This is a genomic window from Spirosoma knui (assembly GCF_054780635.1).
In genome coordinates this window covers 1-57,671 of sequence record NZ_BAAGVY010000005.1, presented here as the reverse complement: position 1 = coordinate 57,671, position 57,671 = coordinate 1, and the positions used below count along the sequence as shown (strand labels likewise).

Sequence of the window (57,671 nt, the reverse complement as noted above, 5' to 3'; positions counted from 1 at the left end):
TGATTTTTACGACCTCTCCACCTATCCGCACACCGACGGCTACACGATCTTACCGACCTTACTCAAACCTAAAAGTGTCGGTTCTATCGGACTGCGGTCTAACAACCCGCTCGATGCGCCAGTGATTCAACCGAACTACTTATCCGACGAAGCCGATCGAGCCGTACTGATCAGCGGCATTCGAAAAGCGATTGACGTAATGCAGGCGGATGCGTTCGGTCCATACACGCAGGGAATAAATATGCCGACTAAGTATGATTCGGACGATGCCATTTGGGAGCACATTACGGCTGTTCTGGAAACCGTGTACCATCCGGTGGGTACGTGTAAAATGGGGGCTGATGAAGCGGCTGTCGTCGATGCTGAGCTTCGCGTCCGCGGTATCGAATCACTACGTGTCATCGATGCCTCCGTCATGCCCACCATTGTATCGGGCAATACGAATGCGCCGGTGATTATGATTGCTGAAAAAGGAGCAGATCTTATTCTTGGTCGAACAATCCAAAAGGCGCTTACTCGGGCAGAGGCTGATTAGGCTAACGTTTAGAAAGTCGCCAGGTAGCTAATGTTTCGTTCAACGACTTCGATAACAACCAGATCCGGCTTCTCGGTCTGCACCAGGGTTGTTGCCAGCTTATTGTCCCGCACGAAGAACGACTCCCGAAAATAGCCCGGCAGAAGCTGCATCATGCTGTGGCTGAACGAATCGCCAATAAACAACAGTTTTTTCGTGCCCGAACCGACGTAACGAGTGGATGGAAAGCCGAACGCTGGATTCGGCACCGTTTCAGTTTGGCGGGCCGTACGAGCCGCAACCGGTTTTATAAAATAATAAACCGGGTCTTTCATATCGTCCTGAACAGTCAGCATACGTACCAGATCGCCCCCGATGCCGCGCTGCTTCTGAATCTGAAAATCACTTAAACGCATCGCCGGAACAGACGGCTCATCGCGCAGGATGTAATTGATCAGGCTGGCACAACCGATTAAGGTTCCGTAATCATTCCAGTGCGTATCAGTCTGGTTGTACACAACATGATTACGCTTGGCCGCCCACAACGTATCGCGCACATCGATCAGCGGAAGCCCCTGCTGTACAATGGCCTTCTTTAATACGTCCAGCCGCGTCGGTTCGGCACTGACCTGCAACTGATCGGGCAGATGCTCAGGATAGATGGTATGCGAATCGGGCGCGATAAACACGTAAAGACGAATACCCTGCCGAGCCAGTTCCTGTTGGCGCAATTGCAGATGGTTCGCAATTACGCGGGCGGAATCAGCTGAAAGCGGTTGCAGGCCCCGGTGCTGATCCATGACGTTGTTGTAGCTGTTGCCCAGGTAAAACCAGCCATTCTTACCAACAACAACTTTTTCGGGCAGGGGCGACTCGCCCAGTACGTAGAGTTTCCAGCGGCTGTAGGCATAGAACAAGGCGTTACGCCAGCCAAAATTCTCTTTGTAGTACTGATCAAACTGCTTGACGAAGCTGCGTACGTGCGGAAAATTTAACGGAGGAACACCGTTCAGTTGCCGATTTTCGGTACTGCCGAACCGGGTCGATAGCCCCAACACCTGATCGAGCATTGGAAGCAGCAGTAGGAGCGCGAAAACGTAAGCAATGAGCTTTGACCGGAGCATAACAGATCGCCGAACGAAGCGGCTTTGATAGCAGATTAAAATCTAAAATAGATAAATGGATTGTAGGTGTCGGCGGCTAGATACGCCACCGCCATGACGAACAGGCCGACCAGCCCCAGCACATAAGCTGCGTCCAGCGTAAACCGAGTCGGCGACGTAACGACCCGTGCCAGCAGCCGGTGCCAGAACGTTTGAAACTGGTGATAAACCGGAGTCGCGATGATACACCCAACCACCAGCGAGACAATAATCTCGGCGGACATGAAATATGACAGCGGATACGCTACCTGATCGGCTGCTGGTACCAGACCCGCCATTTTTTGCAGATACGCCAGTGCTGACGTCAGATCTTCGGCCCGGAAGAACACCCAGCCAATCAGGACAACAAGCAAGGTGTAGATATGCGCAATGGGCGACCAGACGCGGTCGAGCCGCTTCCCTAACCCGGCCCGCTCGATGAGCAAAAACAGGCCGTGGTACAGCCCCCAGATGATAAAATTCCAGCTGGCACCGTGCCACAACCCAGTCACGAAGAACACAATCAACAAGTTACGGTACGTTCGGGCTTTGTTACCGCGGTTGCCACCGAGCGGAATGTACAGATAGTCGCGGAACCAGCTCGACAGCGAGATGTGCCAGCGTCGCCAGAAGTCCTGGATCGAACGGGAAATGTAGGGGTAGTTAAAGTTCTCTTTAAAGTCGAAGCCGACCATCTTACCTAAGCCGATGGCCATATCGGAATAGCCCGAGAAGTCGAAATAGATCTGAAGGCTATACGCAATAATACCCAGCCAGGCGGTTGCAGTAGAATACGTGTCCGGTGAAGCGTTGAAGATGGTATCGGCCAGGCTGGCGAACGTGTTGGCCAGCAAGACTTTTTTGGCCAGTCCGAGAATAAACCGCTCCGCTCCTACCCCAAATTTTTCAACCGTAACGGTGCGGTCGGCCAACTCAGGCGCGATGTCTGCATAGCGAACGATCGGGCCAGCGATCTGGTGCGGAAACATCGCTACGTAGGTTCCGTAGTCTAGAAAGCTACGATTGGCTTTGATACGTCCCCAGTAAATATCCAGCGTATACGAAATGCCCTGAAACGTATAAAAGCTAATCCCGATGGGCAGGGCAATTTGAGCCAGCGCCAGGTTGTCGGCTACCGGCAGAGTCAGCGCTTCGGCAAAACCACGTACCGAGTCGACCAGAAAATTGGTGTATTTGTAGTAAAACAGCAGCGATAAACTACCAACCAGCGACAGCAACAGACCAGCCCGGCGTTGACCATTTTCGACCAGTCGACCAGCTATAAAATTGATTAGGGCAGATAGCAGCAAAACCAACACGACCGGACCTTCACCCCAGGCATAGAAGACCAAGCTAGCGCCGAACAGAAACGCATTACGCCAGCGATGCGGGAGCAGGTAGTAAGCAATCAGGAAAAACGGCAGGTACAAAAACAAAAAAATGGCCGAACTGAACAGCATACGGACGGGTAATAAGTCAGGCCAAAGTTAGGGAAAAGCCCCGAAAGGAAGAGCGGCTGAGGCAGCAGATGGTCATCTGCTGCCTCAGCCGCTCATAAATAGAAGAACTGGTACTAGAAAAAGGACAACCGGATGATGAACGGACTGCCGTAAATAGAACGCGCAATGTTGTTGTCATTCAGGTTGTACAGGGCGGTCAGGTTAACGCCGAACCGCCGGGAAATGGGCTGCGAGTACGTCAGACCGAGCAAAGGAGCGGTTAGACCAACACTTGCTTTCTGCCCCGACTGATCTTCTTTAACCTGAATCGTCGTATTTTCGATTTCGCCGTGCAGGTACAGATTCGGAACAATGGCTGGTAACGCTTCGTACATCACAAATCCGCGTCCGCCGTACTGATTATAGGTTGTTGGAACGTAATAGGGCAATTTGTAACGGGTGTACGTATAGCTTCCGCCGACGCCGATCAGCATCCGCTCGGTAGCCTGATACGCTATAACCGGCGATACGCCCAGGCTGAATGGGTTTCCAAACCGGAATCCGTTGATACCACCCCCAAACCGAAGCCGCTGGCCAAATGGTAATGGGCGACCTTCGGGCGTTTGCGTCCGCAGTGGGTCTTTACCCTGCTCCTGGCGATCTTCGGGGTCGGCGGTAAGCTGACCAAATGCAACACTGCTACTTAATAAGGCTGTGATAAACAGCAACTTCTGAATATAATTCATGTTTGTTTAGACAGAATAGAAAATCAACACTAATAACGAAATCAGAACGTAAATTCTTTTACTTCGGGGTCGTTGAGTAAACGTTTAATGCACTTTTCGTGGTTCCTCTCCGAGCCTTCTACCCGCCATTGGCCAATGATCTGGTCGCCGATGCGTTGCTGTTGATTACGCGTGGGCGACAAGCCGCATTCTTCAAAAAACTTCTCGTACTGATCAAGCGTCTTATTCCGGAATGCCGTTACAATTCTGTAATCGCGGGTTTGATTCAGTTTCTGAATTCCTCGGGTAAATTTGGCCAAGATTAATAACGGACCGAGAATAAACGCAAAACCAATACTTGCAATATCGTAGTGACCACTTCCTAAACACATGCCCAATGCTGATACCGCCCAAACGGTAGCCGCCGTAGTTAAGCCCCGTACCCGATTGTCTTCGCGCAGAATAATTCCCGCCCCCAGAAACCCGATTCCATTGACAATATTGGCAGCAATGCGATCGTCGGAGCTGCCAAGCCGACCCGACACCAGCGTAAACAAAGCCGATCCCACGCAAATTAAGATCATTGTTCGGAATCCGGCCGCTTTGCCGTGATACTCCCGCTCCGCGCCAATGACTCCGCCCGTAATCAGCGCAGCAGTCAAACGAATGATATCATCCTGGGCAAACTCCATCGTTCTAAATACAGTATACGGCAATACGTAACCGGCTGTTGCAGCCGCTGATACCGTATTAATTCTGGCCACTCCAGACCCTGAATGAGAATCGCAGCCTGGAGAAACCATATTTCAAAATAAACCGTTAAAAATAAGATAGAGTTTACCCTACTTCAACGAATGACTCAACCTGCGGAGACCGAACGCCGGAATGCCGAACAACCGCGTTCCGTTGACCACCTCGACCCCAAACAGTTTATAATAATTAAGGGAGCGAAAGTACATAATCTTAAAGGAATAGACGTTGCCATCCCTCGCAATCAGTTGGTTGTGCTGACGGGTCTGTCGGGCTCGGGCAAGTCATCTTTAGCCTTTGATACGTTGTTTGCCGAAGGCCAGCGCATGTACGTTGAAAGCCTGAGCAGTTACGCCCGGCAGTTTTTAGGCCGAATGGAAAAGCCCGAAGTCGAATACATCAAGGGCGTTTCACCGGCCATCGCCATCGAACAAAAAGTATCGACCCGAAATCCACGCTCAACGGTTGGAACGTCCACCGAAATTTACGATTATCTGAAGTTGCTGTTTGCCCGGGCGGGTATCACCTACTCCCCTATTTCGGGTCAGGAAGTACGCCGGGATACGGTTACGGATGTGATTAACTATATCTTCTCCTACGAAGATAGTCAGCGGGTCATGATCATGACACCCCTACTGATTCATTCCGGGCGCACACTCGACTACGAATTAAAAATACTGCTTCAGAAAGGGTATACCCGTATTGTCGTAAATGGGGAGGTTCAGCAGATTGAAGAGTTGCTGGAGCAAGATTTGGATACCATCAATGCGTTACCGAACCAGGGCAACCTGGAGTTGCTGGTAGACCGAGGTACGGTGATTCTGGACGCGGATGGCAACCCCGACGAAGATACTCAGTACCGGTTTTCGGATTCGGTGCAAACGGCTTTCAGCGAAGGCGATGGCATTTGCCGCGTCGACGTAGTAGGCAAGGAGTCGCGCGTGTTCTCCGATAAGTTTGAACTGGACGGAATTGCGTTCGAAGAGCCGAGCGTCAATCTGTTTACGTTCAATAATCCGTACGGAGCCTGCCGCCGGTGCGACGGTTTTGGCAAAGTGCTGGGTATCGATCCAGATCTGGTTATTCCCGATAAAAACTTATCTGTCTTTGAGGGGGCCATTATGCCCTGGCGGAGTGAAAAGATGAGCGAGGAGTTTTTGAAACCCTTGCTTCGGAACGGGATTCGTTTCAACTTTCCCATTCACCGGCCTTACAAAGAGCTAACGCCCGCTGAGCAGGAACTGCTCTGGACCGGCAATAAATATTTCGATGGTCTGAACGCTTTCTTTGCATACGTAGAAAGTCAGACATTCAAGGTGCAGTATCGGGTGATGCTTTCGCGCTACCGCGGCAAAACGACCTGTCCGGAATGTCGGGGCTCGCGCTTACGCAAAGACGCGGGCTATGTAAAAGTAGCGGGTAAGTCGATCACCGATCTGGTGTTGATGCCAATCACGCAGGTGGCCGCTTTCTTCCGCGATTTGCAACTGCCCGAACATCAGCATCAGGTTGCAAACCGTATTCTGATCGAAATCCGGAATCGGCTCGATTATATGGAGCGCGTCGGGCTAGGGTATTTAACGCTCAATCGCCTGACGAACACCTTGTCGGGTGGAGAGTACCAACGGATCAAGCTTGCTACGTCGCTGGGATCGGCCCTGGTTGGGTCGATGTATATCCTCGATGAACCCAGTATTGGCCTGCACCCTCGCGACACCAAACGGCTGGTGAGCGTACTGGAATCCCTGCGTGATATGGGCAATACCGTAATTGTCGTGGAACATGAGGAAGAAGTTATGCGGGCCGCTGATCAGTTGATCGATATTGGTCCGGATGCCGGGTCGTTAGGTGGCCATTTAGTATTTCAGGGAACCTGGAAAGAAATTACGGAGGAAACCCATCCTAATACCCTGGCAATAGGGTCTTTACCCTCGCACACCCTTGATTTTCTAACGGGTCGCGAAACGGTACCCGTACCGACATTCCGACGTAAGGCCACTAATTTTCTTGAGCTGAAAGGGGCCCGCGAAAACAACCTGAAAGACGTCGATGTACGTATCCCGTTGAACACGTTAACGGTGGTAACGGGTGTTTCCGGCTCCGGCAAGAGTACGCTCATTCGGAAAGTGCTGTATCCGGCGCTGGTACGTCAGAAAGGCGATGCCGCCGAAGAAGCCGGTAAATACACCGAACTGACCGGTTCGCTCGACCGCATCCAGGCCGTTGAAATGATCGACCAGAACCCGATCGGCAAGTCGTCGCGCTCAAATCCAGTAACCTATATTAAGGCCTATGATTACCTGAGGCAGGTCATGGCCGATCAGCCCGTTGCCAAAGCGCGGGCGTATAAGCCCAGTCATTTCTCCTTCAACGTTGATGGCGGCCGCTGCGAAGTGTGTCAGGGTGAAGGAGAGGTCAAGATCGAGATGCAGTTCATGGCTGACATCTACCTGAAATGCGAAGGCTGTGGCGGCAAACGCTTCAAGCAGGAAGTGTTGGAGGTGACCTTGCAGGATAAAAACGTTTCGGATATTCTGGACATGACCGTCGACGAAGCTGTTGACTTTTTCCGCAAAGCCGACCCTAAAATGGCCGATAAACTCATCCCCCTGCAGGATGTTGGACTTGGGTACATTGGTTTAGGACAGTCGGCTAATACGTTGTCGGGCGGGGAAGCTCAGCGCGTCAAGCTCGCTTCGTTCCTGAGCAAGGGCAATCCAAACAAAGGCAGTACATTGTTCATCTTCGACGAACCGACTACGGGATTGCACTTTCACGACATTCGTAAGCTGTTGTCGGCGATTAACGCCTTAGTCGACCAGGGCGACTCCGTCCTGATTATTGAGCATAATATGGAAGTGATCAAGAGCGCTGACCACATCATTGACCTGGGTCCCGAAGGGGGCGACACCGGCGGCTACGTAACGTTTACCGGTACTCCAGAAGAGATGGTGAAGTTACCTCAAGGCGAAAACTTCACGGCGGATTATCTCCGGGGAAAGGTTTAGATTGCTCAGTGTAGTTTGAATGAGAAGGTGGGTGGAAACATCCGCCTTTTTTGTTGGCCGTTCAGCCCTGCTTAAGCCAGACGAAGATAGAACAAAGCCACTGGCTCCAAGCCGATTCGCGTCAATAGACTACTTTATTCAGAATTAGGTCTACATTGACGATAAAGTTATCTCTATTTTTGCGGTAGAATTTATTCACCGCTAGATGGTTCCTCGTTTTTTGGGGCTGCTATTGCTTGTCAGCCTGCCGTTTTTTGCGTTTGCTCAACTTGAAGTATCTTACCCCATGCCGCGCCTGGTTGTACAGCGCGGAGCTGATGGAAACGGTCGGATCTATATCTCGGGGCGCCTGACCGGTGCCGTTGATCGGGTCGAGGCTCAGTTAACGCCGGTAGCTGCTGGTCAGGGAACTGACACTGGCTGGCAAACCATACAAACGAACCCGACAAACAACCTGTTTCTTGGCTCTATAACCGCATCCGGTGGCTGGTATACCTTAACGGTGCGCTCGATAGTTGGCAGCACAACGGTAGCTCAGGCCGTGGTAGACCCCGTTGGAATTGGAGAGGTGTTTATAACGGCCGGCCAATCGAATTCACGCGGATTGGGTATCGGCGACAATGATTTAGGAACGGCTACGGGCCGCGTCATGTCCATCGATTCCATTAACCACTCATACCCACCCGGTGCGCAGGCGCTGGTTTCGGTAGGTGATCCGTTTCCGGTACCCGTTTTTAAACCCTTAACAGCTGGTCACCGCATCTTTCCAATGGCGGAAAGTTCGTGGGGCTGGGGCGAATTGGGTGACTATATTGTTAACCGCTATAATGTTCCGGTCGCTTACTACGTAACAGGTTGGGACGGCTCCACTATCGATAACTGGTTAAAATCAGCAAACGGTACGCCAACCTGTAACGCCTATTATTGCGTTGAGAACTGGCCGTATTTACAGCCATACACAAATCTTAAAAACGTTCTTCAGTATTACGCATCGATGGCGGGTGTACGGGCCGTCCTGTGGCACCAGGGCGAAGCCGAAGGGGACGTAGCACGTAACGAAATACCACAGTACGCCGAGCGGCTCCGGGCGCTGATCCAAAAAACGCGTCAGGATTTTGGCAACCGCAGTATGCCGTGGGTAATCGCCAGAGCGTCATTCAACGGTCAGGTTACCACTCCGGCAGTGGTTGCTCAGCAGGAAGCCGTTATTGCTACGGCCAATTTCAACGTATTTCAGGGCCCATTTAACGATACTATCCAAAACCGAAATGCGAATACCGTGGATGTTCACTTTCGGAATAGTGCTCGCCCATCACCCCACCCCCGCTATTACCTTAACCCGGCCTCCATCCCGGTCGACATGGGGTTGTCGCGCTTCGCCCGCAACTGGAACAACAGCCTGAACGACGCTTTTTTCCAAAATGCCCAACCCATTACGCCTACTCATTTTGCTGTAACGGGCAACGTAGCCGAATCGATTGCACCCGGTTCAACCATAGACGTTCCGTTCTCAACATTAGGTGCGTTTGCAGGAGATAACCAGTGGCAGGTACAACTGCTGGACGTATCAGGGCAGTTTAAAGCCGTTTTGGGAAGTGGACCAACGAGCCCGGTTCGGGTAACCCTACCCGCTGCCTACCAGAGTGGTCAATTCCGGATACGGGTGGTCGCTACGTCGCCTGCCTTACCGGCCGTGCCATCGAACCCGTTTCGCATAACTAACCAACCGCCAGCCTCTGCGGATCTTAGTTTGGCCATGACGGTAAGTGAGCGCTCACCTTCTGTAAATGAACCGATAACGATCACACTTCTGGTACGTAATGAGGGCAGCAGCACGGTAAATAACGTTGTTGTCCGCAATCGGTTACCGAATAATCTGGCGGTGCTTTCCACCTCCGGCCTGGTCCAGAACAATGGCGTTTTGACCGGAACTGTCGATAACGTAGCGCCTGGCGGTATAGCCGCACTGAGTTTTGTGGCCCGCCCGACCGTAGCTGGAGTATACCGGAACGCGGCCGAAATTAGTCAGGCTTCGGCCACTGATGTGGATAGTCAGCCCGGCTCTGGTACCGGCGATGGTCAGGATGATGCCGCCGAAGTTGATTTCCGCACCCTCGAATTAAGCGGAGCCTTGTTTGTTTCGCCCAATCCTGATCAGGTGCCTTTACCTCCTGTGAGCAGCAACCAGCCCGCGCCTGACCCGAATAAAGCCGATGTGAGCGTCCAGCTGGCGGTTAGTAACCGAACTCCCGCCGTAAACGAGGTAATCACGTATTCCATAACGATCACGAACATGGGTGGTTTACCGGCTACTGGTCTCAGCGTAACGGCTTATTTACCGGCTGGACAAACCTTTGTTCCGGGTGATGATCTGGCCTTGTCGGGTGGAAACATAGTGGGCGGGGTAAGCAGTCTGGACGCAGGGGGTTCCGTTACGTTACGGTTAAAAGCCGTTGCTGTAGTGAGTGGGCGGGGTATAAGTGCCGTTCAGATTTCAGGAGCCGGTCGGCCTGACCCCGATTCTACCCCGAACAATGGCCTCGACAACGGGGAAGACGATACAGCCCAGGTCGATGTCCGCGTAAAGTAAGTGTCCGCGCCTGAGCGAGTGCGCTAGCCGCAGCTCGTATTCTGTTAAACTAGTAAGCTTCTCAGATTCATACAGTACAAAATCAACCTGACTGACTTTTACGTTCGGTATAGGATGTCTTTGTACTGGCTTATGAAAACACAATGGCTTGTTTGGGGTGCTGCTGGAGCCGCGATTGCGTTAACGCTTTCGTCGTTCCTGGGCATTTTTGAGCAGCGGGTTTCCTATAATACGCAGGTTAAACCCCTGCTAAACAAACACTGCATTGCCTGCCACGGAGGGGTTAAAAAGGCGTCCGGCTTTTCGCTGCTGTTCAAACACGAAGCGCTGGCTCCGGCGAAATCAGGCAAACCAGCCATCATTCCAGGCGATGCCGAGGGCAGCGAAATGATTCGGCGGCTGACCCTGGACGATCCCGACGAGCGCATGCCGCTTGACCATCCCGCGCTCAATCCAGAAGACATAGACTTGCTTCGTAAATGGATTGACCAGGGTGCTGAATGGGGCGATCACTGGGCGTATCAGCCCGTTGAGAAGCCGGAACTGCCCAAGATTGGTACGTTCTGGAGCCGGTTAGGCATCACCATTCCGGGGCTGGCTGGCAACGACGAAGCGAATTGGGTTAAAAACGAAATCGATTACTTCATTGTCGATAAACTGAATCAGGAAGCGTTAACGCCTTCGCCGGAAGCAGACCGGGCTACGCTCATCCGACGGGTTTCGCTTGATCTGACCGGCTTACCGCCAACGGAGAAAGAGGTAGCTGACTTTCTGAACGATAAAAGCGTAAACGCCTACGAGAACGTAGTTGATCGGCTGCTAAGTGCCCCGGCTTACGGCGAGCGCTGGACGAGCATGTGGCTCGACTTGGCCCGTTACGCCGACACAAAGGGCTATGAACGCGACCCCGGCCGCAAGATCTGGCGCTACCGGGACTGGTTGATCAAAGCCTTTAACGACGATAAACCGTTTGATCAGTTCACCGTTGAGCAGTTAGCTGGCGATCTGCTGACCGGACCCGATGGTAGCTTGCCAACTGACGACCAACTAGTGGCTACGGGCTTCCATCGCAACACAATGAACAACGATGAAGGTGGTACGCAGGACGAGGAGTTTCGCGTTGCGGCTCTGCTCGATCGGGTTAACACTACCTGGGATGTCTGGCAGGGCACGACGTTCTCCTGCGTCCAGTGCCATAGTCACCCCTACGACCCCTTCGTTCACGAAGAGTATTACAAATTCGCAGCCTTTTTCAACAATGCCCGCGACGAAGACGTAACCAGTGACACGCCGACGCTACGGTTCTATAAACCCGCCGACTCACTGAAACTCGTTGAACTCAGGCAGTACATCACCTCAACGACTCAGCCTAAGCAGGCGCAAACCGAAGTAAGCCGCTGGGTGCAACTGGCCCGAACAGTCGAACCAAAAATCAATTCGCACGATTTCGACCAGTTGGTGAACGCATCCCTTTTGGATGCTAAATACTTTGGTTTTCAGGACAAGGGTTCGGTACGTATCAAACAGGTGACGTTGACCAACAAACGACGGCTCCTGATTGCCTGGGGTACGAAAGCCCCAAATGCAACCGTTACACTACGGCAAGATAAACCCGATGGCCCCGTACTGGCCGTCATGCCGGTACCGAAAACCGGTAACCAATGGAACGACACTATTCAAATGATTCCGCTGCCATCGGTGCAGGGTCGGCATGATCTATATCTGTCCTTGAACAGCCCGAAGTCTCCCAAAGATTGGGTGATGATCAAATGGGTGTCGTTTCAGCCGAGTATGCCGGGTCAGCCTGCCGACAAACCAGGTCCCAACGAACAATTGCTGGTCGACCTGTTAAATGCCGATGCCGAGCAAACACCCATTATGCTCGACGGCACGGGTGATCTGGCGCGGCCTACGCACGTGTTTGAGCGCGGCAACTGGATGGTAAAAGGAAAACGCGTTACCCCCGACGTGCCGAAGTCGTTCCCGGCGATGAATTCCGACCTTCCGAAAAACCGGCTTGGTCTGGCCCGATGGATGGTCAGCCGGGAAAACCCACTGACGGCCCGGGTCGCCGTTAATCGATTCTGGGAGCAGTTATTCGGCACTGGCATCGTCGAAACGGTTGAAGATATGGGCACACAGGGTATTCCGCCCACGCACCGCGAGCTGCTAGATTATCTGGCCGTTGAATTCATGGAAACGGATCATTGGCAGGTGAAAAAACTCCTGAAACGGATGGTGATGTCGGCAACGTACCGGCAGCGCTCCGAAGCATCTCCCGAGTTGCTGGCGAAAGATCCATTTAATAAGCTGCTGGCGCGTGGTCCGCGCGTTCGCCTGTCGGCCGAAGCGGTACATGATCAGGCCCTGGCCGTTGGTGGACTGCTCAGCCCAAAACAATTCGGCCCAAGCGTCATGCCTGTGCAGCCAGAAGGCATCTGGCAGTCGCCCTACGACGGCGAAACCTGGAAGCAAAGCACCGGCGAGGATCTGCACCGGCGCGCGCTATATACGTATTGGAAACGTACCGCTCCCTACCCGTCGATGGTTACCTTCGATAGCCCTAGTCGGGAGTTTTGTCAGTTACGTCGCCTGCGAACGAACACACCTTTGCAGGCCCTGGTTACGTTGAATGATCCCGTTTACGTCGAGGCTGCCCAAAAGCTGGCGGATTACATGTTGCAACACGGACGCTCTCCCGAAGCGCAGATCCAGGCGGGGTTCCAACGATTGATGATGCGGCCGCTGGCGCCTAAAAAGTTAGCCATATTGACCAAACTCTACCGAACAACCGAAGCCCAGTATCGTCAGCGCCCCGACGAAGCCCAGAAGCTGTTAGATTGTATGAACGTATCGCCCGAGCGAGCGGCAATGACTGTAGCGGCCAACACGATGCTGAACTTAGACGAGGTCATTACGAAAGAATAACGTAATGCGGGAGAGACCCGCTATTTCTAAACTTTTCGCGGGTTTTCACCCGCCTTACGTCATGAACAAGCTCCTGAATGAACTTCAACAGGCTGCGGCCGAACGAGCCACCCGGCGACACTTTTTACATACGTGTTCTACGGGCCTGGGCGCAATGGCGTTGGGTTCGACGCTAACCGGCTGCGGTCTTTTCAGTAAAGAAAACCCAGAGACAAACGCCGTTGGCGGAGCTTTGCAATCCGATGAGCCTACTGTTCCGCAGCCTGCGCAGTACGTTCCCAAGGCGAAGCGGGTCATTTATATCCACATGGCGGGATCGCCCAGTCAGCTGGAACTGTTCGATTACAAACCCGAACTAGCTAAGTACAACGGGAAGGACTGCCCACAGGCCTTACTCGAAGGAAAGAAATTCGCCTTTATCCGGGGGGTTCCTAAAATGCTGGGGCCGCAGGGAAAGTTTGCGCAGCATGGGCAGTCGGGAGCCTGGATATCCGATTACTTACCCCACCTCCAGGGCGTTGCCGACGACATTACGTTCCTGAAGGCGATGCACACTGATCAGTTTAATCATGCCCCCGCGCAACTGCTCATGCACACGGGCAGCGCTCGACTAGGCCGCCCAAGTTTAGGTTCCTGGGTGACGTACGGACTTGGTACTGAAAACGACAACTTGCCGGCTTACATCGTTCTGGCGTCGGGTGGTAAGCAGCCCGATGCGGGTAAGTCCGTCTGGGGCAGTGGTTTTCTGCCGACTGTATATCAGGGTGTACAGTGCCGTACTGATGGCGATCCAGTCCTGTATGCGTCCGATCCGGCGGGCATCAGCCGCGATGTTCGCAAGCAAACCATCGACGCGATTAGTCAGATTAACCAGCAGCAGTACGAAGACGTTAAAGACCCGGAAATTCTAACCCGTATCGCCCAGTACGAACTGGCGTTCCGTATGCAGATGTCGGTGCCCGATGCCATGGACATTAAGGCTGAGCCGCAATATATACTGGACAGCTACGGCGTTGACCCAAACAAAGGTTCCTTTGCACGTAACTGCCTGCTGGCTCGCCGGTTGGTGGAGCGGGGTGTGCGATTTATTCAACTTTTCGATTGGGGCTGGGATACCCACGGCACAAGCGCCGACGGGTCCATTGATACGGGGCTGAAAACAAAATGTAAAGAGTCAGACCAGGCAATAGCCGCTTTATTGGCCGACCTCAAGCAACGCGGTCTGCTCGACGATACGCTGGTAGTTTGGGGCGGGGAGTTTGGCCGCACGCCCATGCAGGAGAACCGGGATGGGCAGGTGCTGCCGTTTATGGGACGCGACCATCACCTCGATGCATTCACCGTCTGGATGGCCGGTGGGGGCGTGAAGCGGGGCTTTACGTACGGCGAAACCGATGACATCGGATATTATGGCGTTAAAGACAAAGTACACGTCCACGACTTACACGCTACCATTCTACACCTCCTGGGCTTTGACCATACCAAGCTAACCTACCAGTTTCAGGGCCGGCCGTTCCGGCTCACCGACGTAGCCGGTAAACTTGTTAAACCCATTCTGGCGTAACAAAATCAATTGTTTGCTCTTTATGGGGTGAATGCACGCGAACGAACAGTCTACAATGCCAACCAACCGACTGCGCATTTTCCTCATCCACGGCTATCTCGAAGATCCGACTATTTTCGATACACTAGTCCCATTGCTCCCCCCTGCCGATTATGTTCGCCTGAATCTGGCGGATGAGTTTACCCGATGGCAGCCAACAGTGCCTGTTACGGTGCAATCGCTAGCCCATTACCTCGTCGGCCAGTACGCGATTACGGCTGATGACGTAGTGATTGGGCACTCAATGGGCGGGTGGACGGCTATTCACATAAAACAGCTGACTGGAGCCACCGCCGTGCAGGTGGCCTCCTGGACCGACCAGAGGAAGATTTTATTCCCGGTTCATAACTTGAACGTACTGAAGTTTCTGGCGCGAACGGGCCTTACGCAAAGTGCGTGGATGACGAAGCTGCTCGACAAGCAGTACCCTTTTGAAGAATCGGCTGAGTTGTACACACAGTTGGCCCGTAACGCAACGCACATGAGCAAGCTATATGTCTGGCAGCAGATTCAGACCTTATTTGCCAAAATACCCGCTTTAACGGTTAAGCCCGATCTACGAATTCACGCCCGCCCTGATAACATTATTGCCCCGCCCGACGAGCGATTTATAGAAGTGCCCGGCGACCATTTCAGCCTGGTCTTTCACGCGGAGCTGGTTGCCGAACCGATTCGAACGCTACTGGCTAATCGGCCGACAACGGCGATCTGGTAACACGTTCGCCGTTATTCCAGCACCTTCGGTACTTCGAAGAACCGATCGTCGTGCTGTGGTGCATTGGCCAGCGCCTGTTCGCGGGGTAGGTGATTTGCCACTACGTCCTCGCGAAGCACGTTTGTTTCGTCTGAGATGTGGGTTAAGGGCTCAACGCCGGTTGTATCAACCTCATTCAGTTGTTCCATCCAGGTCAGTACGTCGTTCAGGCTGTTGAGCAGGTCGGCTTCTTCTTCCGGTTTAACCTCTAAACGAGCCAGGTGCGCAATTTTATGCAGGGTGTCGTGATCTACTTTCATTCGTATTGGTTGCTCGGTTTTGTAAAGATACTACGCGGATACGGCAGCGTGCGTACGCAATTCATGGTCAATGATCCGAAACGTTTCTTCTTTCAGTCGTCCGATGTCATCCGGCGTCATACCTGTGGTCTCGATCGGCGAATGGATAACCGCCCGCAGCGGATGCCAGCGTACCCGTACGGGGTGCTCATCGGGTAAAATTTTATGGTTATCCAGCAGGGTTATCGGCACAATCGGAACCTGCTGGTCAATGGCCATAATAAACGCACCATCTTTAAATGGAACCATTTGCGGAGGCTCCGTCGTCTTGATGCCTCCTTCGGGAAAGATCATGATACTCCGTCCCGCAGCCAGTGTCCGGATTGATTTGGCCAATGAGTAAGCCCGGCTGTTAGGGTGCGAGCGATCGACCTGCACGTGCAGCTTGGCGAACATATACCCCAGCAACGGAATATGCTTCACGTCGCTCTTGCCAACAAACGCAAAGTAATTGTTGACGATGACGCCCATGACCGCAATGTCGATGTACGAAAAATGATTCGCACAGAAGACGTACACCTGCCTGGGGTCCGGACGGAATCGATACTCTACACGAACGGGTATGCCGACGACGATAAAAAACAGCTTACCCCAGATGCCATTGATTCGGTGTGCCAAAGGCTTCCACGCGTCGCGTTGCAAACACACGAACTGAATCGGAAACAGCAACAGGTACAATACCACCAGCCAAACGGCGCACCAGATCGTGTAGAGCAGTTTCATCAGTGCTTAAAGTGCCGTACGCCAGTCGTTACCATTGCCAGACCGTGCTGATTGCAGTAGTCAATCGAATCTTTGTCCCGAATCGATCCGCCTGGCTGCACAACCGCGGTGATACCCGCCTGACCCGCAATCTCGACGCAATCCGGAAATGGAAAAAAGGCATCGGAAGCCATTACCGACCCGTTCAGGTCGAAGCCAAACGAATGCGCTTTCTCGATGGCCTGACGTAACGCATCCACCCGCGAGGTTTGGCCGACGCCACTGGCCAGCAACTGACCTTCTTTAGCCAGCACAATGGTGTTCGACTTGGTGTGCTTACACACTTTCAGGGCAAACTCCAGCGCCCGTACTTCACTATCCGTAGGTGTCTTTTCTGTCACCGTCGTGAACTGATCGGCCGTTTCCGTCTGATTGTCTTTGTCCTGTTCCAAGACACCGTTCAGGATCGTCTTGAACATGACCGATGGCAACGTAGTGGGCTTCCGCTTGAGCAAGATTCGGTTCTTCTTGGATTTCAGTAAATCGAGCGCTTCCGGTGCGTAGTCCGGCGCAATCAGGATTTCCATGAACAGCTTGTTCAGTTCTTCTGCCGTCTCAAGATCGACTGGAGAACTGGTGATGACCACGCCCCCAAACGCTGAGACCGGGTCGCAGGCTAGGGCGTTCAGATACGCGGCTTTAGGAGTAGGAGCCGTCGCAATACCGCAGGCATTGGTGTGTTTGATGATGGCGAACGTACTGTCTGTTTGACCCGTAAACTCATCGATCAGGCCCACGCACGCATCCACATCAACCAGGTTATTATACGACAATTCCTTGCCATGCAGCTTGTCGAACATCGCGTCCAGATCGCCGTAGAACGTAGCCTGCTGGTGTGGGTTTTCGCCGTAACGCAGGTGGCTGGCGGGCAATGACCGGAAATCCGTCAGATCCGCAGCCGGGGCAGTGGAATCACCTGTCGAGTGGGTATCCTGGCTAAAGTAAGTCTGGATAGTCGTGTCGTACTGCGAGGTTACACCAAACGCTTCCTGGGCATATTGCCGCCGGTCCTCAATATCGGTTGCGCCGTTTTTCTCCGTCAGCAAGTCAACCACATTACCGTATTGACTCCGCGACGAGACGATCAGGACGTCTTTATGGTTTTTAGCCGCAGCCCGGATGAGCGAGATACCGCCAATGTCAATCTTTTCGATTACGTCCTCGTCTGCTGCTCCCGACGCGACAGTTTCTTCAAACGGGTACAGATCAACCACAACCAGGTCAATTGGCGGAATGCGGTGCCGCTCGGCCTGGGCTAGGTCTTCGGGCATTTCGCGCCGGTACAGAATCCCTCCCATCACGGCTGGATGCAACGTTTTGACCCGACCACCAAAGATCGACGGATAACCCGTCAGGTCTTCAACGGCGGTAACCGGAATGCCGAGTTGTTCAATAAACGTCTGGGTGCCGCCGGTAGAGTAAAGCTTTACCTGCTGATCGTGCAGCAGCCGGACTAAAGGTTCGAGGCCGTCTTTGTAGAAAACGGAAATCAGCGCAGATGAGATTTTCAGGGACATGCTGTTGGCCAAAGCAGGGAGAAACACTGCTTTAGGGATTGATGATCAGGTTAACCGAAATCGCGAAGGGCGTTTTCGACTTGAGCCGCAAAGATAACCAAAGGTCGTAACTTTGTTGGCCCGATCACGCAGCCGGGTATTTCCTTTTCAGATGAGTACCTTTAAGAAATTAGCGGGCGATACAGCGCTTTATGGAATCAGCACCATTCTGGGGCGTTTGCTCAACTACGTGCTGGTGCCGCTTCAGACTTACGTATTCAAACAACCGGCGCAGCTGTCGTCGAATGTAGAGTTATACAGCTACGTAGCGGTGCTAATGACCTTTTATACGTTGGGTCTAGAAACGGCGTTCTTTCGGTTTGCGGCCCGGAATAAAGATAAAAAAGCCGACGTCTTCAACGAAACCTTAAGCATTGTCTTAACCGTTAGCCTGGTATTTTCAGCCTTACTGATCGGGTTTTCGCACGAGATTGCGCTTATGCTGGACTACCCAGGCCAGGAGCGGTTTATCCGCTGGGTAGCGCTGCTGGTCGCCATCGACGCCATTATGGCCATTCCGTTTGCGCGGCTGCGCGTCGAGAACAAGGCGAAGCAGTTTGTTGCGGCCAAACTGATCAACATCACGCTCGTCGTCGCCCTGAACGTGTTCTTCCTGATTTTCTGCCGGGATATTTACAACGGTGAGTATCTGACTGGCTTACGTCCCATCATCAACGTCATTTACGATCCCAGCATCGGGCCCGGCTATATTTTTCTGGCCAATCTGATCGGCAACGCGTGCTATTTTATTCTGTTACGGAAAGCGTTCATCGGCTTCCGGCCAACACTCCAGTGGGCGCAGGTACGAACCTTGCTGGTTTACTCGTTCCCCATTATGCTGACGAGTCTGGCAGGTTTGGTAACCAACGTAACCGACCGACTTTTTTTGCGGCAATTACTACCCGACGGCTTTTACACCGGACTCACCGCCGAAGATGCCCTTGGTATTTATGGAAACTGCTACAAGCTATCGGTGTTCATGGCGCTGGCGATCCAGTCGTTTAAATTTGCGGCCGACCCGTTTTTCTTTTCGCAGGCCGAAGACAAAAATGCGCCCGGTCTGCTGGCCGAGGTCACCAAATGGTTCGTAATTGTCTGCGTACTGATCTGGCTGGGCGTCAGTCTTAACCTCGACGTATTTGGTTTATTCCTGTCTGCCCGGTACCGAAGTGGTTTAGACGTAGTACCCGTTCTTCTGTTAGCCAACCTGTTTTTGGGTGTCTATTACAACATTTCGTTCTGGTTTAAACTCAGCGACAAAACCGTATACGGTACCGTCATCACGATCGTTGGCGCGATCGTGGTAATCGGATTGAATATATGGCTGATCCCGCAGTATGGCTACATGGGCTGTGCGCTCGCGTTTCTGGCATCGAGCTTTACCATGATGGCGCTTTGCTACGTGTTGGGTGAGCGTTATTACCCGGTTCCCTACCATATCGGCTCGGCGGTAGGCTACGTAGTGGGCGCCGGTTTATTAATTTATGGTGCCCAGTTGGTTACTATTCAAAATCTCTGGCTCGCCGGAGCGTTTCATTTAGTACTGGTCGGCCTCTTTGTGCTGGTGATTCTGATTGTGGAGCGTGCTACGTTTCAACCCTTGTTTGGGCGGCTGCGCAGCCGGGTCAGTTCATAAAATTGGAACGCCTTGTGAATAAGGCCTTTTTATAGGTAAATTTGAAGATTATCTGTTAACCATTACCACCGTACAGGCTCGGTTTTAACTCATGAAAGTTAACCAACAGAATGGTTCGTGGCTGCTGGTCACGTGCCTGGTTTTAGCGCTTACGTCCTGCCGGGAAAAGCCCTTGTTTGAGCGGCTCGACTCGTCGGATACGGGCATTACGTTTGCCAATACTATTACCGACAGCGACACGCTGAATATTCTGAATTACCAGTATATCTACAACGGCGGAGGTGTAGGCGTCGGCGACTTCAACGGCGACCAGAAGCCCGACATCTTTTTCGCCGGTAACCAGGTGTCGAGCCGGTTATACCTCAACGAAGGCGATATGCAGTTCAAAGACGTAACGCAATCAGCGGGCGTCAATGGTGGAGGGCGCTGGTGCTCAGGAGTGTCGGTTGTAGACATCAATGCCGACGGCAAGCTGGATCTCTACGTATCCAACACCCTGCACAAGAAAGCGGCTCAGCGGGCTAATCTCTTGTACGTTAATCAGGGCAATGATGAAAATGGAGCGCCCCGGTTCCGCGAAATGGCTGCCGACTATGGCATTGCCGACACGACCTATAGCACGCACTCGGCCTTCTTCGACTACGACAACGATGGCGATTTAGACCTGTTCGTGCTGGTCGACCAGATCTTCGATAGCAAAACGACCGGTAACCTGAACGTTCGCATTGACGACGGTACCTCGCCCAACGTAGACCGACTTTACCGGAATGACTTTGATGCGAAACGGGGTCATGCCTTTTTTACCGACGTAACGAAAGAGGCCGGTGTCATAGCCGAAGGCTTTGGACTGGGGATGAACATCTGCGACATCAACCGCGATGGCTGGAAAGACATCTACGTAACAAACGACTTCGCGACTAACGATGTGCTGTACATCAACAACCGCAACGGAACCTTCACCAACCACGCTAAAGAAGCATTTAAACATACCAGTTACTCGGCGATGGGTAACGACGTGGCCGACATCAACGGCGATGGTCTAGCTGATATTGTGGCTATGGATATGCTGCCCGAAGACAATCTTCGGAAAAAGAGTTTGATGGGTGGAAGCAGCTATTTCTCGTATCAGGAATGGGACCGGATGGGCTACGAACATCAGTACGCCCGCAATACGTTGCAGATCAACCAGGGTCCACGTCCGTACGGAGACAGTACAAAGGCAAAGGTGCCGCTTTTCAGTGAAACCAGTATGCTGGCCGGCATAGCTGAAACCGAATGGAGCTGGTCACCCCTGCTGGCTGACTTCGACCACGACGGGCACCGGGACTTGCTGGTCACCAACGGCTTTCCGCGCGACGTGACGGACCGTGATTTTACCAACTATTACAGCTCCGTAAACAACTTACTGGGCGACGATCTCCGGAAAGAACTAACGGAGAAAATGCCGCAGGTGAAGGTCAGCAACTACGCCTTTAAGAACCGGGGTGACGCTACGTTCCAGAACGTAACTGATGCCTGGGGTATGACCGAGCCGAGCTTCTCCAATGGGGCCGCTTATGCCGACTTCGACGGGGATGGCGATCTGGATTACGTGATCAACAACATCGACGACGAAGCGTTTGTCTACCGCAACACCCTGGCTGATAAAAAGCCAGAGAAAGCGCACTACCTGCGCATTCGCTTTCAGGGAAACGGAGCTAATCCAATGGGATTGGGTGCCATGGTCGAATACGATCTGCCGGGCGGCCGTAAAGAGTTTTATGAACACACGCCTTACCGGGGCTTCCTGTCCAGCGTTGAACCCATCGCTCACTTAGGTCTGGGTCCGGTTGACGTTATCCAGAATCTGAAAGTGACGTGGCCGGATGGACGGGTACAACTGATTTCAGGAGTAAAGGCTGACCAGATTATTACCCTAAAAGCTGCGGATGCTCGGCAGGTTGCGCCTACCGTTGTCCCAGAGCCTCAGCGGTTAATACGCGACGTAACGGATTCGATCGGGCTTACGTATAGGCACGAAGAAAACGACTTTATCGACTTCAACCAGCAAAAAACGCTGCTGCACAAACTGTCTGAATACGGGCCAGCTCTGGCCGTAGGCGATGTTAACGGTGATGGTCTGAGCGATATGGTCGTTGGTGGTAGCTCTAAATATGCCACTGAAGTGCTGCTTCAGCAGCCCAATGGACGGTTCACGCTGAAGCCCTTACCGGCAAAACTGTCGGAAGATGCTGGTCTGCTGCTTTTCGACGCTGATTCGGATGGAGATCTGGATTTGTATGCCGCCAGTGGCAGCACCGAGTTTGCACCCGACCAACTGGCCGAAGCCCTGACGCATCGGCTGTACACAAACGATGGTAAGGGAAATTTCACCCTGGCGTCGAACGCCCTTCCCAATTTCAAGGTCAGCGGATCCTGCGTAAAAGCGGCTGATTTCGATCGGGACGGTGATCTGGATGTGTTTGTCGGCGGGCGTGTCGAGCCCAATAAATACCCGATGGGTGTACCTAGTTATCTGTTACGTAATGACAGTAAGAATGGCCAGCCTAAGTTTACGGACGTAACGGCCCAGGTAGCACCAACACTGGCAAAAAGCGGGTTAACCTGCGACGCGCTATGGACCGATTATGATAAAGATGGCTATGTCGATCTGATGCTCGTCAGCGAGTGGGCACCCGTAACGATATTACGTAACGAAAAAGGTCGCTTGCAGCCGCTCGAAAACACCGGTCTCGCCGATAAAACCGGCTTCTGGAACTCGCTTACGTCCGGCGATTTTGATAATGATGGCGACGTCGATTACCTGGTTGGCAACCTAGGTCAGAACAATCTGTTACGTGCCACCCCGGAACGGCCCGTGCGTATGTACGCCGGTGACTTTGACAATAACGGGTTCTACGATGCGTTTACGTCGGTTTATTTCAAGAACGCTAAAGGCCAGTACGAAGAGTATCCGTATTTCGGGTGGGACGATATGGTTCGGCAAATGATCGGCATCAAAAAACGCTACGTGAAGTATGCCTCCCTTGGTCAGGCCACAATGAACCAGATTTTAACCGAAGAGGAACGGGGTCAAGCCCTGAAGCTTTCGGCGACGTATCTGATGAGCAGCTATATCGAAAACAAGGGGAACGGTAAGTTTGAGATCCGTCCGCTGCCTACGCTGGCGCAGGTGGCTCCGGTGTTTGGTATGCTGGCTCAGGATGTAGACGGCGACGGCAACCTGGATGCGGTGCTGGTCGGTAATGATTACGGCAGCGATCTGGTTGCCGGGCGGATGGACGCGTTCAATGGCCTGGTGTTGAAAGGCGACGGAAAAGGCGGCTTTGCGCCCGTGTCGACGTATCAGAGCGGCTTCATTATTCCCGGAAACGCGAAAGCTCTGGTCAGCTGGCCCGACGCTCAGGGGCGCTTCCGCATGGCGGTAACGCAGAACCGGGGTGCTATGCGTGTGTTTGCGCTTCAGCAGCCGCAGACATTTACGCCTGTGGATAACAAGACGATGGCGGTTGACATCCGGTTGAAAAACGGGCGTGTTCGGCGGGAAGAAGTTCCGTTCGGGACCTCCTTTTATTCACAGTCAGCGCGGGGAGTATGGCTGCTGCCCGGCGAGACAATCGTTAAACGATACGCGTTTTAATCATCCTCAGCTAAGCGTAACTACATAGAGTAGTAAATGAATCGCTCCTAAGTTGGTTATTAGCTTAACCAATTTAGGAGCGATTTGCTGACGTATAGTCCTGTCACGGTATACTGTTTCGAAGAGCAGCTACTTATACGGCGCTGTTAGATAACAACTTAAGTATAATTGGCCTAATTCTTGTTTTAGTTTTCATATTCCGTTATACAATACTGGTTATGAAACTACTTCGACTTACACTAGGCTTATTGGCAGCCGTCTTAAAAATTACATTCACTGTCCTGCTCGCTACCGGTTTCGTACTGCTCGTGGTACCAGGTATACTTGTAAATCAACTGATAGAAGGCGTTTTCTCAAAGCAAACACCGTCCGTATACCCTTAAGCCGACGAATCGTTTTACTGCCGAATGTTCTCGTTCTGAACGATTGCCGTACGCCGACGAACGGCTGAGGCCACAAAAAATCCGGTGGCTTTGCGTCCGCTGGGATTCGCGTTGACGATGTTCGTTGGCACATTAGCGGGTGGGGTAGCAAACAAGCCTCCATTCGTGATCTGCTGCCTAAACTGCTGCCAGAACTCAAACGCTTCGGCCGTTAACGACTGAACTTCTATATCTACGACGTCATTCAGCTTGAATAAACTGTCTGGATTCGCCGACTGCCGAATGGGTCGGATAAATATCAGACCGTCGGTATCAGCGCTGCCCGGAAACGAAGCATCTTCAACCGTCGTAATATCACCGGGCTTATTCTGAAGTTCACCATTCTGGAAATAACGGATGCGGTAGTAGTCGCGTGCGCCCGCGAAGTCCCGCGCAAAAAATTCAGCCCGGTAGCCTTCCGTGGATGAAAACGGATTCAGCTTTTCTTTCCGGAACACAATCGAATCGACAGTGGGCACCCGATTCATTCGCGATGATGCTTGGTAGGTTTCCCCCTGGAACGTAATGCTCAGGTTATACGTCCGCCCGATACGTCCCAACGTGTCTTTACCGGTCGGCTGCCAAACGTAATAACCGTCGTTATCGGGGTCAGTAAAATCAAACACCTTACCCAGATTATCCGTAACCGTTACGGTTGCCCCAGTTGCAACCGGCGGAGTTCCGTTGTTGAAATACGCAGCCGTTTGCGTCAACCGAATCGTCTGCGGACCGGATTGGTCGGTCAGCGTACCATCTACCGACAATTGCGCAGGTCCCTCGTCAAGTTTCGCATCGATAACCGTTTCGCAGCTCGTAAGCGTAAACGCAGCAACGACGGTTATCATCCATAAAAGTTGAGAAGTCAATCTATACATAAGTGACATGATGCCAGAACGTCTTAGAATTTGAAATTGTAGGTTATCGACGGAATTACCGTCGCGAAAATCGAGTACCGTATGGCTTCCGTGACGCGTGGGCTGTCTGTGTTAGGTTGGAAAAACACCGAGAACGGGTTCTTGCGAGCGTACACGTTATAGACCGAAAATACCCAGTTATCGTCTTTCCGCTTGCCGGGCCGACGCCGTCCCTGTAGCGTGGCCGCCAGATCGAGTCGGTGATACGCCGGAATTCGATAGTTGTTACGTCCATTTATCACCTGACCCACGAACCCGCCGTATTCAAATCGATTCGTCGGGAACGTAGCGGGCGTGCCGCTGGCCAGCGTGAACGTAGCCGAGAAATTCCAGCGCTTGGCCTGCGGTGGATCGAACAGCAGGACCGACGTTAACGTATGGCGTTTGTCGAACCGGGTTGGAAACCAGTCTCCGTTGTTGATACCATCTACCTGCCGTTCCGTTTTGGCCAGCGTGTAACTGATCCAGCCGTTCACAACGCCCGTATTTCGTTTTACGTAAAATTCAGCGCCGTAGGCACGCCCTTTTCCACTTAGCAGATCGCCTTCCAGAAACTGGTTCAGGATGAGCCGGGCTCCGTCGATGTAGTCGATCTGATTTTGCAGCCATTTATAATAGACCTCTACGGAAGCCTCAAACTCGCTGCCGGACCCGTTAACCGAGCCGCCGAAGTTTTTGAAGAAGCCGGCCGCCACCTGGTCGCCGATCTGTGGTTTGATGTTATTCGTCGACGGCGTCCATATGTCGAGGGGCGTAGATGCACTTGTGTTTGAAACCAGGTGAATGTACTGCGCCAGTCGGTTGTAGCTCAGTTTTAACGAGCTGTTGCCACTCAGTTCATATTTAGCTGAAAAGCGGGGTTCCCAATTGCCGTAGGTCTCAATAACGTCGCCTTGCTCATAGGACCGGATAGAGGTAAGCGGACGTCTCAATCCGGCGGGGCCAGCCGTTGAAAACGTATAGGCCTGGCCGGGACCGATGTAGCTGAAAAGCGAATACCGCAATCCGTACTGAAGTTGCAGTTTCGGCGATACCTGCTGTTCATTGCCAACGTACAGGGCGTTCTCTAAGCCGTACTTATTCGACAAGCCAAAGGTTCGCACATCGCCCGAGCTGGCGGCCGTTGCCGTACCCGGCTGAAAATCGTGCAGAATACTTTGTCCCCCGAACGTAATGGTGCTTTTACCCAAAAACAGCGAAAAGTCAGGTTTGATGCTGTAGTCGACTATGCGGGAGTTCGTCCGGAAATAATCGTTGGCGTTCTCGGGTTTCCGCTTCAAATCGCTGTCAAGCGAGTAGTCGTAGTTGCTGTAATACGCGGTTGTATTCAAAAAGAGCTTATCGCTGAATACGTGATTCCAACGAGCCGAGAGTGTGGTATTGCCCCAGTTAAATCCAAAATCAGCCCCAAACACATCGCGACCGAGATAACCCGACAGAAACACCGTGTTTTTATCGTTGATGCGGTAATTACCCTTGGCCGTGAGGTCGTAAAAATAGAACTTGGAACCTCTCAGGTCTTTGTTCAGAAAAGGTTGAGCCAGAATATCGGCGTATGACCGACGGGCGGCTACGATAAACGAGCCTCTTCCCTTAAATAACGGCCGCTCATACGACAACCGGCTGAAAATTAAACCTATACCGCCATTGAGTTCCGGTTTCTTAGCGTTGCCTTCTTTCAACCGCACATCCAGGATCGACGCAATCCGGCCGCCGTAATTAGAGGGAATACCGCCTTTGATGAGCTTGACATCTTTTACCGCATCCGGATTGAATACCGAAAAGAAGCCGAACAGGTGAGACGAGTTATAGACCGGCGCTTCGTCGAGCAGCACCAGGTTTTGGTCGATGCTTCCGCCCCGAACGTTAAATCCAGTCGCGCCCTCCCCTACCGTCGATACGCCGGGCAGCAGCTGAATGCTACGTACTACGTCAACTTCGCCCAAGAGAGCCGGGATGCGCTGCAAGGTTTTCACATCGATTTTATTGACGCTCATCTCGATGTTTTTGACGTTATCGTCTTCGCGCTTGGTCGATACGACAACCTCCTGAAGCTGCTTGCCTTCTTCCTTTAATTCCAGATCGAGCCGAAGGTTACGGTCGGTCAGAGTTACGGTTTTTGTTTGCTTTTCGTAACCGACATACGTAATAACCAGGTTATAAGCGCCCGGCGGGACCGTAACGGCATAAAAACCATAGCTGTTGGTGACGGCTCCCGTTGCCGTTTCTTTTACGTATACCGATACGCCAATCAGGCCCTCGCCGTTGGCAGCATCTTTGATGTAGCCGCTAACGGTTAATTTCTCCTGCGCCGTGGCGCGATTGTTTACGTTCTGGTCGTTCTGCGCTCTAACGTCTGGTACTGGTGACAGAATATAAAAGAGACAGATTGTCCAAAGTAGTACGTTGTATTTCATGGAGTTAATAAATGCGCCACCAACCTATTAGTCAGTAGTTTGCTTATTCCTGTAGTGACAACGCAAAGTTAAAGGCAAAAGATAGCGACTTGGCTAAATTTTAGATGAAACCGCTAAAGCAAAGGCTGAACGGTCCTGCCCATTGGACAGAATCAATAAATGGCCATTTGTCTGAATCAGTCGAAGCCTCCCGAAGGGACTAATAATAACGGCGTTCTGGCGTATGCAAAGGCGAAGGCGTTAAGGTGCCGTTATGTCGGTAGGTCCGGCTATTGCCTGTAACCCGCATAGGCTTCAGCAATATGCGCCCTTGCTGATAAAGAGGGGGTAGACTCTGCCCAGAAGCGAGCAACGGTTCTGCACTTTCGTTGTAATTAATGTAGGCAAAATCAATTGGCAACACGTACTGTCCGGCGTACCGGGGCTGAAGCGGAGGCAAGGCCGTAAGTCCTTTCCGTACCGTTTCGGTAAAGCCATACTTCGGATCGCCACTACCCAGCACCTGCACCCCTTCTATGTGCCCTCGCTCATTGACGGTAAAGCAAGCGTAAACGCGTCCGTACACGCCGGTTTGTTCCGCTAAAACCGGATACCGGATCTGACGCCCCAGAACCGTTTTGAACACCGGATCTTCGGTTAACGAGATCGACTGAGCGCCTGCACTACGCATCCCAATGAATATAACCAGGAGTGCCAGCTTTAATGAATTCATGGGCAGCGCTGTTCAGGCTAAAGTTTGATGCTCTAAAGTAATCAAAAGCAATTACTTATTGTCCTGTTTCTCAATCTGTTTGATCAGGGAATTAGCTTTCGCTTTCTCGGTCTTCGGAAACTCGGTTGGCAATGCTTCCAGAATATCCGTCAGGATGTGGGCGATGATCAGCTGTTGGTTAGGCCGGTCGTCGCTTGGGATCACGTACCAGGGATTTTGCCTTGTTGCGGTGGCATTTATGGTGTCTTCATACGCCTGCATGTATTCAGGCCAGAACTGCCGCTCTTCCAGATCGTTTTCGCTGAACTTCCACTGCTTCTCCGGATCGTTCAGGCGCGCAATGAGCCGCTTACCCTGCTCTTCCTTGGACACGTGCAGGTAGAACTTGACAATTGGAAAGCCATTTCGGAACAGGTAATCCTCGAAGTGAATAATGTCGCCGAAGCGTTGCTGCCAGAGCGTTTTGTCGTTGGCAGGCAGCAGATTTTCAGGAATCGACTGGTCGCGCAGCCGATCGGGATGGACACGTAACGCGAGCACCTCTTCGTAATACGAGCGGTTGAACACGCCGATGTTTCCACGTTCGGGCAACTCCTGCCAGAACCGCCACAAAAAGTCATGTTTCAGGTCTTCGTCACCGGGCTTTTTAAACGGCACCATCTTAAACCGAGACGGATTAACACCCCGGAATACGTGCCGAATACTACTGTCCTTACCCGCGGCATCCATCGCCTGAAAAACCACCAGCAACCCATATTTTTCGTGAGCGTGCATTCGGTTTTGGGCCTGATCCATGCGGGCGGCCAGGCTGTCGAGCTGTCGCCGGTGATCGGCTTCGTCGGTGTAAAGCGGATCAAGTAGAGTTGGCGTTTCAGCGGTCAGAAATTTTCGTTTTCCTACGTAACGAAATGACGAGATCGGCGGCTGTTTCATAATGAGTTGGTTTTTCTCGTCAGATTCCGAAGTTTCTTGTTGGCTCAATCGCTACTGAGCCTGAATGACAGGAATGAGTTTTTGTAATTCGTTGAAGCGCTCCTGATCGGGTTCTGGTTCTTTGATAGGCATCTTTTCCAGTTCCTCGATCAGGATTCGACCAACCAGCAGGCGCATATTCTTTTTATCGTCGGCAGGAATCACGTACCAGGGAGCCTTGTCAGTGGCTGTTTCATTGATAGCGTCTTCGTAGGCTTTCTGATAGTCGTCCCAGAACGCCCGTTCTTTTACATCTCCTTCGTCAAATTTCCAGTTTTTGGCTGGGTCCTTAATGCGGGCGATAAGCCGATCGGCCTGCTCTCCTTTAGATACGTGCAGGTAAAATTTAATGGTCGGAAAGCCGTTCTGGTGCAAGAACTTTTCCATCTGCCGAATCGCCTTATACCGACGCTTAAAGAGCTTGTCCAGATCTTCCGTGGCTTTGTCGGGCAATCGCTGACTCTCGGTTAAAATCTCCGGATGAACTTTGGTTACCAGCACTTCTTCGTAATACGAGCGGTTGAAAATTCCAATTGTGCCCCGTTCAGGTAACTCCCGCCAGCTTCGCCACAAGAAATCGTGGTCAAGCTCCTGTTCGGTCGGTCGTTTGAACGAATACACGCGTACCCCCGTCGGGTTCGTACCGGTAAATACGTTCTGGATGGTTCCGTCTTTACCCGCAGCATCCAACGCCTGAAAGATGACCAGCACGCCAAACCGATTGTGGGCGTACAGGCGGTTCTGCCACTTGTCGATCTGAGCCGCCTGCTCACGTAGCAGCTGTTCGTACTGATCGTCGTCTTTGTAGAGGTCATCTACTTTGGTGGGCGCTTTTTTGATTTTAATGGGTTCGGAGCCGTCGTAGCGGAAGCGGTTGGTGTCGAAGTCTTTCACGGAGTCGGAGCGCAAACTTTACGCCGAAGAGTTACGTTGTCTATGTATCGTACAACCACAAACCAACTCAATGGTTGCAACTGCGCTTCGTAAACACGTAACGGTGTTGGCCACCGCTTTTTTGTCGGCCCTGGGGCTGGCGGTTCAGGCGCAACCGGTCAATCAACAGAAATCAACAACTATGACGACGAATCAATCGACTACATTAGAGAAAGCCACGTTCGGAACGGGCTGTTTCTGGTGTACAGAAGCTTTGTATGAATCGCTGGATGGCGTTCTGGACGCGGTGTCTGGCTACGAAGGCGGTCAGAAACCCAATCCGACGTATAAAGAAGTATGCACGGGGACAACCGGCCATGCCGAATGCGTTGAAGTGACCTACGACCCCAGCAAGATCACGTATCAGGAACTGCTGGAAGCGTTCTTCCGCAGCCATGACCCAACGACCTTAAACCGCCAGGGAGCCGATGTCGGTACGCAGTATCGCTCGGTGATTTTCTACCACACCGATGAGCAGAAACAACTGGCCGAAACAGCGAAAGCAGAACTGAACAAAGCCGGTGCCTACGCGAATCCGATTGTTACGGAGATCAGCCCCGCCACTACCTTCTACGAAGCGGAAGCGTATCACCAGAGTTATTTTGCCAACAACCCTGAGCAGGGCTATTGCGCCTTCGTGATTGCGCCCAAGCTCGATAAGTTTAAGAAAGTATTCAAGGAGAAACTGAAGCCTGCGGAAACAGCAACCGCCAAGTTTTAGAAACGCTTACTAAGCCCCGAATTCGGGGCTTTTTTATGGCTTGATAGAGTTAGTACGGCGCAAATCGTTGTGCCTTTTTAGATATAATCAGCTTTGGTTAACGAACAGTAAAAGCTGCTCCTATTCAAAAAGAGCAGCTTTTACTGCGAAATTCTAGTGTAATAAGTATTCCTTTCCTGACCATCCGATTGAATCTGATACCTTTCAGCTTCAACTTCTATCAGTTTGTGATGCGCATTTCGATACCTCGCTCGCGCAGATAGCCTTTCAGGGCAGGAATTTCAATTTCTTTGAAGTGAAAGATACTGGCCGCTAATCCGGCGTCCGCTTTGCCCGTTGTAAACACATCGACAAAGTGGTCCATGGTACCAGCCCCACCCGACGCAATGACCGGGATGTTGGCACTTCCCGAAATTTCAGCCGTTAGGTCAATCGCGAAACCGGCCTTGGTGCCATCGGTATCCATCGACGTCAGCAGAATTTCCCCCGCTCCCCGGTTCTCGACTTCCTTCGCCCAGGCTATTGTACGTAACTCCGTTGGTTTTCGTCCGCCATGGGTGTGAACAATGTGTTCGTTGTCTACGTAACGCGTATCGATGGCGACAACCACGCACTGACTGCCAAACTCAAGCGCCAGCTCATCGACCAGGTCGGGGTTACGTACGGCCGATGAGTTGATCGAAATTTTATCGGCTCCGGCATTCAGCAGCGCTGATACGTCGGCTACAGACGAGATACCGCCCCCAACAGTAAACGGAATATTGATGGTATGCGCTACATTGCGCACCAGGTCAATCAGCGTTTTTCGCTCATCAACGGTTGCTGTAATATCGAGAAAAACCAGTTCGTCGGCACCCTGTTCGGCATAGGCCGCGGCCAGCGCAACCGGATCACCGGCATCGCGCAGGTTAACAAAATTTGTTCCTTTTACCGTACGACCTTCTTTAATGTCGAGGCAGGGAATAATACGTTTCGTGAGCATCAGTAGGATGTAAATGCTTTAATAGACATTGTATTTTCTGGATTATCAACAGCTTCAAAGCCAAACTGCCGGTATAAGCCGTGCGCATCGCGGGTGACCAGCATCATCCGGCGTAACCCCTGCAAGGCAGGATAAGCCATAATAAACGTCATAAGTTTCTTCGACAACCCCTTACCCCGATGCTTGGGCAGAATAAATACGTCGGCCAGGTAGCCGAACGTAGCCAGATCGGTCACCACGCGCGCAAAGCCCACCTGCTGCTCCCCGTCATATACCCCAAAGCAAACCGAGTTGTCGATCGAGCGCTGAACAATGTCCAGCGGAATGTTTAAGCACCAGTAAGCCTCCTGACTCAGGAACTGATGAATGAGGGGTATGTCCAGTTTAGCTTTATCAGCGCTGACTACGTACGCAGACATGGATGAGTGGTGGTTTTTTCAGACTGTAAATATCGCACTTTAGACTTTATCAACTGACGATCAGATCACTGTACTAATCCTATATAATTTGTAGAAAAATTTACCCAATTCGCTCGAAATTAAGAAACGTATTCGCGGCAGAAATGCGTTACTAATGTAACTCTATCCTACTCTTTCTTAATTATCTATCACCAACTAGTTTCGATTGTTGAACTTGTTTTGTATAGCCGACAATGCCAGGTCTTTCTGCAATGTATAGTCGATGTGTGAGTACCAGAAGCGGCTAACGTAACGGCGTTGAGCCTGAACTACTAATTAAATACGGTCTTAAGATGCGGCAGAAAACTAGGGTACTTAGGGTTAACCCTAAATTTTATAAAATGGGGTTTTCACTATTCCTGAACGTGGCCTTTAGTCCTAATTTTGCTAAGTAAAGTTCAAAAAGAGACACTATTTCCTTCCTAAATCTACTAAATACGGTTTCAAATACTTAGTAACTGGCTGAACAGGTGGTCGTTTGAATACGGACATTCTCATCAAAATTCAACTACGATAGCTCCAAAATAATCCGCCTGCTGTTGACAAGAACTATTCTAACTAAATGATACGAGTACTAATTGCGGATGACCATAACGTATTTGTCGAAGGTATAGAGTCGCTGGTATCGGGCTCATCCGAAATTGAAGTGGTTCAACGCTGTTATGACGTCTCTTCGGTGATTAAGTCGTTAAGACAGATTCCGATCGATGTTGTATTACTGGATATTTCCTTTCCGCAGATTGATGATGGACTAGGTCTTTGCGAACTGATTACCCGATCGCATCCAACGATTAAAGTGATTGCGCTAACGATGCACGACGACGCCAGTTTGATTAAACGGGTCGTAAAAAAAGGAGCGAAAGGCTACCTATTGAAGAATACAACCAAGATTGAGTTGCTTCAGGCCATACGTACCGTGCATCAGGAGAGGCAGTACTTCAACGAGACGATTATGCACATTCTCCTCCACGACGAGGGCAAAACCCGAAAGTCGCTGGCGGGCAGCAGTTCAAGACCGAACCTGACACCGCGAGAATCGGAAGTGTTGAATCTGATTGCGCAGGGATTAACGACTCAACAGATGGCGACGCAATTGTTTGTCAGCACCAAAGCCGTCGAGTTTCACCGCAGCAGTTTGCTCATGAAGTTTGGCGTTCCGAACACGGCTCTGCTCATCAAGACCGCCATGCAGATGCAATGCATTGAGTAACAGACGCTGGATTCAGCCAAATCAACTCGTTAACAACACTTAGTAAAGCAGCTACACGCTCTGGAGAGCAGCCGAAATACGCTCACTAGTGCCTGATTTAATGAAAACGTTCCTGGGAACCTTCCTGCTTATTGTATTAACCGGCCTACTCCTCCAGAGTAAGGCAGCAGGCGATGCATTGCCCATGGAGCAAGTAAAAAAACTGATCAAGCAGTTGCTGGCTGACCAAAACTATAAGCAGGCCGCTACGGCGTACGACCGCCTAGGTGGGCTTTACCATCAGCAATACGGCTATAATAAGTATACAGTGGACGCTTATTTCAATGCGCTTAAATACTACAGCTTAGTGGGTGACTCACTGGGCTATTACACCGAGCACATTGCCATTGGCGATTACTACTCGCACGACGACTTCATGCAGTCGTCGGCGGAGAAATATTTTAACAAGGCGCTCCAATTTTTCGAGCGCACGCGTCGGGTACCCCAAATTATTGAGTGCCGGTTAGGTCTGGCAAACATCGCTCAGAAGAAAGAGCCAATGGACACGAATCTGCTTACGCAATTGCGTAAAACCGAACAAATGAGTGCTCGCCACAAGCAGCGCTATTTTCAGGCTTTTGCGCAAAATCTGCTGGCGAATACGTACTCCCGGGCCAAGCAGCCCGACTCGGCTCAGTACTTCGCCAACCAGAGCCTGGTCTTGGCAAAACAGCTGAACGTGAGCTGGCTGATTGCCTTAAATCACTTTTACCTGGGTATTGTCGAGCAGTTTAGGAATCGCCCGAAAGCTGCGCTGGAAGCTTATCAAAAAAGCTATGCCTTGGCTAAAGCCGAGAACAACGTAGCGATGCTGCGTGAACTGGCCAAACATTCGGCCTATAGCTACGCCAGCATGGGTGATTATAAAAATGCCTACACCGTCTCGCTGGAGTCGATGGATTTTGCCGATAAATTTTATACGTCCGAACAGACCAAAAGCATTCGTCTACAGGAATTAGACAGTCAGATTAAAACCCTGGCCGTTGAGAAACAACTCATTGAACAACAAAGCAATCATCAACGCATGCTGAATTCAGCCCTGATCGCTGTCCTGATTATAAGTGTGCTGGGTGTGGCAGCCCTGGTGTTTTTGCGTCGCCAGCAGAAACTGATTACGCACCAGCAGTCCGTGATTGCGCAGCAGCAAATCCGGCAGCTGGAGCTGAAGTCGCTGCAAGCGATGATTGAAGGCCAGGAAAGCGAACGTAGTCGGATTGCCCGTGATCTGCACGATGGACTGGGTATTCAACTGTCCCGGATCAAGTTATTCGTCGAAGCGCATCAGGAACAACTTCCGGTGTCGGTGAAGGACCCGCTGAACCAGTTCCTGGACGAAGCCTGCACCGAAACGCGGCTGATCTCGAACGATCTGCGCCCCTACGCCCTCTCGACGTTTGGCCTCGTGCCCGCCCTCGAAGACCTGGTTCAGAAGCTGAATCTGGTCAACGAGACGAAGCTGTTTCTGGAACATTACGGTGAGACCTTGGCGCTGGGCGACGAAGCGTCGGTTATGATTTACCGGGTGGTGCAGGAGTTGCTGAACAACGCCCTGAAGCACGCCCAGGCAACGACAATTACCGTACAGATTATGGCCAATGATGAAACGCTGCTCGTCAGTGTCGATGACGACGGGCAGGGTGGTGACTTTTCGGAAGAGTCCTCGAAAGGCAACGGCATCGCTAACATCAAGTCCCGGATCGACTACCTGGGCGGCCAGGTCATGTGGCAGAGCGAAGCCCGGCGGGGCACCTCAGTCATGATCTCATTACCCATGCAAAAACTAATTAAACCAACTCCTATACTGGCGTAACACACATTCAGGCGATTTGATGGATCGTCTGGCGGAACGTATCCGATTTTGTCTACCATCCCTATTAACATACTTATATTAATTTGTTCCTCATATGATTAAACATGTGCTTTCAGGCGTCGTCCTGCTGAGCAGCTGGCTAACCGTCAGCGCCCAGGATCGAACGATGATAAGACCAGTCTCCGATCGAAACGGAGCTGCATTAGCGACCACAAAGGGCGCTAAGACGAGTATCATCACCGCCCCGTCGGACACTAAAGCCCTTATCAAAGGGACCGTATCCGACGAGAAAGGCAACACGCTTCCCGGCGCTACTGTATCCGTAAAAGGCACCCAGATCGGTACCACAACGGACATCAACGGCGCATTCTCTCTCAACATGCCCGCGGGTGCCAAGACCATCGTTATTTCCTTTATCGGGATGAAAACCCAGGAGGTTGAGGTCGGCACGCGCACCACGCTGAACATTACGTTGCTAACCGCCGACCAGTCGCTCGACGAAGTGGTGGTAATCGGGTACGGTACGGCAAAACGGGCCGACGTTACGTCGTCGATCACGACCATTAAGGCAACCGAACTTAAAGACATTCCGGCTGCCGGTGTCGATCAGCTCCTGCAAGGGAAAGCCGCCGGTGTGACGGTAACCAGCAACGGTGGCCAGCCGGGCGGTGGCGTTTCGGTAAAAGTACGCGGTGTTACGTCGATCAACAGCAACGATCCCCTTTTCGTAATTGATGGTGTTCCGTTCGTTGGTGGTAATACGTCGTCTAGCTCGGGTTATGCGGGCCTGGGCGGTGGCGATGGGCAAACCGGAAACAGCGTCATGGCCATGCTAAACCCGAACGACATCGAGTCGATCGACGTATTGAAAGATGCGTCGGCGCAGGCGATTTACGGTTCGCAGGCAGCCAATGGCGTTATTCTGGTTACAACCAAGAAAGGCAAATCGGGCGAAGGCAAGATCAACTACGAAATGTATACAGGCGTTTCGGAAGTGGCTCGTCGCCTGGATTTGATGAACCTGCGCGATTTCGCCCGGTACCAAAACGAAGTGTTGCCGATCATCGGTAACCCCGTTGCCGACGAGTTCAAGAATCCGGATCTGCTGGGTACGGGTACCGACTGGCAGGAAGCGATGTTCCAGCGCGGAACCATCAATAACCAACAGTTAAGCTTCTCGGGCGGTAAAGACAAAACGACGTATTACCTGTCGCTGAACTACTTCCAGAACAAGGGTATCCTGCTGGGCTCAGATTTCAAACGGTATTCGTCGCGGTTCAGCCTTGACAACCAATTGAAAAGCTGGGCGAAAGTAGGTCTGAGTGCCAACGTATCGCGCAGCATTCAGAACGTATCGCTGGCCGATGCCGCCGAAGGTACGATCTGGTGGGGTGCTTCAACCAGCCCGCTTATTCCGGTGAAAAATCTGGACGGTTCGTGGGGCGGTGGCCAAACGGTTGGTGGCGTACAGTACAACAACTCGAACCTGGTTGGAAACAGCCAGTACCGCGGCAACACCAAAACGACGAACAACATCTTTGGTAGCTTATACGCCGAACTTCAGTTCACCAAAGACTTGTCGTTACGTAACGAACTATCGTACTCGCTGGGTCAGGACAACAACGTAGCGTTCCAGAAAGCTGGTAACGTAGGTGGTACGTCGTTCCGGAGCAAATTGATCGACTCCCGTTCAGATAGCTATTACTGGTCGTTGACAAACTATCTGACGTACAACAAGTACGTTAAGAAGCATGGCATTCAGGCAACCGTTGGTCATCAGGCGCAGAACTCGTATTACCAGGCGATTTCGGGTACTAAAGTTGACCTGCAGGCGAACATTTTTGACCTGAACACGGGTAGCGCCGATCAGACCACCTGGGGACTCGGTGGTGGTAAAGGACAGTGGGCGATGGAATCGTGGTTTGCGCGTGCCAACTATACCTACGACGACCGTTTCTCGCTTTCGGCCAGCTTCCGGGCGGATGGTTCGTCGAACTTCGGGCCGAACAACCGGTGGGGTTACTTCCCGGGCGTATCGGCAGGCTGGACGATCTCGAACGAGAAGTTCATGAAAGGCGCTATCGCCAATACGTTGAGCTATGCTAAACTGCGCTTAGGATACGGGGTTGTGGGCAACCAGAACTTCCCCGGTGGTGCACCGAACCCGGCTTATGTTGGCGCTGTGCAGTTCTTCTCGGGTCCGGTCGGTTTCGGTTCGTCGAACATGATCAACGGGATTCCGAATCCGAACCTGAAATGGGAATCGGTGAAAACGGCCAACGCGGGTGTTGACTTAGGCTTCTTCAACGGCCGTATCGACGCTACCATCGACGTGTATAAGAAAGTAACGTCGGACATGATCATCTTCCTGACCGGTCCGAACCTGATTGGGGTTGGCGATCAGTGGGACGATCTGAAAGCTCCGCTGGGCAACGCGGGTCAGATGACCAACACCGGGGTTGACATCGGTCTGACAACGACGAACATCAAACGGGGTGATTTCAGCTGGAAAACGAACGTTGTTTTCACGCAGTTCACCAACAAATACGACAAAGCTGCGAGTGCTGCTTCGGCGCTTGATGGTAAGGTGTATTACAACAACTATCTGGTTACGCACACCACACCGGGTCGTCCGGTCGGTTCGTTCTGGGGTCTGGTTACCGATGGTCTGTTCCGCACACAAGCAGATCTCGACAATAGCCTTCCCCAGTTTGGCTATAAAGTCAACCAAACGGAAACCTGGTTGGGCGACATCCGCTTCAAGGACATCAACGGTGATGGCAAGATCGACGCGCAGGATTACACGTACATCGGCAGTCCGCTACCGAAGTTTACCTGGGGTCTAACCAACTCCCTGAACTATAAGGACTTCGATTTCTCGCTGTTCTTACAGGGAAGTCAGGGCGCTAAAGCCTTTAACTTCCTCCGCTGGCAGTTGGAAGGCCTGAACAATGCCTACACAAATCAAATGAATACCGTAACGGATCGTTACACAGCCGACAATACGGATGGTGCGTTGCCCCGGTTCACGAACACGAACAAAAACAACATCGCCATGTCGGACCGCTACGTAGAGGATGCTTCGTACGCACGTATCCAGAACATCACCCTAGGTTACCGCCTGCCGAAGAACCTGCTGGGTAAAGCGAAAATAGCTAACCTGCGGGTTTACGGGTCGATTCAGAACCTGAAGACGTTCACGAAGTATTCGGGCTACGATCCAGAAATTGGTGCCTTCAATAACAGCATCAAGCTGATGAACGTAGATACGGGTCACTATCCGAACCCACGTACATTCACCGTAGGCGCGAATCTGCAATTCTAAACATTGACTGAATGAGTGATTTAGCGATTATGCGAACAACGCTGATATACTAATCACTAAATCGCTCATTTACTCAATCACTCAATACATAAGACATGAAACGTAATTTCATATATGCAGCGCTGCTGGCTCCGGTTCTCCTTCTGAGTGCCTGCAAAGAAAATTTCATCGAGCGCCCTTCGTTATCGGGTACGACAACCGGTAACTATTACAACAATGCCGATGAGGTACGGGCCGCTACCAGCACCCTGTACAGCGGTCTGCCCTGGCGGAACTACGAAAGCCGGGCGCAGGATGCCATCGGCGACGTAATGTCGGGTAACATGTTTACCTATACCGATGTGGAGTACCTGAATTTCACCGTTTCGTCGGCATCCGAGCGGATTGGCGCGGCCTGGGGTGCTTTCTACAAAATCATTGGGTATTCGAACGTAATGATCAAAACCTTCGAAGAGAAGAAGGCAGCTGGTGGTGGCGCGGCTTACTTAGACCCAGCCATTGCTGAAGCACACTTCATTCGGGGTATGCTGTACTTCTACATCGCTCGTACGTGGGGTGCCGCGCCAATCATCACCGATCCAGGTGAAACGGCTCTGTCGGGTAACTTCAACATTCCGCGTTACCAGCAAAAAGACGTACTCCGGTTCGCTTTGGAAGAATTGCAGCAGGCAGAAGCCGGTTTGCCAGAATCAGACGTTCCGGGCCGGGTGACGAAATATGCCGCCAAAGCGATGATGGCAAAGCTGTATCTGTATAACAAAGACTACGCAAACGCAAAAACGAAAGCGCAGGAAGTTATTCAGTCGGGCAAGTACTCGCTGGTAAACGATTACAGCGGCATGTTCACGAAGATGGGCATGAACAACAACAACGAAGCGATCTTCTCGATTCAGCACCAGTTAGCTCAGGACCCATGGGGTACGGGTAACATCAAAAACCCAGACCGTGGCGCAGGTGCGTTACGTACCGCCGAAGCGGATGCCTGGGAAATGTACGTTCCGTCGCTGGACATGCTGAAAGAATACGAATTCGGTGATCTGCGCCGGAAATGGTCTGTAATGGAGCATGGCTGGACCAACCCGAACTGGAAACCACAACGTGCGAATGCGCCTAAGTACAACGCATTCATGGCGGGCGGATTCAAATATGACACGCTTCAGCCAACGGAAGATGGGGGTAGCCTTAGCCCAACGCGTGCCAACCTCGTCAAGTACTTTGCCGGACCAGGTAAGAGCTTTGGGGGTGAAACTGTACTGGGTCAAAATTCAGGTAACAACGTTGTCTTGCTTCGCTACGCCGATATTCTGCTGATTTATGCTGAAGCTGTACTGGCGGGTGGAGCCTCGACAAGTGATGCCAGCGCACTCGATGCGTTCAACAAAGTACGGACTCGGGCCGGTTTAGTGGCGAAGACATCGATTACCAACGATGATATTTTGCACGAACGCCGGGTTGAATTTGCCTTCGAGGGTGATTACTGGTACGACATTCAGCGTCAGGGCTATGCTAAAGCGAAAGCCATCATCGAGAAGCAGAATCGCGGAACGGTAACGGCACCGACCTACATCACCAATTTCACCGAAGACAAAATGTTTCTGCCGATTCCGGCCGGTGAGATAGTTCAGGACCCAGAACTGGGTAAAGAGCCTGTTCCGTATTACAAGTAAGCAGTTGTCATTGGTGATTACTCAGTAAGAACAAATGAGTAATCATCAATGCTAAATGACCTAAAATTCAAGAGATCCATGAATTTCAAGAAATATATACCATTAGCCGGGCTGACGTTGTTGACCGGCCTGGCTCTCAGCTCCTGCGAGAAGGATACCGACGGGCGTCCTCAGGTTGCCCCCGGTAATCCAGTTGCCACGAAGATCATGCCTGATTCTGCTGCCAGCGGCTCGGTTGTTACGCTGACGGGCACGGGTTTGGGTGATATACGCACCATTGTTTTCGAAAAGCAGAACGTACCGGCGGGTTTCCAGCCTACGCTGAACACCGAAAACGCCTTGATTTTCCGCGTACCGAGCGAAGCGTCGGGCGGTATGCAGAACGTTACGTTCACGAACAGTGAAGGCAAATCAGTATCTGTACAGTTTAAAGTACTGGCTTACCCGACAGTAAACGACGTAACGAACTACAACTTCACTAATGGTACTGAGATTACAATCACGGGTAACAACTTAGATGACGTGAAGTCTGTAGCCATAGCCGATTCGATGAAGGGCATTTCGGATGAGGCTACAATCATCTCGAAAGAGAAGAAGCAGTTGGTCGTTAAGATGCCAGCTACTACGCTAAGCCGGGGTACATTGGCAATTACTAATGGTACCGGTCGCATTCGGACGAAGCAGGAGTTTATCAACACGGATAAAGCCTATGCAATCTTCACCGACGCGTACGGAACTGGCTTCCAGGATAATTCGTGGGGAGACGCGGGCGCTGTATCGACTAAAGAGTTTAAAACCGGCACCGCTTCGGTAGGCAAAACGTATCAGAAAGGCAACTGGCACTTGATTGGCCTGGCTAACTGGTCAGCGACTGCCCTTGAGTACTCGGCAGATTATACCTACGTAACGGGCTGGATCAAAGGTGGCTCGGCCGATTACTCGCTTTATTTGACAACCGATGCAGGCAAAGCAGGATTCGGCGACTTCGTTGACAAAAACAAGATCGACGTGAAAGCTGGGGTTTGGAATTACTTCAAACTTAAACTGTCTGACATCGATTTCTGGGTACCCGGCAAAACCTTGAAGCAAGTAGGCTTCCGAATCCAGGGACCTGACAAGCAGGATGAAACGTTCTATTTTGACGACATCATGCTGGTTAAATAAGCACAATTTTACTACAACAAGAGGCAAGTTAACTTGCCTCTTGTTGTATCAAGCCATTCCAAGTGAGGTACGCTTCATTCTCTTCCTACAAAGGCGTCAATAAACTTGATCAGCTAATGTAGCTTCCTTCAGGGGCTGGAAAGAGGAGAAAGTAAAAGCATCCGTCGGTTCACTTTAACTACCAAGTAATTATAAAGTACCGAACCCAATAAGAGCATGAACATGAATTTAAAATTTACGGCACTAGCCGGATTAACCAGCCTATCGTTACTTCTCAGTAATCCTGTACTGGCACAAAACCAATCCGTTGGCATTTTCGATGGCCACGGTGATGTAGGGGCTGTTTTGAAACCGGGTTCCGCTTCATATAACTCCAAAACTCGTCAGTATGAACTATCGGGGTCGGGTTATAACGTCTGGTTTGACCACGATGAATTTCATTTTCTGTGGAAGCGCATGAAGGGTGATTTCATCCTGTATACCCGAGCGAGCTTTGTCGGTCAGGGCGTCGATCCTCATCGCAAAGTGGGCTGGATGGTACGTAGCAGCCTGGACGGTAAATCGCCACACATCAACGCGGTTGAACACGGCGACGGCCTGACATCACTACAATTCAGACGGACAACAGGGGCTAACACAGAAGAAATCCGCTCGAAGCTAACAGGTGCCGATGTTATTCAACTCGAACGCAAAGGCAATACGTATACAATGCGGGTGGCCAAGTTTGGGCAGCCGTTCGTAACCGAGCAGGTGACAGATTTACCACTGGGTGATGAGGTATACGTTGGCTTATTCGTCGGCTCACACAACAAGGACGTAGTAGAGCGGGGTATCTTCAAAGACGTACGCATTAGTGTTCCAGCTCCTGAAACCTTAGTGCCGTATCGGGAGTATCTGGCCAGCAGCTTGGAGATATTGGACGTAACAACGGGCGACCGGCAGATTATCCATACGTCGCCAAAATCAATTCAGGCTCCTAACTGGACACCCAACGGCAAAACACTGCTTTACAACGGCGATGGCCTGATGTACACGTTTGACTTGAAAAGCCGTCAGGCCAACGTGTTGAACACCGGCGAGGTGAAGAACAATAACAACGACCACGTCCTGTCGTTCGACGGAAAAATGCTGGGGTTAAGTAGTGGCGTGCGGGAACTAGGCGGCTCCATTATTTACACGGTTCCCATCAGTGGCGGAAATCCAAAGCAGATCACCCCGAAAGGCCCGTCGTACCTGCACGGCTGGTCACCCGATCGAAAAACGCTGGTATTTACTGGAGCACGTAACAACGAATACGATATCTACACAGTACCCTCAGCGGGTGGGCCGGAGGTTCGCCTAACGGATGCAAAAGGCCTCGACGACGGTCCGGAATATACTCCTGACGGCAAGTACATCTACTTTAACTCGGCCCGTACCGGCACCATGCAACTCTGGCGGATGAAAGCCGATGGCAGTGAGCAGGAAGCCGTGACTAACGGCGAATTTCACGACTGGTTCCCGCATATATCGCCCGATGGCAAATGGATTGTGTTCCTGTCATTCTTAAAAGAAGAGGTTAAGCCCGACGACCACCCCTTCTACAAGCATGTGTACCTGCGGTTAATGCCCATTTCGGGTGATCAGCCGCCTAAGGTGATTGCTTATATCTACGGTGGTCAGGGTACCATCAATACCCCGTCCTGGTCGCCCGATGGCAAACGACTTGCCTTTATCAGTAACTCAATGGTATTAACCGAAATTCCGGCTGCGGGCAAATAGTACCTTATACTGACCTCCTTACCCCTTTTCGCAGTACCAATAGCTTACTTAGTCCGACTAATTTCTTTCATGAAGCGGTTTTTTGTTTTTGCGTTCTTTCTCATTAGTTCAGTAGCCGTTGGTCAGCTTCGATTTGCCCGTATTTTCTCGGATCATGTTGTCTTGCAGCGCCAGCAGCCGATTCCAGTCTGGGGGTGGGCTAAACCTAAAGAATCCGTTCGGGTGTCATTGGCTGGGCAAACGCAACAGGCGAAAGCTGATGCCAATGGCAAATGGATGGTTCGGTTTTCGCCCCTCGAAGCGGGTGGACCTCATCGACTAACCGTTCGGGCCAAATCGGGAGGAGCGGACGTCAACGACGTATTGATTGGCGAAGTATGGCTTTGCTCGGGTCAGTCGAACATGGAATGGCCCGTGAAGCAAGCCGACAATTTTCAGGCAGAAAAGCAGAACGCCAGCTTTTCACAAATTCGGCATATCCGGGTTGAACACGAACTAGCGCTTACGCCACAAGCAGACCTGAAAACCGCCGACTGGAACGTATGCTCGCCCGAAACCGTCGGCGACTTTACGGCTATCGGCTTTTTCTTCGCCCGTGAACTGACTCAGAAGCTGAATATTCCGATTGGGCTTGTTCATTCATCCTGGGGCGGTTCGCAGGTAGAAGGCTGGATCAGCAAAGAAGGCATGTTGAGCAACGATGAACTTAGGACTTATGCACAACATCTTCCAACTACCTGGCAGCAGGCCGATAGTCTTGTTGATGCCAATCTTCGCAAAGAGTTACTAGGCACGACTACCCTGAATCCTACGCCCGCTGACGAGCGGAAATACCTGGACGCTAATTACGATTTCTCCACTTGGAAAAAAGCCGATCCGTTTGGTCAGTGGGACTGGAAAGACATGCACGGGTTTCGGGGACAAGGTTATATAATCAGGCTCGTTGAGATTCCGGGGGATATGGTTGCCGGTCAGACAACATTAAGCTTAGCCGAGAATGATAGCCCTAATCAAGTTTACATCAACGGAAAGTTAGTGTTCGAAGGCACGATGAAAGGCGTACGAAAGATCGACGTACCAGCGAATACCTGGAAAGCAGGGCAGAATCGACTCATCGTCAAAATGGGCAATATGATCAATCCATCCTGGTATGGTTTAGGTCTGATGGGTTCCGCTAACGATCTGTACGTAGCGGATAAATCGCAGCGGATTAGCCTGGCTGGCGATTGGCAGATGATGCCAGCTTTCGCGGAGAAGCATGAGTACACGCGCTTCATGAACAATGTGGGCGTTAGCATTTACAACGCCATGATTGCTCCGCTTGTGCCGTTTGCGATGCGTGGTGTGCTTTGGTATCAGGGCGAAACTAACGCGGGCCGCTCCTACCAATATCGGCAAACATTTCCCTTGCTGATAAACGACTGGCGTCAGAAGTGGAATCGTGAATTTCCATTCTACTTTGTGCAACTGTCCAGTTTCGGTGCGAACCAAAGCAGCAACCAGGGAAGCGGATGGGCTGAATTACGGGAAGCCCAAACGATGACCCTCAGTCTGCCTAAAACAGCTATGGCCGTAACGATTGATGTTGGTAACCCCAAGGATATTCACCCGACAAACAAGCAGGATGTTGGCCACCGACTGGCAGTTAATGCCCTGAAACTAGACTACGGGCAGAACATAAATCACAGCTCACCGCTCTATGAATCGGTTCAGTTTGACGGAGGACGCGCCATTGTTACGTTTAAACACGTTGCCAACGGATTAACTGTGAAGGATAAATACGGCTACCTGAAGGGATTCGAAATTGCGGGCGAAGACAAAGTCTTTCATTATGCTCAGGCCACCATTCAAGGCAATCGCGTCGTGGTATCTCACCCCGACGTACCGAAACCAGTAGCCGTACGCTACGCCTGGGCAGATGCCCCCGAAGATGCCAACCTGTCCAACTCAGAAGGCTTTCCCGCCAGCCCGTTCCGAACGGATTCATGGCCTGCCGTTACCCGAAATGCGAAGTTTCAATAGCCTCAATACCTAGTTAAATCATCTGTAATGAATACCTGTTTTTCGGCTCTCGTGTCCGCGAGTCTGCTGCTGAACTTGTCGGCTGTGCAAGTGGGACATGCAGCGCCAAAGCCTAAATTGATTGACGCCAAAGCCACTAAAGAAACCAAAGCGCTTTATCAAAATCTAAATAAACTAGCTCGCAAACACATCCTTTTCGGGCATCAGCATGCCACTGAGTACGGCCACGGCTGGAGTGGCGATGCTGACCGCTCCGATGTGAAATCGGTAAGCGGATCGCATCCGGCCGTTATAGGGGTAGATTTTAGCGGCTTATCAGGTCGACCACCCGAAGTCATCGAGCGTACGAAAGAATCGTTACGTAAACAGATTGCCGATACGTACGATCGGGGTGGCGTAACGACCGTAGCCTGGCACTTTTCAAATCCGGTAACGCCACAAACCGGTTTTTACTGGAAAGATTCGGTATCTGCTCCGGCCGTATCGAACCTTATTCCCGGCGGTTCTCATCACCAGCAGTACAAAGCGATACTGCAAACGCTGGCAAGTCTGGCTACGTCCGTAAAAGGCAAAGATGGTAAGTTAGTACCAATGGTGTTTCGACCGTATCATGAGTTCGACGGTGGCTGGTTCTGGTGGGGCAAACCGCATTGCAGCCGCGATGAATTCGTTTCGCTCTGGCGGTTCACCGTTTCTTATTTACGGGATAGTTTACAGGTACATAATTTCATTTATGCCTTTTCGCCCGACTGTCTCTTCAAAACCGAAGCCGATTATCTGGATCGTTATCCCGGTGATGAATGGGTAGACATGGTCGGCGTCGACAATTACGCTGATTTTGGCCGTAATGGCCGCTATGATCTGACAGCGGGTGTCGCTAAGCTCAAGATCGTTTCGGACTATGCACGGAAATCCCGAAAACTGGCGGCCTTCACCGAAACGGGCCTTGAATCAATTCCAGATACGACCTGGTGGACAAATACGTTGCTAAAAGCCCTGAAAACCGAAAAGATACAACTGGCATACGTACTGGTCTGGCGGAATGATGTACGTAGCCCAACGCACTATTACGCACCCTACCCAGGACAGGCCAGCGTCCCGGATTTTATGCGGTTTTATCAGGACCCATACACCTTGTTTGAAAGCGATCTGCCAAACCTGTATCGACGTAAGAAACTGCTTATTTTTTAGTTAACGTTTATAAAAACGTAGCCGGGCTCGATTTACAGTAAATCGAGCCCGGCTACGTTTGAAGCGAAGAATTCACACAACCCATGTGACGTTACGTAACCTTCCTGCTATAATCTCTTAATCACTTTTGCCGAGTAAAAAGCTGGGCTATATCATTGAGAATAGCGACAACCTTGCTTAACTCCACAATTTCAGGTTTGTATTTGATATAGATGTATGGATTGCCGTATTCATAATCATGGTAGCTATTTTGTCCAAACACCTGAAAATAATACCCCTCGCCGTCTCCTATAATTACTTGTTTACTCCTTCGGATTTTTGCCTTTACGCTAACCGTACCGTCCGCTTCAATCACATTCCAGGCGGAATCTGGTTGAGGTCTTGGAAACAGCTGATCGTGCAGTGCTGCCATATCTGGCAACGTCAACATATCATGCTCTACAAGTCTTTGCCAAAGTTCCATTGTAGCGGGTCTTACGGACTTACGCTCCGTCGCCTGTTTGAACTCGTATTTATTCCACGAAATACTATACTTAGAAACGGTTAGTTTCTCCTGTCGTTTGACCAGCCGGTAAAGCGTCTGCGCGTCTCCGTACGCCAATGACTGTTTGTTCCAGATACGCACTTCATAATCGTTCTCTTTTAACGTTGGCTTTTTGAGTCGCATCTCATCCGACAGTCTTTGAAAACGGCGCTGCTGGGTTGAATCAAGCGAAGCGCCCAGACAGCAGGTCGATACCAATAAAGTCAGGAATAGAACGAAAAGGCGACTCATAACAAGTTTAGTTATTGAGTAGAAAAAAGACTTAGCTCTTTCAGGGTTACCCGCCCCTCATAAATCGCTTTACCGACGATAACGCCGAACAAACCCATGTCGGCCAGCGTCTCAATATCCTGCATACCACTGACTCCTCCGCTGGCAATAATATTTAAGTTAGGAAACTGATCCTGAAGATTGCGGTACAGGTCGAACGATGGTCCCTGCAACAACCCGTCTTTAGCTACGTCGGTGCTGATTACGTATTTAATACCTTTTTCAATCCACTTCTCAACAAAGTCGTACACCCACACATCTGTCCCTTCCTCCCAGCCGCTAACTGCAATCTTTTCGTTTTTGGCGTCGGCTCCTAAAATTATGGCTTCCGAACCATGTCGGGACACCCACCGCTCCATCACGTCAGGCTGCTTAACGGCAATGCTACCACCTGTCACTTGCTTTGCGCCACATTCAAACACTACCCGTAGGTCATCGTCAGATTGAACCCCTCCGCCAAAATCGATATGTAGGTTCGTTTTTGATGCGATCAGTTCTAATACCTTCCAGTTAATAACCCGTTTCTCCTTAGCACCATCAAGGTCTACCAGGTGCAAACGCGTCAGGCCAGCGTCTTCAAATTGTTGCGCTACTTCGAGCGGACGGGCGTTGTATTCTTTCTTCTGGCGGTAGTCGCCCTGGGTTAGCCGAACAGCTTTACCGTCAATTAAGTCAATAGCGGGAATGATGTACATATACGTAACGCGGGTGGAAACCCGCTTTATGAGTTAATAAAGTTGACTTTCACCGTAACGGCGAACCGTCTGTTATTACAACTTTAAAAAATTCTCAAGTATCCGCTGCCCGATGTTGCCGCTGATTTCGGCGTGAAACTGAGCTGCGTAGAAATTATCGCGGTGTAGCATCGCACTGAACGGCCGAACGTAATCACAAACAGCCGTCGTTGCTGGGCAGACATCAGCCGCGTAGCTGTGCACGAAATACACATACGCATTTTCCGGTAACCCTTCTGTCAGTGGACCCTGCAACGAGTGAATACTATTCCAACCCGTGTGAGGCACTTTATAACCGGATTCAGCTGGGAAACGCCGAACATCAATGTCAAAAATACCCATACAAGTTGTATCGTTTTCCTCAGAATAGCGGCACATCAACTGCATACCCACGCAGGTGCCTAACACCGGCTGCTTCAGTGATGGAATGAGTTGATCTAAGCCACGCTGCCGCAAATAAGCCATGGCGGTACTGGCCTCCCCTACGCCCGGAAAGATAACCTTATCAGCGGATCGAATCTCAGCCTCGTCGTCGGTAAGCAGATAACTAGCGCCTAAACGATCTAAGGCATACATGACTGACTGAACATTACCCGCGTTGTATTTAACAATTACAGTTTTCATAAAGCGAAAGCCCGGCTCATCAACAGAACCGGGCTTTGTATAGTGTGATAATGAGGAAAATCTCTTTTAACTCACAATAACGAGCATACTGTTCTGCCGCGCTACCGCTCAGAATGATGATGCCGATACGTTGTGATCTGATTAATCATAGAACAAAAATAAGCGCTTCCGGCTGGATATCAAAACAAACTACCCTGTACCACTCTGGGTTGCACAACTGGTTACTAATCTATTCGCCGAATCCTGATTTTGTGAATTGTTACAGTCGTGAAACACCCTACTAGGTCTGTTAACCGCTCGGACAACAGCTTGATAAGAATTTGCTTCATAGCGGCAGTTTCTTTGAAATGATAGCGAAGAAACAAAACGCTAATACCACGTACATGATGGGCAAAAACCCACTCACCAAAATCTTTATCTTCTGTTAAAATAATACGGGGTGGGTTACGTGACAGATCAATTACTTCCTCGTCTCGGATACCTCCGTTTGATTCATTTATTGAATAAACATCTATTCCTAATTCTCGAACAGCATTAATCAAACTATGATCTATATTCTCATCCGCTATGATCATGTAGCATTCAGCATTATAACCTCTTCATTTGATACGAGCTCAGACGCATAGTTCAAAGCCGCCAATACATCCGCTTCTTGTAAATTGGGGTACATTATCAATAGATCTGGCGTTGTAGCGCCTTCTGACAATTTACGTAACACCACTTCAACAGTAATGCGGGTACCCTTAATTACAGGCTTACCCAACATAATTCGATGGTCAGAAATGATTCGATCTTTGTAGTTCATATCAGCAATATAAGGCTTAGTATATCAAAACAAACTCCCCTGCACCACTTTGGGTTGCAGAACGGGTTCGCGAAGATTTAAGCCGCAATGTTTATTCAATTCCTTCACCCAATATAAAATCAACTCGGGTGCCGTGTCATTCTCGGCTCCACCGTGGATAAACAAATACGCTGTTTGTAATCCTTTCTCAAACCAGGTTTTCAGACGTTGAATCCAGGCATCAGTACGGCTATAGTCGGTCGAGTGGCCATCGTTGGCAATGAACCGTAACGTCAGAACCGGGCTGCTCAGGCCCATATGCAATACATCGCGTCGGCCCGCTACGTCGGTGATTACTACGTGCCGGTGCAACGTATTGAGCCGTTCGAGCGTCTGCTGCCAAACTGTTCCGCCGTCGCGGATGGTTTTACTGAACCAGTCAGGATGGCGAAACTCAACGGCTACGTCCAACTCATCGGGCAACATTTTGAGGTAAGCTTCCAGGACCGGCCATTTTTCGGGACCGAACGACGGAGGCAGTTGCAGAAACGACATTCCCAGGTGTTCCTCTAAGCTGAGAATAGCGTTTACAAACTCCTCCGTTAAGCTTTCAGTGGCTACGAGCTGCCGTTCATGGCTGATTACCTGCGGAAACTTCGGACAATACGTAAAGCCCGGCGTAGCTTCCGTTTTCCACTTCTCAATCATTCCGAGCGTCGGAATTTGATAGTGGGTAGTGTTTAGCTCAATCGTGTTAAACTGCCGGGTATAGTAGTGTAAAAAATCGCGCTCTTTCGCGTTAGACGGATACACTTTACCAACGTAATCTTTGTTCGCCCAAATTGGACCACCAATGAAAACACCAGGCCGCGCCGTTGGCTCTACATTCGCCCATATCCGGGCGTTGACGGCGTGACCAGGTGGCAGGTTCAGATTTATAGCGTCGAGATTATGTATTTTTCCGAATTCCATAAACGTCTCAATGAAGTGTAACGGTAAAACGGCTAAAGACTGGCTTTCGTTTTTTCGGCCTACTCAATTTAGCTAATTTTACGTTTCCTTCTGTAATACAGACTCTTTTGTCAGTTCAATTTTAGAATCTGACATAAAGAAGGCCTGATTCTAACTGCTTTATGATTTCAAAAACATACAACCCGAAAGACATTGAAGAAAAGTGGTATCAATATTGGCTTGATAACCAACTTTTTAAATCGACACCCGATGAGCGTGAGCCATACACCATCGTTATCCCTCCACCGAACGTAACGGGGGTGCTGCACATGGGGCACATGCTCAATAATACCATCCAGGACGTGCTCATTCGCAAAGCCCGGATGGAAGGCAAGAACGCGTGCTGGGTGCCCGGCACGGATCATGCCAGCATCGCTACCGAAGCCAAAGTAGTGGCCATGTTGAAAGAACAGGGCATTAGCAAGCATGACCTGACGCGGGAGCAGTTTTTGGAATACGCCTGGGAATGGACGCATAAATATGGGGGCATTATTCTTTCGCAGCTTCGCAAGCTAGGCGCTTCCTGCGATTGGGATCGGACCCGCTTCACCATGGAGCCAGCGCTCTATGATTCGGTGATCGACGTATTCGTTGACCTATATGAAAAAGGGCAGATTTATCGGGGAGTCCGGATGGTTAACTGGGACCCACAAGGTCTCACTGCCGTATCGGATGAGGAGGTAATTACCAAAGAAGTTCAGCAGAAACTAGTCTATATCCAGTACGCGATTGCTGGACAGGCCAGTGAATACATTACCATCGCTACGGTACGTCCAGAAACGATTATGGCCGATGCAGCCATTGCTGTTAATCCGAACGATGAGCGGTACAAGCATCTGCACGGTAAAAAAGCGATCATCCCGCTCATTAACCGCGAGATCCCCATCATCACCGACGAATACGTAACGATGGACTTCGGTACGGGTGGGTTAAAGGTTACACCCGCGCACGATCCGAATGACTATGCGTTAGGCATTAAACACAATCTCCCCGTTCTGGACATTCTGAACGACGACGGTACGCTTAACGAAAAAGCGCAGATATTAGTCGGTCAGGACCGTTTTGCGGCCCGGAAAGCCATTATCAAGCTACTCGAAAAATCAGGTAATCTGGTTAAAACGGAAGACTATAAATCCAATGTCGGTACTTCAGAGCGGACAGGAGCCGTTATTGAGCCGAAATTGTCGTTGCAGTGGTTCCTGAAAATGGATGAACTGTCGAAGCCTGCGTTCGAGAACGTAATGAACGACACGGTTCAGCTGCATCCGGCCAAGTTCAAGAATATGTACCGGTCCTGGATGGAAAATCCGCACGACTGGTGTATCAGCCGTCAACTCTGGTGGGGCCAGCGCATTCCGGCTTTCTATCTTCAGGACGGAACGTACGTAGTGGCGCGTAATAAGCACGAGGCACTGGAAAAAGTACAGCACGAGCGGCTGCTTTTTGCCATGACAGAAGCCGACTTGACGCAGGATGAAGACGTACTGGATACGTGGTTCTCGTCGTGGCTTTGGCCAATGTCGGTCTTCAAGCCTTCTGGCAATCCTAATGACCCAAAAGCTGGACCAGACGATGTTGATTATTATTATCCGACCAACACGCTGGTAACGGGGTTCGATATCATTTTCTTCTGGGTCGCCCGGATGATTATCGCTGGCTATGAATATAAAGAGGAGCGTCCGTTTAAGGACGTATACTTCACAGGTATGGTTCGCGATAAGCTGGGCCGGAAGATGTCGAAGCAATTAGGTAATTCGCCTGACCCCCTTGATCTGATCGACCAGTACGGTGCCGACGGTGTCCGAACGGGTATGTTGTTCAGTTCGGCGGCCGGTAACGACCTACTATTCGATGAAAAGCTGGTTGAGCAGGGTCGTAACTTCAGCAATAAGATCTGGAACGCGTTCCGGTTAGTGAAAGGCTGGACAGTTAGCGACCAGGCTGAAGCCGGAAGCAATGCATTAGCCATAAGCTGGTTTGAATCGAAGCTCAGCACAACGCTGATCGAGATAGAAGACCTCTTCGGTAAGTTTCGCATTTCGGAGGCTTTACAAGCGATCTACAAGCTTATCTGGGATGATTTCTGCTCTCAGTACCTTGAGTTGATTAAGCCTGCCTATGACGCGGAAAAAGCAGCTTCTCAACCTATCGACCGTGCTACGTATGAGGCTACCATAAATCTCTTCGAGCGGTTGATGTGCTTAGCGCATCCATTCATGCCGTTTATTACTGAAGAGATTTGGCAGGAGATTCGCGAAAGGCAAGCAGGTTCGAGTGTCTGCGTTGCTCCGTTCCCGCAACCTGACATTGTCGATACGCAAATTTTAGCAGACTTCGACGTATTGTTCGATATTGTCACAAACGTGCGAAACATACGTAACGCCAAGCAGATCTCGCCCAAGACGCAGTTGCCGTTGGCCATAAAGACGACCTCGTCCGAACGCTTTCAACCGTTAGAGCAGTTGATTTGCAAAATAGCTAACGTATCTGCCATCAGCTACGTCGACGAAAAAGCGGAGGGCTTATCCTTTCTGATTAAAGGTGATGAGTTGTTTGTCAACATACTTGGCGAGATTGATATTGAACAGGAAATTACTAATACCCGTAAAGAATTAGATTATAATATTGGGTTCCGGGATTCTACCCTTAAAAAGCTGTCAAACGAAAAGTTTGTCGCCAATGCCAAGCCTGAAGTAGTTGACCGTGAACGCCAGAAGTTGGCGGATGCAGAAGCAAAGATTCAGGCTCTAGAACAGCGATTACGAGATCTAGTAGTGTAATCAGACAGCGGGTATAAAAACAAAAAGGGCCTTGTCGTAAGGCCCTTTTTGTTCCCATTCTGTAAATTTAACATACATTAATACTGAAAAATTTCAAATAAATAATAGAATAAGCGTATTATTGCCTTATTATCAGCCCTGATTCCATCAATGAATAAATGCATTTTTCTGGACCGAGATGGCGTCTTGAATGAAGATAGGACGGATTATGTCTACCGGATTGAAGACTTTATCATTCCCGACGGAGTTCCGGAGGCATTACGTTTGTTAAAAGAAGCGGGTTATTTATTGATCGTAGTCACGAATCAAGCCGGTATAGCTAAGGGGTTGTACACGCGCGATGACGTAATGGCCTGTTATAATTACCTACAGGAACAGTGCGGGCATCTTATTGATGACATCTATTACAGTCCTCATCACCCAAACTACGACAGTGAATCTCTGACGCGCAAGCCGGGTTCGCTTCTGCTGGAAAAAGCGATGGCTAAGTATAAGATTATACCCAATAAGTCCTGGATGATCGGCGATGCGCTACGTGACATGCAGGCCGGTCGACGGGTGGGCGTTCGAACGGTTCGCATAACCGATGAAGATGCACTCGGCCCCGAATGTGATGGTTGTGCGCCCAACTTACTCGAAGCGTCACGATTTGTGCTGGAATCTGTATAAAAACAAATCACCCGAAACAGACGTACCGGTGTTTCGGGTGATTCATAAAATGTCTTTTCCTATACGCGTACCTGCGCCGGAGCAGGTTTTTGTACGCTCCCATAGGCCGGGCAATTTGCTCTTCGGGCGCATGATCCCAGCGATAACGTCGCCAGCACAGTACCAATAATCAGTAACTTTTTCATGAATTTATTCTTCTGTTTGCGTTCGTAATCGCGTCAGACTACTAAGTAAACGAGTATAGTAATCAGTTCATTATACCCATTTAATAAAACAGTGTGAGCGTGCTTAATCGCTTCGTCGTAAACACGCTCACCACCGAAAACATAGCGCTTTAATTCTCTTCTTTTAGCAACTCGGCTTCCTCCTCGCGCTCTTCAGCCGCTTCGGTTGCTTCTAACTCTGTCATGCCAGGCTCAGCACCGCCATAGCCAAGAATTTTGAGCATCACCTCGCTGTTCTGCTCAGGTGCAAACAATCGGGTGCGCAGGTTGCCTTCTTCGTCCTTATCTACAATAACGTGCTGCGGGGCTGGAATCAAGCAATGCTGTATTCCTCCGTAACCGCCCAACGATTCCTGATACGCCCCTGTGTGGAATAAACCAATGTACTGATCTTCGGAATCCTGATCGAAAATCGGCAGGTACAAATCCGCACTGTGCGCTTCAGTATTATAAAAATCATGCGAGTCGCAGGTTAACCCACCCAGGTTTACTTTCTGGTAAGGGTTATCCCAGTTGTTGACCGACAACATGATGTATTTCTGACCCATCCCCCACGAATCCGGAATCTGTGTTATAAACGAGCCATCGATCATGTACCAAAGCTCCTTATCGTTTTGCAGCTTTTGGTCAATCACTTTATAGATAACAGCCCCACTTTCACCAACCGTATACGAACCAAACTCGGTAAAGATATGCGGCACTGGTACGTTATTTTTGTTACAGATCCACTGTATACTTTCCACAATCTGATCGACCATGGCCTGGTAATCGTACGTAAACTGGAACGAGGTCTGGATAGGCAATCCACCGCCAATGTCGATGGAATCCAGATCCGGACACATCTTCCGCAATTCACAGTATTTATACATGAACCGGCTTAATTCACTCCAGTAATACGCGCTGTCTTTGATCCCAGTGTTAATGAAGAAGTGCAGCATTTTCAACTTGAACTTCTCATTAGTCGCAATCTTACTCCGGTATAACTCATTGACATCACTATAACGAATGCCCAGCCGCGACGTATAGAACGCGAAGTTTGGCTCTTCATCCGTTGCAATTCGAATGCCAAAATTTACGGTATCCGCCGTAATTGAATTCTCGTACGCTTCAATCTCCTTGAGGTTGTCAAGCACAGGAATGCAATTCGTATATCCATCATTGATCAACTCACTGATGTACTGCGTATACAGCGGGCGCTTATAGCCATTGCAGATGATATACGTACTCTTCGAAATCTTACCCAATTTATACAACTCCCGCAAAATAGGGATGTCGTAGGCTGAAGATGTTTCGAGGTGAATATTATTCTTAAGCGCTTCTTCAAGCACAAACCGGAAATGAGATGACTTCGTGCAGTAACAATACGTATAGTTGCCCTTGTAATTATAGCGCTTCATGGCATTCTTGAACAGCAGCTTAGCGTGTTCAATATGCTCCGTAATTTTAGGTAAGTACGTTAGCTTTAAGGGTGTACCGTATTGTTTGACAATGTCCATTAACGGGACATTATTGAACATCAATTCGTTGTTCTCTACGTTGAACTCCCGGGTTGGAAACTCAAACGTCTGGTCAATGAGGTCATAATATGTCTTCATCCCTAGGTTTTATGCATAAGATAGGCGGTCCGCTCCGGTTTACTTTACCGGCCATTGCGGTCAGTGATTTTTATAAAATAGGCGCGAATTTGACGTTTAAATTTGGTCTTTCCAAGTCTAGTTTATCCGCAAAATAGTTAACGAAAAAGGGGGGAGTTTGATTCGGCTATTTCACAAATTTAACACGGCCAATCTGTGGAGGTAAGACCATGAAATCAGGTTCGTCTGCCAAACCGAAAAGAAGCTGTACTTTTACAATTCGAATAGATGTCAATACAACGAATGCCCCAGTCCATCCACTTCATTTCCATCGGCGGTAGTGTTATGCACGATCTAGCCCTGGAGCTTCAACGTCAAGGATATACGATTACCGGTTCTGATGATGAAATATACGAACCCTCACGAACCCGTTTAAATGAGCATGGTCTCCTTCCCGATAACATGGGCTGGTTTCCTGAAAAAATTCATTCAGGTTTAGATGCGGTTATCGTAGGCATGCATGCCCGAAAAGACAATCCAGAGCTTGTTCGGGCGCAAGAGTTGGGGCTACCGATTTTCTCGTATCCGGAATACATTTATCAACAAAGCCAGCAGAAGCAACGTATCGTTATTGCGGGAAGTCATGGAAAAACAACTATTACTTCCCTGATCTTGCACGTATTGAAATACCATAATCGCCAATTCGATTATCTTATCGGCGAAAAATTGAGTGGCTTTGATACAATGGTGCACTTAACGGACGAAGCACCGATAATTATCATAGAAGGTGACGAATACGCATCATCGCCGATCGATAATCGCCCTAAATTCCTGCATTACCATCCTCATATCGCCCTTATTAGCGGCATTGCGTGGGATCATGTCAATATTTATCCAACCTGGGATGAATATGTCGACCAGTTTGAATCATTAGCTGAGGCAATGCCCAAAGCAGGAATTCTGGTTTTCGACGAAACTGACAATATGCTGGATGTTATCGGCCAGAAAGAGCGTACTGACATAACTAAAATTCCGTATGAGGCTCATCCAAGTCAAATCATCGGGGAACAAACGTATTTGGTAACCAAGCAAGGCAAAAAAATACCAGTACCAATCTTTGGTGAGCATAATATGAAGAACGTAGCGGGAGCAATGACCATATGCGACCGCATCGGTATAACTGAAGAGCAATTCTACCAAGCTATACCAAGTTTTTCTGGAGTAGCCCGGCGATTGGAGAGAATTGCCGGAAGAGAAAATCGCATCCTATTCTGGGACTTTGCTCATGCACCTTCACAAGTTGAAGCCACTACAGAAGCAGTAAAGCGTCAATTTCCAAACCGCAAACTATTAGCGGCTGTAGAACTTCAGGAATATAGCCGTCTTACAAAACCGTTTCTAGAGCAGTATAAAGGGTGTTTAGACAGCGCTGATATAGGAGTTGTTTATTTTAATCCTCGAACAGCATTAGTCCAGAACGCTCAACATAGTATAACAGATGAGATTCGAGCTGCTTTTGATAACCCGCAACTGAACGTCTTTTCAAAAACTGATGAACTCCAGTCTCATCTTAACCAACAACGTAATAACGCGGAGATTTTTCTATTTATGAGCCCGGGTACATTCGGCGATTTAAACATTAGCGCCTTTACTAACCAATTTATTAACTAATTATAAATACTGTTCAATAGTGGCTACTCAAAGTATTGTTGTCTACTGCGCATCAAGCCCAGGAAATGACCCAGTTTATAAAGAAATTGCCTTCGAACTTGGCCAAAAAATGGCCAGTAGAAATATTCGATTGATTTATGGAGGTGGCGGTTTTGGCCTGATGGGTGTCGTCGCCGACGCTGTATTACAGTATGGCGGTGAAGTAACAGGCGTAATTCCAAACTTTCTAGCTGATCTAGAAGTCGCTCATAATACGCTTACCGAATTGCATTTTGTTGAAACCATGCACGAACGAAAGTTCAAAATGGTTCAGTTGGCTAAAGGAGTTATTGCCTTACCAGGCGGTTATGGAACGTTAGATGAGTTATTCGAGATACTTGCTTGGCGTCAACTCAAATTATACAATGGACCGATTGCTATTATCAATATAAATGGCTTTTACGACCTTATCTTACAGCAGTTAGATCGCATGGTCATAGATGGCTTCCTAAAAGCTGAGAACAGAGCATTGCTTTTAGTCGCAAATTCAATAGATGAGGCTTTGATGCAAATAGAAGAGTACTGGGCCACGTTATTCGAATAACATTCATTCCAGAGCTAATCAATAATTCAGCTCATCTACTCCCCTATAAACGAGAAGAGCCCACCCGCTAGGGTGAGCTCTCACTCGCTCAATGACATCAGGTGGCACCTTCCTACTCTCCCGCTTGTGACAGCAGT

The 57,671-nt window shown here is 50.4% G+C and carries 43 protein-coding genes (1 of these 43 running past the window's edge); 21 read left to right on the top strand and 22 right to left on the bottom strand.

What is annotated here, in order from left to right; all coding sequences use genetic code 11:
- A protein-coding gene (locus tag ACYVIY_RS12555) for a GMC family oxidoreductase (RefSeq protein ID WP_460976700.1) crosses the window boundary here: on the top strand, window positions 1-535 show its 3' end. 1,133 nt of this gene lie to the left of the window's left edge; the window shows 535 of its 1,668 coding nt (coding positions 1,134-1,668); its start codon lies beyond the left edge, outside the window; the stop codon is at window positions 533-535.
- An 8-nt stretch (window positions 536-543) separates the two neighbouring features.
- Here the strand turns inward: ACYVIY_RS12555 and ACYVIY_RS12550 are convergent, their stop codons facing one another.
- The 4 genes from ACYVIY_RS12550 to ACYVIY_RS12535 form a co-directional block, all read right to left on the bottom strand.
- Window positions 544-1,638, bottom strand: a complete 1,095-nt coding sequence (locus ACYVIY_RS12550; protein ID WP_460976699.1) for an alginate O-acetyltransferase AlgX-related protein — start codon at window positions 1,636-1,638, stop codon at window positions 544-546.
- A 35-nt stretch (window positions 1,639-1,673) separates the two neighbouring features.
- A complete protein-coding gene (locus tag ACYVIY_RS12545) occupies window positions 1,674-3,116 on the bottom strand; it encodes an MBOAT family O-acyltransferase (RefSeq protein WP_460976698.1) in 1,443 nt (480 codons plus the stop codon).
- Between the two features lie 113 nt (window positions 3,117-3,229).
- Entirely contained in the window at window positions 3,230-3,841 is a 612-nt protein-coding gene (locus tag ACYVIY_RS12540; protein ID WP_460976697.1) for a hypothetical protein, read from the bottom strand.
- A gap of 41 nt (window positions 3,842-3,882) precedes the next feature.
- Window positions 3,883-4,512: an MgtC/SapB family protein gene (locus tag ACYVIY_RS12535; RefSeq protein ID WP_460976984.1), complete on the bottom strand. Its 630-nt coding sequence runs from the start codon at window positions 4,510-4,512 to the stop codon at window positions 3,883-3,885.
- Between the two features lie 162 nt (window positions 4,513-4,674).
- Between ACYVIY_RS12535 and uvrA the strand changes: the two genes are divergently transcribed.
- The 5 genes from uvrA (at window position 4,675) to ACYVIY_RS12510 (ending at window position 15,414) form a co-directional block, all read left to right on the top strand.
- Window positions 4,675-7,578 carry an excinuclease ABC subunit UvrA gene (gene uvrA, locus ACYVIY_RS12530; RefSeq protein WP_460976696.1) on the top strand — a complete coding sequence of 968 codons (2,904 nt, stop codon included), beginning with the start codon at window positions 4,675-4,677 and terminating at the stop codon, window positions 7,576-7,578.
- 205 nt (window positions 7,579-7,783) lie between these two features.
- Window positions 7,784-10,168 carry a DUF11 domain-containing protein gene (locus ACYVIY_RS12525; protein WP_460976695.1) on the top strand — a complete coding sequence of 795 codons (2,385 nt, stop codon included), beginning with the start codon at window positions 7,784-7,786 and terminating at the stop codon, window positions 10,166-10,168.
- A 132-nt stretch (window positions 10,169-10,300) separates the two neighbouring features.
- Window positions 10,301-13,096, top strand: coding sequence for a DUF1553 domain-containing protein (locus tag ACYVIY_RS12520; RefSeq protein WP_460976694.1), 2,796 nt, complete (start codon window positions 10,301-10,303; stop codon window positions 13,094-13,096).
- A 61-nt stretch (window positions 13,097-13,157) separates the two neighbouring features.
- On the top strand, window positions 13,158-14,660 hold the full coding sequence (locus ACYVIY_RS12515; RefSeq protein ID WP_460976693.1) for a DUF1501 domain-containing protein: 1,503 nt from the start codon (window positions 13,158-13,160) through the stop codon (window positions 14,658-14,660).
- Between the two features lie 55 nt (window positions 14,661-14,715).
- Window positions 14,716-15,414: an alpha/beta fold hydrolase gene (locus ACYVIY_RS12510; protein ID WP_460976692.1), complete on the top strand. Its 699-nt coding sequence runs from the start codon at window positions 14,716-14,718 to the stop codon at window positions 15,412-15,414.
- Between the two features lie 11 nt (window positions 15,415-15,425).
- Here ACYVIY_RS12510 and gatC read toward each other — a convergent pair whose 3' ends face one another.
- The 3 genes from gatC to purH are packed head-to-tail and all read right to left on the bottom strand — an operon-like array spanning window position 15,426 to window position 18,031.
- On the bottom strand, window positions 15,426-15,713 hold the full coding sequence (gene gatC / locus ACYVIY_RS12505; protein ID WP_460976691.1) for an Asp-tRNA(Asn)/Glu-tRNA(Gln) amidotransferase subunit GatC: 288 nt from the start codon (window positions 15,711-15,713) through the stop codon (window positions 15,426-15,428).
- Window positions 15,714-15,743: 30 nt separating this feature from the next.
- Complete coding sequence (locus ACYVIY_RS12500; RefSeq protein ID WP_460976690.1) at window positions 15,744-16,475, bottom strand: lysophospholipid acyltransferase family protein; 732 nt, start codon at window positions 16,473-16,475, stop codon at window positions 15,744-15,746.
- Window positions 16,475-18,031, bottom strand: a complete 1,557-nt coding sequence (gene purH / locus ACYVIY_RS12495) for a bifunctional phosphoribosylaminoimidazolecarboxamide formyltransferase/IMP cyclohydrolase (RefSeq protein WP_460976689.1) — start codon at window positions 18,029-18,031, stop codon at window positions 16,475-16,477. Before purH ends, ACYVIY_RS12500 begins: the two co-directional genes overlap by 1 nt.
- 151 nt (window positions 18,032-18,182) lie before the next feature.
- Between purH and ACYVIY_RS12490 the strand changes: the two genes are divergently transcribed.
- Window positions 18,183-19,706 carry a lipopolysaccharide biosynthesis protein gene (locus tag ACYVIY_RS12490; protein WP_460976688.1) on the top strand — a complete coding sequence of 508 codons (1,524 nt, stop codon included), beginning with the start codon at window positions 18,183-18,185 and terminating at the stop codon, window positions 19,704-19,706.
- A 91-nt stretch (window positions 19,707-19,797) separates the two neighbouring features.
- Window positions 19,798-23,346, top strand: a complete 3,549-nt coding sequence (locus ACYVIY_RS12485; protein ID WP_460976687.1) for a VCBS repeat-containing protein — start codon at window positions 19,798-19,800, stop codon at window positions 23,344-23,346.
- A gap of 397 nt (window positions 23,347-23,743) precedes the next feature.
- On the opposite strand, the gene ACYVIY_RS12480 is transcribed toward ACYVIY_RS12485, so the two are convergent.
- From ACYVIY_RS12480 to ACYVIY_RS12460, 5 genes are all read right to left on the bottom strand, one after another.
- Complete coding sequence (locus ACYVIY_RS12480) at window positions 23,744-24,613, bottom strand: DUF4249 domain-containing protein (RefSeq protein ID WP_460976686.1); 870 nt, start codon at window positions 24,611-24,613, stop codon at window positions 23,744-23,746.
- A 53-nt stretch (window positions 24,614-24,666) separates the two neighbouring features.
- The gene (locus tag ACYVIY_RS12475; RefSeq protein WP_460976685.1) at window positions 24,667-27,099 is read right to left on the bottom strand and encodes a TonB-dependent receptor; all 2,433 of its coding nucleotides are present in this window, start codon (window positions 27,097-27,099) and stop codon (window positions 24,667-24,669) included.
- A gap of 199 nt (window positions 27,100-27,298) precedes the next feature.
- Window positions 27,299-27,811 carry an energy transducer TonB gene (locus tag ACYVIY_RS12470; RefSeq protein ID WP_460976684.1) on the bottom strand — a complete coding sequence of 171 codons (513 nt, stop codon included), beginning with the start codon at window positions 27,809-27,811 and terminating at the stop codon, window positions 27,299-27,301.
- A 51-nt stretch (window positions 27,812-27,862) separates the two neighbouring features.
- Window positions 27,863-28,744, bottom strand: coding sequence for a PPK2 family polyphosphate kinase (locus ACYVIY_RS12465; RefSeq protein ID WP_460976683.1), 882 nt, complete (start codon window positions 28,742-28,744; stop codon window positions 27,863-27,865).
- 51 nt (window positions 28,745-28,795) lie between these two features.
- Window positions 28,796-29,677 carry a PPK2 family polyphosphate kinase gene (locus ACYVIY_RS12460; protein WP_460976983.1) on the bottom strand — a complete coding sequence of 294 codons (882 nt, stop codon included), beginning with the start codon at window positions 29,675-29,677 and terminating at the stop codon, window positions 28,796-28,798.
- A gap of 181 nt (window positions 29,678-29,858) precedes the next feature.
- On the opposite strand from ACYVIY_RS12460, the gene msrA reads away from it, so the two are divergent.
- The gene (gene msrA, locus ACYVIY_RS12455) at window positions 29,859-30,437 is read left to right on the top strand and encodes a peptide-methionine (S)-S-oxide reductase MsrA (protein WP_460976982.1); all 579 of its coding nucleotides are present in this window, start codon (window positions 29,859-29,861) and stop codon (window positions 30,435-30,437) included.
- Window positions 30,438-30,657: 220 nt separating this feature from the next.
- Here the strand turns inward: msrA and hisF are convergent, their stop codons facing one another.
- Both hisF and ACYVIY_RS12445 read right to left on the bottom strand, forming a co-directional pair.
- Window positions 30,658-31,419 carry an imidazole glycerol phosphate synthase subunit HisF gene (gene hisF, locus ACYVIY_RS12450; RefSeq protein WP_460976682.1) on the bottom strand — a complete coding sequence of 254 codons (762 nt, stop codon included), beginning with the start codon at window positions 31,417-31,419 and terminating at the stop codon, window positions 30,658-30,660.
- Window positions 31,419-31,838, bottom strand: a complete 420-nt coding sequence (locus ACYVIY_RS12445) for a GNAT family N-acetyltransferase (protein WP_460976681.1) — start codon at window positions 31,836-31,838, stop codon at window positions 31,419-31,421. Before ACYVIY_RS12445 ends, hisF begins: the two co-directional genes overlap by 1 nt.
- Before the next feature lie 601 nt (window positions 31,839-32,439).
- Between ACYVIY_RS12445 and ACYVIY_RS12440 the strand changes: the two genes are divergently transcribed.
- From ACYVIY_RS12440 to ACYVIY_RS12405, 8 genes are all read left to right on the top strand, one after another.
- Window positions 32,440-33,087, top strand: a complete 648-nt coding sequence (locus ACYVIY_RS12440; protein ID WP_460976680.1) for a response regulator — start codon at window positions 32,440-32,442, stop codon at window positions 33,085-33,087.
- Window positions 33,088-33,187: 100 nt separating this feature from the next.
- A complete protein-coding gene (locus tag ACYVIY_RS12435) occupies window positions 33,188-34,936 on the top strand; it encodes an ATP-binding protein (RefSeq protein WP_460976679.1) in 1,749 nt (582 codons plus the stop codon).
- Window positions 34,937-35,030: 94 nt separating this feature from the next.
- The gene (locus ACYVIY_RS12430; RefSeq protein WP_460976678.1) at window positions 35,031-38,261 is read left to right on the top strand and encodes a SusC/RagA family TonB-linked outer membrane protein; all 3,231 of its coding nucleotides are present in this window, start codon (window positions 35,031-35,033) and stop codon (window positions 38,259-38,261) included.
- 95 nt (window positions 38,262-38,356) lie between these two features.
- Entirely contained in the window at window positions 38,357-39,928 is a 1,572-nt protein-coding gene (locus ACYVIY_RS12425; RefSeq protein WP_460976677.1) for a RagB/SusD family nutrient uptake outer membrane protein, read from the top strand.
- 78 nt (window positions 39,929-40,006) lie between these two features.
- The gene (locus tag ACYVIY_RS12420) at window positions 40,007-41,092 is read left to right on the top strand and encodes an IPT/TIG domain-containing protein (protein WP_460976676.1); all 1,086 of its coding nucleotides are present in this window, start codon (window positions 40,007-40,009) and stop codon (window positions 41,090-41,092) included.
- A 222-nt stretch (window positions 41,093-41,314) separates the two neighbouring features.
- Window positions 41,315-42,853: a TolB family protein gene (locus ACYVIY_RS12415; RefSeq protein WP_460976675.1), complete on the top strand. Its 1,539-nt coding sequence runs from the start codon at window positions 41,315-41,317 to the stop codon at window positions 42,851-42,853.
- A gap of 69 nt (window positions 42,854-42,922) precedes the next feature.
- Complete coding sequence (locus tag ACYVIY_RS12410; protein ID WP_460976674.1) at window positions 42,923-44,875, top strand: sialate O-acetylesterase; 1,953 nt, start codon at window positions 42,923-42,925, stop codon at window positions 44,873-44,875.
- 27 nt (window positions 44,876-44,902) lie between these two features.
- Complete coding sequence (locus ACYVIY_RS12405; protein WP_460976673.1) at window positions 44,903-46,066, top strand: glycoside hydrolase family 26 protein; 1,164 nt, start codon at window positions 44,903-44,905, stop codon at window positions 46,064-46,066.
- A gap of 121 nt (window positions 46,067-46,187) precedes the next feature.
- On the opposite strand, the gene ACYVIY_RS12400 is transcribed toward ACYVIY_RS12405, so the two are convergent.
- The 6 genes from ACYVIY_RS12400 to ACYVIY_RS12375 all read right to left on the bottom strand — a co-directional run bounded on the left by ACYVIY_RS12400 (window position 46,188) and on the right by ACYVIY_RS12375 (window position 49,994).
- Window positions 46,188-46,841, bottom strand: coding sequence for a hypothetical protein (locus ACYVIY_RS12400; RefSeq protein ID WP_460976672.1), 654 nt, complete (start codon window positions 46,839-46,841; stop codon window positions 46,188-46,190).
- Between the two features lie 11 nt (window positions 46,842-46,852).
- Window positions 46,853-47,575 carry a 1-(5-phosphoribosyl)-5-[(5-phosphoribosylamino)methylideneamino]imidazole-4-carboxamide isomerase gene (gene hisA / locus ACYVIY_RS12395; RefSeq protein ID WP_460976671.1) on the bottom strand — a complete coding sequence of 241 codons (723 nt, stop codon included), beginning with the start codon at window positions 47,573-47,575 and terminating at the stop codon, window positions 46,853-46,855.
- 75 nt (window positions 47,576-47,650) lie between these two features.
- The gene (gene hisH / locus ACYVIY_RS12390) at window positions 47,651-48,238 is read right to left on the bottom strand and encodes an imidazole glycerol phosphate synthase subunit HisH (RefSeq protein ID WP_460976670.1); all 588 of its coding nucleotides are present in this window, start codon (window positions 48,236-48,238) and stop codon (window positions 47,651-47,653) included.
- Between the two features lie 224 nt (window positions 48,239-48,462).
- Complete coding sequence (locus ACYVIY_RS12385; protein ID WP_460976669.1) at window positions 48,463-48,813, bottom strand: DUF5615 family PIN-like protein; 351 nt, start codon at window positions 48,811-48,813, stop codon at window positions 48,463-48,465.
- Window positions 48,810-49,043, bottom strand: a complete 234-nt coding sequence (locus ACYVIY_RS12380; protein ID WP_460976668.1) for a DUF433 domain-containing protein — start codon at window positions 49,041-49,043, stop codon at window positions 48,810-48,812. The genes ACYVIY_RS12385 and ACYVIY_RS12380 overlap by 4 nt, the downstream gene beginning before the upstream one ends.
- 24 nt (window positions 49,044-49,067) lie before the next feature.
- On the bottom strand, window positions 49,068-49,994 hold the full coding sequence (locus tag ACYVIY_RS12375) for a DUF72 domain-containing protein (protein ID WP_460976667.1): 927 nt from the start codon (window positions 49,992-49,994) through the stop codon (window positions 49,068-49,070).
- Window positions 49,995-50,155: 161 nt separating this feature from the next.
- Between ACYVIY_RS12375 and ACYVIY_RS12370 the strand changes: the two genes are divergently transcribed.
- Both ACYVIY_RS12370 and ACYVIY_RS12365 read left to right on the top strand, forming a co-directional pair.
- Entirely contained in the window at window positions 50,156-52,813 is a 2,658-nt protein-coding gene (locus ACYVIY_RS12370; protein ID WP_460976666.1) for a valine--tRNA ligase, read from the top strand.
- 150 nt (window positions 52,814-52,963) lie between these two features.
- Window positions 52,964-53,482: a D-glycero-alpha-D-manno-heptose-1,7-bisphosphate 7-phosphatase gene (locus ACYVIY_RS12365; RefSeq protein ID WP_460976665.1), complete on the top strand. Its 519-nt coding sequence runs from the start codon at window positions 52,964-52,966 to the stop codon at window positions 53,480-53,482.
- A 59-nt stretch (window positions 53,483-53,541) separates the two neighbouring features.
- Here the strand turns inward: ACYVIY_RS12365 and ACYVIY_RS12360 are convergent, their stop codons facing one another.
- Together ACYVIY_RS12360 and ACYVIY_RS12355 are read right to left on the bottom strand one after the other, a co-directional pair.
- A complete protein-coding gene (locus ACYVIY_RS12360) occupies window positions 53,542-53,667 on the bottom strand; it encodes a hypothetical protein (RefSeq protein WP_460976664.1) in 126 nt (41 codons plus the stop codon).
- A gap of 149 nt (window positions 53,668-53,816) precedes the next feature.
- Window positions 53,817-55,301, bottom strand: coding sequence for a type III PLP-dependent enzyme domain-containing protein (locus tag ACYVIY_RS12355; RefSeq protein WP_460976663.1), 1,485 nt, complete (start codon window positions 55,299-55,301; stop codon window positions 53,817-53,819).
- 282 nt (window positions 55,302-55,583) lie between these two features.
- On the opposite strand from ACYVIY_RS12355, the gene ACYVIY_RS12350 reads away from it, so the two are divergent.
- Together ACYVIY_RS12350 and ACYVIY_RS12345 are read left to right on the top strand one after the other, a co-directional pair.
- Complete coding sequence (locus ACYVIY_RS12350; RefSeq protein ID WP_460976662.1) at window positions 55,584-56,951, top strand: UDP-N-acetylmuramate--L-alanine ligase; 1,368 nt, start codon at window positions 55,584-55,586, stop codon at window positions 56,949-56,951.
- 19 nt (window positions 56,952-56,970) lie between these two features.
- A complete protein-coding gene (locus ACYVIY_RS12345) occupies window positions 56,971-57,534 on the top strand; it encodes an LOG family protein (RefSeq protein ID WP_460976661.1) in 564 nt (187 codons plus the stop codon).
- Window positions 57,535-57,671: the final 137 nt, after the last annotated feature.

Excerpts from the sequence above, each read along its gene's own strand:
- ACYVIY_RS12550 (WP_460976699.1), bottom strand. The coding sequence starts at position 1,638 with ATGCTCCGGTCAAAGCTCATTGCTTACGTTTTCGCGCTCCTACTGCTG.
- ACYVIY_RS12545 (WP_460976698.1), bottom strand. The coding sequence starts at position 3,116 with ATGCTGTTCAGTTCGGCCATTTTTTTGTTTTTGTACCTGCCGTTTTTC.
- ACYVIY_RS12540 (WP_460976697.1), bottom strand. The coding sequence starts at position 3,841 with ATGAATTATATTCAGAAGTTGCTGTTTATCACAGCCTTATTAAGTAGC.
- ACYVIY_RS12535 (WP_460976984.1), bottom strand. The coding sequence starts at position 4,512 with ATGGAGTTTGCCCAGGATGATATCATTCGTTTGACTGCTGCGCTGATT.
- uvrA (WP_460976696.1), top strand. The coding sequence starts at position 4,675 with ATGACTCAACCTGCGGAGACCGAACGCCGGAATGCCGAACAACCGCGT.
- ACYVIY_RS12525 (WP_460976695.1), top strand. The coding sequence starts at position 7,784 with ATGGTTCCTCGTTTTTTGGGGCTGCTATTGCTTGTCAGCCTGCCGTTT.
- ACYVIY_RS12520 (WP_460976694.1), top strand. The coding sequence starts at position 10,301 with ATGAAAACACAATGGCTTGTTTGGGGTGCTGCTGGAGCCGCGATTGCG.
- ACYVIY_RS12515 (WP_460976693.1), top strand. The coding sequence starts at position 13,158 with ATGAACAAGCTCCTGAATGAACTTCAACAGGCTGCGGCCGAACGAGCC.
- ACYVIY_RS12510 (WP_460976692.1), top strand. The coding sequence starts at position 14,716 with ATGCCAACCAACCGACTGCGCATTTTCCTCATCCACGGCTATCTCGAA.
- gatC (WP_460976691.1), bottom strand. The coding sequence starts at position 15,713 with ATGAAAGTAGATCACGACACCCTGCATAAAATTGCGCACCTGGCTCGT.
- ACYVIY_RS12500 (WP_460976690.1), bottom strand. The coding sequence starts at position 16,475 with ATGAAACTGCTCTACACGATCTGGTGCGCCGTTTGGCTGGTGGTATTG.
- purH (WP_460976689.1), bottom strand. The coding sequence starts at position 18,031 with ATGTCCCTGAAAATCTCATCTGCGCTGATTTCCGTTTTCTACAAAGAC.
- ACYVIY_RS12490 (WP_460976688.1), top strand. The coding sequence starts at position 18,183 with ATGAGTACCTTTAAGAAATTAGCGGGCGATACAGCGCTTTATGGAATC.
- ACYVIY_RS12485 (WP_460976687.1), top strand. The coding sequence starts at position 19,798 with ATGAAAGTTAACCAACAGAATGGTTCGTGGCTGCTGGTCACGTGCCTG.
- ACYVIY_RS12480 (WP_460976686.1), bottom strand. The coding sequence starts at position 24,613 with ATGATAACCGTCGTTGCTGCGTTTACGCTTACGAGCTGCGAAACGGTT.
- ACYVIY_RS12475 (WP_460976685.1), bottom strand. The coding sequence starts at position 27,099 with ATGAAATACAACGTACTACTTTGGACAATCTGTCTCTTTTATATTCTG.
- ACYVIY_RS12470 (WP_460976684.1), bottom strand. The coding sequence starts at position 27,811 with ATGAATTCATTAAAGCTGGCACTCCTGGTTATATTCATTGGGATGCGT.
- ACYVIY_RS12465 (WP_460976683.1), bottom strand. The coding sequence starts at position 28,744 with ATGAAACAGCCGCCGATCTCGTCATTTCGTTACGTAGGAAAACGAAAA.
- msrA (WP_460976982.1), top strand. The coding sequence starts at position 29,859 with ATGACGACGAATCAATCGACTACATTAGAGAAAGCCACGTTCGGAACG.
- hisF (WP_460976682.1), bottom strand. The coding sequence starts at position 31,419 with ATGCTCACGAAACGTATTATTCCCTGCCTCGACATTAAAGAAGGTCGT.
- ACYVIY_RS12445 (WP_460976681.1), bottom strand. The coding sequence starts at position 31,838 with ATGTCTGCGTACGTAGTCAGCGCTGATAAAGCTAAACTGGACATACCC.
- ACYVIY_RS12440 (WP_460976680.1), top strand. The coding sequence starts at position 32,440 with ATGATACGAGTACTAATTGCGGATGACCATAACGTATTTGTCGAAGGT.
- ACYVIY_RS12435 (WP_460976679.1), top strand. The coding sequence starts at position 33,188 with ATGAAAACGTTCCTGGGAACCTTCCTGCTTATTGTATTAACCGGCCTA.
- ACYVIY_RS12430 (WP_460976678.1), top strand. The coding sequence starts at position 35,031 with ATGATTAAACATGTGCTTTCAGGCGTCGTCCTGCTGAGCAGCTGGCTA.
- ACYVIY_RS12425 (WP_460976677.1), top strand. The coding sequence starts at position 38,357 with ATGAAACGTAATTTCATATATGCAGCGCTGCTGGCTCCGGTTCTCCTT.
- ACYVIY_RS12420 (WP_460976676.1), top strand. The coding sequence starts at position 40,007 with ATGAATTTCAAGAAATATATACCATTAGCCGGGCTGACGTTGTTGACC.
- ACYVIY_RS12415 (WP_460976675.1), top strand. The coding sequence starts at position 41,315 with ATGAATTTAAAATTTACGGCACTAGCCGGATTAACCAGCCTATCGTTA.
- ACYVIY_RS12410 (WP_460976674.1), top strand. The coding sequence starts at position 42,923 with ATGAAGCGGTTTTTTGTTTTTGCGTTCTTTCTCATTAGTTCAGTAGCC.
- ACYVIY_RS12405 (WP_460976673.1), top strand. The coding sequence starts at position 44,903 with ATGAATACCTGTTTTTCGGCTCTCGTGTCCGCGAGTCTGCTGCTGAAC.
- ACYVIY_RS12400 (WP_460976672.1), bottom strand. The coding sequence starts at position 46,841 with ATGAGTCGCCTTTTCGTTCTATTCCTGACTTTATTGGTATCGACCTGC.
- hisA (WP_460976671.1), bottom strand. The coding sequence starts at position 47,575 with ATGTACATCATTCCCGCTATTGACTTAATTGACGGTAAAGCTGTTCGG.
- hisH (WP_460976670.1), bottom strand. The coding sequence starts at position 48,238 with ATGAAAACTGTAATTGTTAAATACAACGCGGGTAATGTTCAGTCAGTC.
- ACYVIY_RS12385 (WP_460976669.1), bottom strand. The coding sequence starts at position 48,813 with ATGATCATAGCGGATGAGAATATAGATCATAGTTTGATTAATGCTGTT.
- ACYVIY_RS12380 (WP_460976668.1), bottom strand. The coding sequence starts at position 49,043 with ATGAACTACAAAGATCGAATCATTTCTGACCATCGAATTATGTTGGGT.
- ACYVIY_RS12375 (WP_460976667.1), bottom strand. The coding sequence starts at position 49,994 with ATGGAATTCGGAAAAATACATAATCTCGACGCTATAAATCTGAACCTG.
- ACYVIY_RS12370 (WP_460976666.1), top strand. The coding sequence starts at position 50,156 with ATGATTTCAAAAACATACAACCCGAAAGACATTGAAGAAAAGTGGTAT.
- ACYVIY_RS12365 (WP_460976665.1), top strand. The coding sequence starts at position 52,964 with ATGAATAAATGCATTTTTCTGGACCGAGATGGCGTCTTGAATGAAGAT.
- ACYVIY_RS12360 (WP_460976664.1), bottom strand. The coding sequence starts at position 53,667 with ATGAAAAAGTTACTGATTATTGGTACTGTGCTGGCGACGTTATCGCTG.
- ACYVIY_RS12355 (WP_460976663.1), bottom strand. The coding sequence starts at position 55,301 with ATGAAGACATATTATGACCTCATTGACCAGACGTTTGAGTTTCCAACC.
- ACYVIY_RS12350 (WP_460976662.1), top strand. The coding sequence starts at position 55,584 with ATGCCCCAGTCCATCCACTTCATTTCCATCGGCGGTAGTGTTATGCAC.